This window comes from Mesobacterium pallidum (assembly GCF_019966535.1).
Lineage (GTDB): Bacteria > Pseudomonadota > Alphaproteobacteria > Rhodobacterales > Rhodobacteraceae > Mesobacterium > Mesobacterium pallidum.
This window is the reverse complement of record NZ_JAIMID010000016.1, coordinates 56,441-112,756: the sequence shown is the minus strand read 5'-3', so window position 1 is coordinate 112,756 and position 56,316 is coordinate 56,441. Positions and strand designations below refer to the sequence as shown.

General features: G+C 67.0%; 54 protein-coding genes and 1 tRNA gene (2 of these 55 only partly in view). 34 read left to right on the top strand and 21 right to left on the bottom strand.

Annotated features, from left to right (window positions below; all coding sequences use genetic code 11):
• The 4 genes from MF270_RS20420 to MF270_RS20405 all read left to right on the top strand — a co-directional run.
• Positions 1 to 84, top strand: partial view of a hypothetical protein gene (locus MF270_RS20420; protein WP_238367634.1) — the 3' portion only. It extends 147 nt beyond the left edge of the window; 84 of the gene's 231 nt are visible here — the last part of the coding sequence; the start codon falls outside the window, past its left edge; it ends in the stop codon at positions 82 to 84.
• Between the two features lie 522 nt (positions 85 to 606).
• On the top strand, positions 607 to 1,101 hold the full coding sequence (locus tag MF270_RS20415; protein ID WP_238367633.1) for a DNA packaging protein: 495 nt from the start codon (positions 607 to 609) through the stop codon (positions 1,099 to 1,101).
• Entirely contained in the window at positions 1,088 to 1,414 is a 327-nt protein-coding gene (locus tag MF270_RS20410) for a head-tail joining protein (protein ID WP_238367632.1), read from the top strand. Before MF270_RS20415 ends, MF270_RS20410 begins: the two co-directional genes overlap by 14 nt.
• Positions 1,401 to 3,179, top strand: coding sequence for a phage terminase large subunit family protein (locus MF270_RS20405; protein ID WP_238367631.1), 1,779 nt, complete (start codon positions 1,401 to 1,403; stop codon positions 3,177 to 3,179). Before MF270_RS20410 ends, MF270_RS20405 begins: the two co-directional genes overlap by 14 nt.
• Positions 3,180 to 3,291: 112 nt before the next feature.
• Here MF270_RS20405 and MF270_RS20400 read toward each other — a convergent pair whose 3' ends face one another.
• Both MF270_RS20400 and MF270_RS20395 read right to left on the bottom strand, forming a co-directional pair.
• The gene (locus tag MF270_RS20400) at positions 3,292 to 3,516 is read right to left on the bottom strand and encodes a hypothetical protein (RefSeq protein WP_238367630.1); all 225 of its coding nucleotides are present in this window, start codon (positions 3,514 to 3,516) and stop codon (positions 3,292 to 3,294) included.
• Complete coding sequence (locus MF270_RS20395; protein ID WP_272490831.1) at positions 3,513 to 3,797, bottom strand: helix-turn-helix domain-containing protein; 285 nt, start codon at positions 3,795 to 3,797, stop codon at positions 3,513 to 3,515. The genes MF270_RS20400 and MF270_RS20395 overlap by 4 nt, the downstream gene beginning before the upstream one ends.
• A gap of 15 nt (positions 3,798 to 3,812) precedes the next feature.
• Between MF270_RS20395 and MF270_RS20390 the strand changes: the two genes are divergently transcribed.
• The 11 genes from MF270_RS20390 (at position 3,813) to MF270_RS20340 (ending at position 10,082) form a co-directional block, all read left to right on the top strand.
• Entirely contained in the window at positions 3,813 to 4,049 is a 237-nt protein-coding gene (locus MF270_RS20390; protein ID WP_238367629.1) for a hypothetical protein, read from the top strand.
• Positions 4,046 to 4,258, top strand: coding sequence for a hypothetical protein (locus tag MF270_RS20385; RefSeq protein WP_238367628.1), 213 nt, complete (start codon positions 4,046 to 4,048; stop codon positions 4,256 to 4,258). The genes MF270_RS20390 and MF270_RS20385 overlap by 4 nt, the downstream gene beginning before the upstream one ends.
• Before the next feature lie 87 nt (positions 4,259 to 4,345).
• Positions 4,346 to 4,861 carry a hypothetical protein gene (locus MF270_RS20380; protein WP_238367627.1) on the top strand — a complete coding sequence of 172 codons (516 nt, stop codon included), beginning with the start codon at positions 4,346 to 4,348 and terminating at the stop codon, positions 4,859 to 4,861.
• Positions 4,858 to 5,031 carry a hypothetical protein gene (locus tag MF270_RS20375; protein WP_238367626.1) on the top strand — a complete coding sequence of 58 codons (174 nt, stop codon included), beginning with the start codon at positions 4,858 to 4,860 and terminating at the stop codon, positions 5,029 to 5,031. The genes MF270_RS20380 and MF270_RS20375 overlap by 4 nt, the downstream gene beginning before the upstream one ends.
• A complete protein-coding gene (locus MF270_RS20370; protein WP_238367625.1) occupies positions 5,028 to 6,347 on the top strand; it encodes a phage portal protein in 1,320 nt (439 codons plus the stop codon). The genes MF270_RS20375 and MF270_RS20370 overlap by 4 nt, the downstream gene beginning before the upstream one ends.
• Positions 6,344 to 8,164 (top strand): prohead protease/major capsid protein fusion protein, encoded by a 1,821-nt coding sequence (locus MF270_RS20365; protein WP_238367624.1) that lies wholly within the window; start codon positions 6,344 to 6,346, stop codon positions 8,162 to 8,164. The genes MF270_RS20370 and MF270_RS20365 overlap by 4 nt, the downstream gene beginning before the upstream one ends.
• Positions 8,164 to 8,379: a phage head-tail joining protein gene (locus MF270_RS20360; RefSeq protein WP_238367623.1), complete on the top strand. Its 216-nt coding sequence runs from the start codon at positions 8,164 to 8,166 to the stop codon at positions 8,377 to 8,379. Before MF270_RS20365 ends, MF270_RS20360 begins: the two co-directional genes overlap by 1 nt.
• Before the next feature lies 1 nt (position 8,380).
• Entirely contained in the window at positions 8,381 to 8,707 is a 327-nt protein-coding gene (locus MF270_RS20355) for a DUF2190 family protein (RefSeq protein ID WP_238367622.1), read from the top strand.
• Between the two features lie 13 nt (positions 8,708 to 8,720).
• Positions 8,721 to 8,888: a hypothetical protein gene (locus tag MF270_RS20350; protein ID WP_238367621.1), complete on the top strand. Its 168-nt coding sequence runs from the start codon at positions 8,721 to 8,723 to the stop codon at positions 8,886 to 8,888.
• A 25-nt stretch (positions 8,889 to 8,913) separates the two neighbouring features.
• Positions 8,914 to 9,081 (top strand): hypothetical protein, encoded by a 168-nt coding sequence (locus MF270_RS20345; protein ID WP_238367620.1) that lies wholly within the window; start codon positions 8,914 to 8,916, stop codon positions 9,079 to 9,081.
• Complete coding sequence (locus tag MF270_RS20340) at positions 9,078 to 10,082, top strand: tyrosine-type recombinase/integrase (protein WP_238367619.1); 1,005 nt, start codon at positions 9,078 to 9,080, stop codon at positions 10,080 to 10,082. The genes MF270_RS20345 and MF270_RS20340 overlap by 4 nt, the downstream gene beginning before the upstream one ends.
• Before the next feature lie 82 nt (positions 10,083 to 10,164).
• Here the strand turns inward: MF270_RS20340 and MF270_RS20335 are convergent.
• A tRNA-Arg gene (locus MF270_RS20335) sits at positions 10,165 to 10,241 on the bottom strand.
• A 137-nt stretch (positions 10,242 to 10,378) separates the two neighbouring features.
• On the opposite strand from MF270_RS20335, the gene MF270_RS20330 reads away from it, so the two are divergent.
• The 3 genes from MF270_RS20330 to MF270_RS20320 all read left to right on the top strand — a co-directional run bounded on the left by MF270_RS20330 (position 10,379) and on the right by MF270_RS20320 (position 14,934).
• Positions 10,379 to 12,634 carry a methyl-accepting chemotaxis protein gene (locus MF270_RS20330; RefSeq protein ID WP_238367618.1) on the top strand — a complete coding sequence of 752 codons (2,256 nt, stop codon included), beginning with the start codon at positions 10,379 to 10,381 and terminating at the stop codon, positions 12,632 to 12,634.
• Between the two features lie 71 nt (positions 12,635 to 12,705).
• Complete coding sequence (locus tag MF270_RS20325) at positions 12,706 to 13,728, top strand: LacI family DNA-binding transcriptional regulator (RefSeq protein WP_238367617.1); 1,023 nt, start codon at positions 12,706 to 12,708, stop codon at positions 13,726 to 13,728.
• 3 nt (positions 13,729 to 13,731) lie between these two features.
• Positions 13,732 to 14,934 (top strand): winged helix-turn-helix domain-containing protein, encoded by a 1,203-nt coding sequence (locus MF270_RS20320; protein ID WP_238367616.1) that lies wholly within the window; start codon positions 13,732 to 13,734, stop codon positions 14,932 to 14,934.
• A gap of 111 nt (positions 14,935 to 15,045) precedes the next feature.
• On the opposite strand, the gene MF270_RS20315 is transcribed toward MF270_RS20320, so the two are convergent.
• The 10 genes from MF270_RS20315 to MF270_RS20270 all read right to left on the bottom strand — a co-directional run bounded on the left by MF270_RS20315 (position 15,046) and on the right by MF270_RS20270 (position 23,622).
• Complete coding sequence (locus MF270_RS20315) at positions 15,046 to 15,819, bottom strand: oxepin-CoA hydrolase, alternative type (protein ID WP_238367615.1); 774 nt, start codon at positions 15,817 to 15,819, stop codon at positions 15,046 to 15,048.
• 68 nt (positions 15,820 to 15,887) lie between these two features.
• Entirely contained in the window at positions 15,888 to 16,877 is a 990-nt protein-coding gene (locus MF270_RS20310) for an ABC transporter substrate-binding protein (RefSeq protein WP_418887891.1), read from the bottom strand.
• A 40-nt stretch (positions 16,878 to 16,917) separates the two neighbouring features.
• On the bottom strand, positions 16,918 to 17,688 hold the full coding sequence (locus tag MF270_RS20305; RefSeq protein WP_238367614.1) for an ABC transporter permease: 771 nt from the start codon (positions 17,686 to 17,688) through the stop codon (positions 16,918 to 16,920).
• The gene (locus tag MF270_RS20300) at positions 17,685 to 18,554 is read right to left on the bottom strand and encodes an ABC transporter permease (RefSeq protein WP_238367613.1); all 870 of its coding nucleotides are present in this window, start codon (positions 18,552 to 18,554) and stop codon (positions 17,685 to 17,687) included. The genes MF270_RS20305 and MF270_RS20300 overlap by 4 nt, the downstream gene beginning before the upstream one ends.
• Positions 18,555 to 18,797: 243 nt before the next feature.
• Positions 18,798 to 19,580 carry an ABC transporter ATP-binding protein gene (locus MF270_RS20295; RefSeq protein ID WP_238367667.1) on the bottom strand — a complete coding sequence of 261 codons (783 nt, stop codon included), beginning with the start codon at positions 19,578 to 19,580 and terminating at the stop codon, positions 18,798 to 18,800.
• The gene (locus MF270_RS20290) at positions 19,574 to 20,122 is read right to left on the bottom strand and encodes a hypothetical protein (RefSeq protein WP_238367612.1); all 549 of its coding nucleotides are present in this window, start codon (positions 20,120 to 20,122) and stop codon (positions 19,574 to 19,576) included. Before MF270_RS20290 ends, MF270_RS20295 begins: the two co-directional genes overlap by 7 nt.
• Before the next feature lie 31 nt (positions 20,123 to 20,153).
• Positions 20,154 to 21,614, bottom strand: a complete 1,461-nt coding sequence (gene hydA, locus MF270_RS20285) for a dihydropyrimidinase (protein WP_238367611.1) — start codon at positions 21,612 to 21,614, stop codon at positions 20,154 to 20,156.
• A gap of 63 nt (positions 21,615 to 21,677) precedes the next feature.
• Positions 21,678 to 21,917, bottom strand: a complete 240-nt coding sequence (locus MF270_RS20280; protein WP_238367610.1) for a hypothetical protein — start codon at positions 21,915 to 21,917, stop codon at positions 21,678 to 21,680.
• 108 nt (positions 21,918 to 22,025) lie between these two features.
• Entirely contained in the window at positions 22,026 to 22,352 is a 327-nt protein-coding gene (locus MF270_RS20275) for a hypothetical protein (protein ID WP_238367609.1), read from the bottom strand.
• A 19-nt stretch (positions 22,353 to 22,371) separates the two neighbouring features.
• Positions 22,372 to 23,622, bottom strand: coding sequence for a Zn-dependent hydrolase (locus MF270_RS20270; RefSeq protein ID WP_238367608.1), 1,251 nt, complete (start codon positions 23,620 to 23,622; stop codon positions 22,372 to 22,374).
• 199 nt (positions 23,623 to 23,821) lie between these two features.
• Here MF270_RS20270 and MF270_RS20265 point away from each other — a divergent pair, with 199 nt between their 5' ends.
• Positions 23,822 to 24,439 carry a TetR family transcriptional regulator C-terminal domain-containing protein gene (locus MF270_RS20265; protein WP_238367607.1) on the top strand — a complete coding sequence of 206 codons (618 nt, stop codon included), beginning with the start codon at positions 23,822 to 23,824 and terminating at the stop codon, positions 24,437 to 24,439.
• Positions 24,440 to 24,518: 79 nt separating this feature from the next.
• Here the strand turns inward: MF270_RS20265 and MF270_RS20260 are convergent, their stop codons facing one another.
• Genes MF270_RS20260 through MF270_RS20250 form a run of 3 tightly spaced genes read right to left on the bottom strand, consistent with a single transcriptional unit; the run spans position 24,519 to position 27,492 of the window.
• Positions 24,519 to 24,830, bottom strand: coding sequence for a hypothetical protein (locus MF270_RS20260; RefSeq protein ID WP_238367606.1), 312 nt, complete (start codon positions 24,828 to 24,830; stop codon positions 24,519 to 24,521).
• Positions 24,827 to 26,134 (bottom strand): NAD-dependent dihydropyrimidine dehydrogenase subunit PreA, encoded by a 1,308-nt coding sequence (gene preA, locus MF270_RS20255; RefSeq protein WP_238367605.1) that lies wholly within the window; start codon positions 26,132 to 26,134, stop codon positions 24,827 to 24,829. The genes MF270_RS20260 and preA overlap by 4 nt, the downstream gene beginning before the upstream one ends.
• A 26-nt stretch (positions 26,135 to 26,160) precedes the next feature.
• Positions 26,161 to 27,492: an NAD(P)-dependent oxidoreductase gene (locus MF270_RS20250; RefSeq protein WP_238367604.1), complete on the bottom strand. Its 1,332-nt coding sequence runs from the start codon at positions 27,490 to 27,492 to the stop codon at positions 26,161 to 26,163.
• Between the two features lie 268 nt (positions 27,493 to 27,760).
• Between MF270_RS20250 and MF270_RS20245 the strand changes: the two genes are divergently transcribed.
• The 5 genes from MF270_RS20245 (at position 27,761) to xdhC (ending at position 33,233) form a co-directional block, all read left to right on the top strand.
• On the top strand, positions 27,761 to 28,024 hold the full coding sequence (locus MF270_RS20245) for a hypothetical protein (protein WP_238367603.1): 264 nt from the start codon (positions 27,761 to 27,763) through the stop codon (positions 28,022 to 28,024).
• Between the two features lie 132 nt (positions 28,025 to 28,156).
• Positions 28,157 to 28,378, top strand: coding sequence for a DUF1127 domain-containing protein (locus tag MF270_RS20240; RefSeq protein WP_238367602.1), 222 nt, complete (start codon positions 28,157 to 28,159; stop codon positions 28,376 to 28,378).
• Between the two features lie 172 nt (positions 28,379 to 28,550).
• Positions 28,551 to 29,993 (top strand): xanthine dehydrogenase small subunit, encoded by a 1,443-nt coding sequence (gene xdhA, locus MF270_RS20235; RefSeq protein WP_238367601.1) that lies wholly within the window; start codon positions 28,551 to 28,553, stop codon positions 29,991 to 29,993.
• On the top strand, positions 29,990 to 32,323 hold the full coding sequence (xdhB, locus tag MF270_RS20230) for a xanthine dehydrogenase molybdopterin binding subunit (RefSeq protein ID WP_238367600.1): 2,334 nt from the start codon (positions 29,990 to 29,992) through the stop codon (positions 32,321 to 32,323). Before xdhA ends, xdhB begins: the two co-directional genes overlap by 4 nt.
• A 130-nt stretch (positions 32,324 to 32,453) precedes the next feature.
• On the top strand, positions 32,454 to 33,233 hold the full coding sequence (xdhC, locus tag MF270_RS20225) for a xanthine dehydrogenase accessory protein XdhC (RefSeq protein WP_238367599.1): 780 nt from the start codon (positions 32,454 to 32,456) through the stop codon (positions 33,231 to 33,233).
• Here xdhC and aroQ read toward each other — a convergent pair.
• The gene (gene aroQ, locus MF270_RS20220) at positions 33,230 to 33,664 is read right to left on the bottom strand and encodes a type II 3-dehydroquinate dehydratase (protein WP_238367598.1); all 435 of its coding nucleotides are present in this window, start codon (positions 33,662 to 33,664) and stop codon (positions 33,230 to 33,232) included. The two genes, xdhC and aroQ, sit on opposite strands and share 4 nt — an antisense overlap.
• 127 nt (positions 33,665 to 33,791) lie before the next feature.
• Between aroQ and MF270_RS20215 the strand changes: the two genes are divergently transcribed.
• The 3 genes from MF270_RS20215 to MF270_RS20205 are packed head-to-tail and all read left to right on the top strand — an operon-like array spanning position 33,792 to position 38,096.
• Positions 33,792 to 34,499, top strand: a complete 708-nt coding sequence (locus MF270_RS20215; protein ID WP_238367597.1) for an ABC transporter ATP-binding protein — start codon at positions 33,792 to 33,794, stop codon at positions 34,497 to 34,499.
• Positions 34,493 to 36,859: an ABC transporter permease gene (locus tag MF270_RS20210; protein WP_238367596.1), complete on the top strand. Its 2,367-nt coding sequence runs from the start codon at positions 34,493 to 34,495 to the stop codon at positions 36,857 to 36,859. The genes MF270_RS20215 and MF270_RS20210 overlap by 7 nt, the downstream gene beginning before the upstream one ends.
• 4 nt (positions 36,860 to 36,863) lie before the next feature.
• Positions 36,864 to 38,096, top strand: coding sequence for an efflux RND transporter periplasmic adaptor subunit (locus tag MF270_RS20205; protein ID WP_238367595.1), 1,233 nt, complete (start codon positions 36,864 to 36,866; stop codon positions 38,094 to 38,096).
• Positions 38,097 to 38,162: 66 nt separating this feature from the next.
• Here the strand turns inward: MF270_RS20205 and MF270_RS20200 are convergent, their stop codons facing one another.
• Positions 38,163 to 44,807, bottom strand: a complete 6,645-nt coding sequence (locus MF270_RS20200) for a LamG-like jellyroll fold domain-containing protein (protein WP_238367594.1) — start codon at positions 44,805 to 44,807, stop codon at positions 38,163 to 38,165.
• A 166-nt stretch (positions 44,808 to 44,973) separates the two neighbouring features.
• Positions 44,974 to 46,905: a sensor histidine kinase gene (locus MF270_RS20195; RefSeq protein ID WP_238367593.1), complete on the bottom strand. Its 1,932-nt coding sequence runs from the start codon at positions 46,903 to 46,905 to the stop codon at positions 44,974 to 44,976.
• A 36-nt stretch (positions 46,906 to 46,941) separates the two neighbouring features.
• Here MF270_RS20195 and MF270_RS20190 point away from each other — a divergent pair, with 36 nt between their 5' ends.
• The 7 genes from MF270_RS20190 to MF270_RS20160 all read left to right on the top strand — a co-directional run bounded on the left by MF270_RS20190 (position 46,942) and on the right by MF270_RS20160 (position 52,433).
• Positions 46,942 to 47,556 carry a response regulator gene (locus tag MF270_RS20190; RefSeq protein WP_238367592.1) on the top strand — a complete coding sequence of 205 codons (615 nt, stop codon included), beginning with the start codon at positions 46,942 to 46,944 and terminating at the stop codon, positions 47,554 to 47,556.
• A gap of 27 nt (positions 47,557 to 47,583) precedes the next feature.
• A complete protein-coding gene (locus tag MF270_RS20185) occupies positions 47,584 to 48,213 on the top strand; it encodes a class I SAM-dependent methyltransferase (RefSeq protein ID WP_238367591.1) in 630 nt (209 codons plus the stop codon).
• Between the two features lie 36 nt (positions 48,214 to 48,249).
• A complete protein-coding gene (gene radC / locus MF270_RS20180; protein WP_418887890.1) occupies positions 48,250 to 49,017 on the top strand; it encodes a RadC family protein in 768 nt (255 codons plus the stop codon).
• 326 nt (positions 49,018 to 49,343) lie between these two features.
• The gene (locus tag MF270_RS20175; protein WP_238367590.1) at positions 49,344 to 50,273 is read left to right on the top strand and encodes an aldo/keto reductase; all 930 of its coding nucleotides are present in this window, start codon (positions 49,344 to 49,346) and stop codon (positions 50,271 to 50,273) included.
• Positions 50,270 to 51,340 carry an NAD(P)/FAD-dependent oxidoreductase gene (locus MF270_RS20170; protein WP_238367589.1) on the top strand — a complete coding sequence of 357 codons (1,071 nt, stop codon included), beginning with the start codon at positions 50,270 to 50,272 and terminating at the stop codon, positions 51,338 to 51,340. Before MF270_RS20175 ends, MF270_RS20170 begins: the two co-directional genes overlap by 4 nt.
• The gene (locus MF270_RS20165) at positions 51,337 to 51,996 is read left to right on the top strand and encodes a DUF938 domain-containing protein (RefSeq protein WP_238367588.1); all 660 of its coding nucleotides are present in this window, start codon (positions 51,337 to 51,339) and stop codon (positions 51,994 to 51,996) included. The genes MF270_RS20170 and MF270_RS20165 overlap by 4 nt, the downstream gene beginning before the upstream one ends.
• 101 nt (positions 51,997 to 52,097) lie before the next feature.
• Entirely contained in the window at positions 52,098 to 52,433 is a 336-nt protein-coding gene (locus MF270_RS20160) for a carboxymuconolactone decarboxylase family protein (RefSeq protein ID WP_238367587.1), read from the top strand.
• Between the two features lie 431 nt (positions 52,434 to 52,864).
• Here the strand turns inward: MF270_RS20160 and MF270_RS20155 are convergent, their stop codons facing one another.
• Positions 52,865 to 55,369, bottom strand: coding sequence for a GcvT family protein (locus MF270_RS20155; protein ID WP_238367586.1), 2,505 nt, complete (start codon positions 55,367 to 55,369; stop codon positions 52,865 to 52,867).
• Positions 55,353 to 56,316: the 3' portion of a hypothetical protein gene (locus tag MF270_RS20150; protein WP_238367585.1), read on the bottom strand. The gene runs 653 nt beyond the window's last position; only the last 964 of its 1,617 coding nucleotides appear in the window; its start codon lies beyond the right edge, outside the window; it ends in the stop codon at positions 55,353 to 55,355. Before MF270_RS20150 ends, MF270_RS20155 begins: the two co-directional genes overlap by 17 nt.

Below are 56,316 nucleotides of genomic sequence, written 5' to 3'. Positions count from 1 at the left end.
CCGAAACAAGCGTGGATCATGCGCCGCCTGGTGGCCGACCTGGCCGCCGGGGCAGGCGACACGCTGGAACTGATCGAGAGGTAGCGAAAGCGGCGACCCTGCGCGCCATCTCACGCAGGGCCGAAGTGGTGGTTCGGGTAAGCAACGATGGCACCACACTCGGCAAGCCTACCATGGGCGGGATCACAGGCAAAGGGCAGTCCGAAAGGCTGAGGCCCGATCCCCGGCACCGCGCTCAGGTGTCGCAAGCAGCAGCCAACCGACCAGCGTGAGCGCGCGACTGGATGGGCCCTAAGCGAAGGACCGGCTCCGTTGAGCAGGAACGACACGCAGAGGGCATAGGGACTGCCGCGCTTCCGAGCGTGGGCAGTCGTCCTATGCCCTTCGCTCAGAACCTCACCATTGAGCAGAGACAGAGACATGAAGACGAAGCGACAGACAGACACATGGCAGCCGGTCGGAGAACTCATCGCCGCACTCACCGGACACGTTCTCAGCATTCGGGCCGACGCCGGGCGCTACGGGTCCTTCCGGGCGGGACCGTATACGGGTCAGCAGAGCGCAGAGGTTCAGCCTGTGCAAAGAATTCCATAAGGGTAAGAAATCATGCGCGTTTTTTCTGAACTTCCCCTGGACGGAACCGCCGTGCACATCATCGGCGGCAAGGATCTGTGCACCCTTCTGGGCATTTCATCCGGCGCGCTCACCGACCTGAAGAAACGCGGCCTTGCCGTTCACCTGAAACACGACGCCTACGACCTCGAAGCCACCGTTCGGAACTACGTCGAACACCTGCGCGGCGTGGCGGCGCAATGGGGCACACCTGACCAGGCCGCCCAGCTCACCGCCGAACGCGCCCGGCTGGCGAAGGAACAAGCCGACGCCCAGGCGCTCAAGAATGCCAAGCTGCGCGACGAACTGGTGAACGCCTCCGAAGTCGAACACGCCTGGGCCGATCTTCTGCGCCAGGTCCGCGCCCGCATCCTCGCTGTGCCGTCCCGCCTGCGCGCGGACCTGCCAGCCGCCGATCCCGATACCTTCAACACGCTGGATCGCGCCTTGCGCGATGCCTTGACGGAGCTTGGCAATGCCTCTGACTGATCCCTTTTCCGCCGCCGCCTCGGACCTGATGCAAAGCGCCCTTGCGGTTGATGCCACCTATGTTCCCTACGGCGGCCAACCAGTTGACATTCGGATCGTGCCTCTGGCCGAGGATCGACAGACAGAATTCGGGGCCACCACCTTCGTTTCGGCAACGTTCCGATGCCTGATCGCGGTGTCCGCAATTGCCAAGCCGACTTCGGGCGACCTGATCACTTACGGCGGCAGGACCTATCAAGTCCAAGGCGTTCCAATGCGTGACCAACGGCATCTGTTCTGGCACATCGAAGCCCCGTGCAATGCCAACGATTGACCAGGTGGCCGCCCGCGCCCGTCGCGCCCTGATCCCGCCACCGCGCTTGCGCCTGTCGGACTGGATCGAAGACCACGTTCAACTGCCCGAAGGCGTCAGCGCCCAGCCCGGCCCCGTGCAGCTCTGGCCCTTCCAGCGCGAGATTGCCGACGCCATCGGAGATCCCGACCTCGAACGTGTCACCCTCGTCAAACCTGTCCGCGTGGGCTTCACCACCCTCCTGACCTCTGCCCTTGCGTCCTTCGTCGCCAACGAACCTGCGCCCATCCTCTGCCTGCTGCCCGCCGAAGCCGATTGCCGCGATTACATGGTCAGCGACGTGGAACCGATCTTCGCCGCGTCCCGCACCGTGGCCGATGCCCTGGGCGACGACCGCGAGGAAGGCGAACGCAACACGCTGCTGTCGCGCCGCTTCCCCGGCGGATCGCTGAAAGTCGTCGCCGCCAAGGCCCCGCGCAACCTGCGCCGACACAATGTCCGAATCCTGTTCATCGACGAAGCGGACGGCATGGAAGCGACCGCCGAAGGCTCACCGATCCTGCTGGCCGAACGCCGCACCCTGTCTTTCCCCGACCGCAAGATCGTCCTCGGCAGCACCCCGGTGCACGAGGAAACCAGCCACGTCCTGCGCGCCTATGCGCAATCCGACGCCCGGATCTTCGAGGTGCCCTGCCCGAGCTGCGGGGCCTTCGCGGAAATCCAGTGGGATCAAATCGTCTGGGACGACGACGCGCCGGAAACCGCCCGCTGGAAATGCCCCCATTGCCGCGACGAGATCCCCGAGGCCCGCAAGCCTGCGATGGTCGCGGCAGGCCAGTGGCGCGCCACGCGGCCCCAGATCAAGGGCCATGCGGGCTTCAGGCTCAATGCCCTGGTGTCGCTTCACGTCAATGCGTCCTGGGCGCGGCTGGCGGCCGAATTCATCGGCGCCAAGGACGACCCGACCACGCTGCAAACCTTCGTCAACACGATCCTGGGCCAAGGCTGGCGCGGCGAAGGTGACGAGCTGGACGACGAAGCCTTGTCGGAACGCGGCGAAGCCTTCGGCCTCGAGCTGGTGCCTGCCGAGGTGCTGGCGCTCACCGTGGGCTGCGACGTGCAACACGACCGGCTGGAACTGACCTTTCTGGGCTGGTCCGAAGACGGCACGGCCCATGTTCTTGGGCATCGCGTGATATGGGGCCAGTGGGACGACGAAGGCACCTGGACGGACCTCGACACGCTGCTGAAACAGACCTTCCGGCACGAGCTGGGCGGGCGCATCGGGATCGACGCGGCGGCCGTGGACGCGGGCGACGGCACGACCATGCACCGCGTCACCGCCTTCTGCCAGCCGCGCACCAGGCGCAAGGTGCTGGCGATCAAGGGCGCGCCGGGCAACCGGCCGATGATCGAACGGGCGGGATCGAAGACCAAGACCGGCGCGCGGCTCTGGATCGTGGGCGTGGACACGCTCAAGACGCTGATCTTCGCCCGCCTGTCGCGCGGCGCATCCATCCGCCTGTCGGCCGAACTGCCGCGCGTCTGGCATGAACAGGTCGCCAGCGAACGCGCCGTCATGCGCTACCGCCGGGGCCAGCCTGTCCGCAGCTTCGAGCGTATCCCAGGGCGCCGGGCCGAGGCGCTGGATTGTGTCGTCTATGCCTTCGCGGCCCGGCAGATCCTCAACCCGAATTGGGACCAGCGGCGGCAGGAGCTGGCCCAGGCTGCGCCGCTGGCGCGCCCGGCGGCCCCGGTGCTGCAATCGAGCTGGATGAAGCGATGAAGACAGGGGAGAACACACCCGCGCGGGCCGCAAGATGCGCGAAGTGTTCCCGTTATTCGGTGAGTGGGCAAAGCCAGAGAGCGCGCGGCAGAGACAGACTGCCCGGCGCGTTTCACCTACGCCACAACTGGCCCAGCTCTTCGTCAAACCACATTTCTGCAATGTAGTCGGCACCGCCTACAGATCGAAAGTCCTTGGCCTGTGGCGCACGTGCCTCGAGCCAAGACCAGAAGTCATAGAAGCTTGGTTCTTGATCGCCGTTATTCATAAACCCCGTCTCAGCAGCCCAGTCGTGCACGAGACTCCGAATGACCTTCTCAGCATCGGCTTTCTTCATTTCCTCAACCTCACACCTGCCCCGCCGCCGTTCTCTGCGATGAACTCAACCCCGGCACCTTCCAGCGCTGCGCAGATTGCCTCAATCGCCTTGGGCGCTGGGAAGGGACTGCCAGAACCCTCAGCTCTCTTCACCGTCATTGACGACACGCCAGCCGCAGCAGCTAGGGCCGACTGAGACATTCCACACAGCCCTCGCGCAGCGCGAATTTGTGCACCCAAGATTTTCTCTTGTTCCAATTTAGAACATTCCTTATGTTCTGTTTTGGAACAATACCACATCAGGAGACCCTGACAATGACCAAAGACCCCGCCTGCGGGAACGGCCCCGCTTTGCCTGACCTCAGAATGATGCACATCAATGCGTTGCACCTGCTGGAAGCATTTGAGTTGCTGGACGCGATTCAAGACGTGTGGCCAAGCCGCCAACCGATCACGCCGATCTGCATCGCGTTCAAGTCGATTGCGAAAGACCTGGCCGACAGCCTCGAAAAGATGGCTGACGCCCAGGACAAGAAGGAGGCAGGCCAATGAGCGCGCCAGCCGACCCCCTGCAAGACAAGTACGGCCCCGGATCGGTGTTCGCCCATGCCTGCCGCGTGGAATCGCTGATCCGCGCGGCCGACTGCATGGTGAACCATTGCGCCGAGGCGATGGACGAGAACCACCCCGCCGTCGGGCTTGTCGGGATCATCAGCATGGCGCGCGAGGAAATCGAGGCGTTGGTGGTGCGGCTGGACTAGCCAACGACGATTAATGCCATCATATTTCAGGTTGACACAGGATCGCGGTGCGCGCAATATTCTGTCAACTTGACACAGGAATGCTCAATGTTGACCAGAACTGAATTCTTGATCGTTGGCGGGATGAAAGAGGCGCGCTTCATGTCTCTCAAGCGGCGCGGCCACCTGCGCCTCTGGGAAGACTACAAGCAAGGGCTTCCCGAAACCGTCGAGGCTGCGACAGCCAAGAGCCGCAAGTACGCTTGGCAGGACGCTTTGTATCTTCGGTTGGTGGACGACCTGATGATGAATGGCGGTCTTTCCAGCGAGAACGCAGGCTTCGCCGCAGGCAACGTACTTCTCAGCACATTCGACCGGATTGCAGACCCCACGGTCGAAATCTGGGGGGCGCAAGCGGCCTTCGACAGCGAGATCGGCGGATATTGGCACCTCTCGGGCACGCTTCGCGAGATCGCTGATCAATTGGAGCCCGGCATGGATGACGACGCACTCGGCGAACCGGTCAAACTGGCACGGGTCGTCATGGTGAACATCTCCAACGCCGCGCGAGAAGTCGAACGCGAAGCCCAAAAGCTCGGCATGACTGTGACTTGGACGGCATGACCGTTCGCAACCGCATAAAGCGCGCATTCCCCAGCCAGGTGTCGCGCTTTTTCCGCCGCTCGGGCATCGAAGCCGCAGGCGGCGGGCGGCGCTGGGAGGGTTCGCGCTCACTCTCAGCGCCGCAAAATTACAGCTCGGTAATCCCCCTTCCTTTGGACCCTGACACATGAGCTTCCCCTTCGGCATCTTCACCCGCATCGCCGCGCCCTTCCGCAAGCGCTCCGGCATCGAGGCCGCAGGAGGGGGCCGCCGCTGGGAAGGCGCTTCGACCCTTGCCGCGCCGCAGGTGTCCACGCTGGCCGCCCGAGGTACAGCCCAGCTCCGAGCCTCTGCCGCCTACATCAACACCCCTTATGGCAATCGCATCATCGAGACCTATGTCTCTGCGCTGGCAGGCGGGGGGTGGCAGGTTCGCTCAAAGCATCCTGACCAGGCGACCGCCCGCGACCTGAACACCGCATTCGAGGCGCTGGTGTCGCCGTTGCTGCCCACGGTTATCCGCGCCTTGGTGCGCGACGGCGAAGCCTTCCTGCGCATCCAGATCACCCGCGCGGGCGAGATCCGGTTGAAACAATTGCCCGCCGAACAGGTGGACGCCACAATTCACCGCGACCTGGGCGACGGGGGCCGCATCGTGGCCGGTGTCGAATTCGACGCCGACGACGAAGTGACCGCCTATCACATCCTGCCCGAGGCCCCCGGCACCCCCTTCACCACCTACAGCGCCGCCGTCCGCATCCCGGCCCGCGACGTGCTGCACATCTTCGACCCGCTCTTTCCCGGCCAGGTGCGCGGCCTGTCGTGGCTGGCCCCGGTCCTGTTGAAACTGCGCGACCGCGACGACGCCTCCGACGCGCTGCTGATGCAGACCAAGGTCGCCAGCATGATGACCGGCTTCATCCGTGACCATGACGCCTCCCTTGGGGGCTTCGACGGCGAATTGAACGGTTCTGCCTTGAACGTATCACTGGAACCCGGCGCCATGCGCATCCTGCCGCCCGGCGCGGACGTGACCTTTTCCAACCCCGGCCAGGGGCTGGCGCAAGCGGTGGACTTCCTGCGCGCGCAGGATCGCGAGATTGCCGCCGGTGTCGGGCTGACCTTCGAGGCACTGACCGGCGACCTGACCCAGACCAATTACAGCTCCGCCCGTGTGGGCCTGCTGGACTTCCGCCGCCGCGCCGAAATGCTGCAACGCCACCTGATCGAGGGCCAACTTCTACGCCCGCTCTGGCGGCGCTGGATCGAGCTGCGCGCGCTGGCGGGCGAGATCGAGGGCGGCAACGACTTCCAAGCCGTCCGCTTCGTCCCGCCCGGCTGGCAATGGGTGGACCCGAAGAACGAAGTCGAAGCCGACGCCCGCGCGATCGAGGCGGGCCTGAAAAGCCGCGAGGAAGTCGTGGCCGGGCGCGGCCGAGACATTGACGACCTCAACGACGAACTGGCCCGCGATGCCGGGCGCGACACGAAGGACGCTGCCGAATGACCATCCACGTCCGCAACCTGACCCCCAGCCCGACCACGGTGGACCGCACGGCCCGCACGGTCGAAGCCATCGTGTCGACCGGGGCCGACACGCCCCGCGCCGGTTTCATCGAACGCCTGGACCTGGCCGGTGCCGACCTGTCCCGCCTCATCGGCGCGCCGGTCCTGGACGCGCACCGCAGCGCCTCGACCCGCGACCAGCTCGGAGTGATTGAGGCGGCCGAGATGCGGCCCGAAGGGATCTGGGTGCGCATGAAATTCCGCAGCAACACCGCCGCCGAATCCGTGCTGTCGGACATTGGCGACGGCACCCTTCGCGGCCTGTCCATCGGCTACCAGGTGGCCGAGTGGGCGGAAACGCGGGACGGCAAGCTCCGCATCCGCACCGCCAAACGGTGGATGCCCATCGAGGTGTCCGTTGTCCCTGTCCCGGCTGATCCGGGCGCACACTTCCGTAACGGAGAATCGAGCATGGAAGACAAATTGGACGCTATCAGAGAGCGCGTCGAACTTATCCAAAGGGATGGATATGTCGAGGTCAGACTTCGCGATGATGGTTCAGAGGAAAACCTCACCACCCGCGCGCAAAGCAACGCCGAAATCCGCACCATCGCCGAGACCGCCGGGCTGACCCGCGCCTGGGCCGATGAACAGATCGACGCCGAGGCGACCCCGGACGAAGCCCGCCACGCGGCCTTCGAGGCGATGCAGCACCGCAGCGCCAGCACCGCGACGCGCACCACCCGCGCCACGGTCCTGACAGATCACACCGACCCGACCGCCATCGCGACCCGCGCGGGCGAAGCGCTCTGGGCACGGTCGCACCCCGGCCACGAGCTGAGCGAAGCCGCCCGGCCCTACGCCGCCATGTCCACGGTCGACCTGGCCCGCGACTGCCTGCGCCGCTCCGGTAGCTCTATCACCGGCCTCAGCGCCGATACCGTGATCACCCGCGCGCTGCACACCACGTCCGACTTTCCGCTGATCCTGGGCGACACCGTGGGACGCGAGCTGCGCCGGGCCTACACCGCCGCACCGTCCGGGGTGCGGATGATGGCCCGCCAGACCACCGCCCGCGACTTCCGCGCCAAGCGCGCCCTGCAATTCGGCGAAGGCCCCGAGCTGCTGAAGGTGAACGAAGGCGGCGAATTCAAGTCCGGCACTATCGAGGAATCGGCCGAGACCTACAGCGTCGAGACATTCGGCCGGATCTTCAGCATTTCCCGCCAGGCGCTGGTGAACGACGACCTGGGGGCCTTCACCCAGATCCCGGCCAAGCTGGGCAACGCGGCCCGCGCCTTCGAGGCGGCACAACTGGTGGCCAAGTTGGTGGCGAACCCGACCATGAGCGACGGCACCGCCGTCTTCCACGCCGATCACGGCAACCTCGCCACCAGCGGCGGGGCGCTCAGCATCTCGACGCTGAACGCCGCCCGCCTTGCCATGCGCCGCCAGACGGGCCTTGGCGGCGAACCCATCGACGCCTCGCCCTTCGCACTTGTCGTCCCGCCCGAGCTGGAAACCGTGGCCGAACAACTGCTGACCCAGATCAACGCGACGAAGACCGAGGACGTGAACCCCTTCGGCAACTTGAAGCTGGCCGTGGAACCCCGCCTTTCGGACGGCGGTGCCTGGTACGTCGCCGCGAACCCCGCGACCATCGACGGCCTGGAATATGCCTACCTCGAAGGTTCGCCCGGCCCGCAAATCGAAACCCGTCAGGGCTTCGAGGTGGATGGCGTCCAGATGAAGGTGCGGCTCGACTTCGGCTGCGGCTGGACCGACTACCGCGGCTGGTACAAGAACGAGGGCGCCTGATGGCCGTCCCATCCGAAGAGCTACAGACGCTGCGCGATGCCTTGGTGAAGGCCAGGGCGCGCGGCATCCGAAAAACCGAAATCGAGGGCATGAGCGTCGAATACCGTTCCGACGCCGAAATGGCAGCCGCCATTGCCGACCTGGACCGGCGCCTTGCCGCAAGCCAGGCGGCACGGCCCGCCACAATCGCCTTCTCCGCTTCGAAAGGAATCTGACATGAAGAACTTCGTCCAATCCGGTGACACGCTCACCTTCACCGCCGCTGCTACGATCACCTCGGGCCAAGGTGTCTTTCAGGGGGCCTTGTTCGGTGTCGCCCTGACGAATGCCGAATCCGGTGCCGACTTCGAGGCGCGCATCGTGGGTGTCTTCGACCTGCCCAAGGCGGCCGGTGCCCTTACGAAGGGCCAGAAAGTCTACTGGAGCACGTCCAACGCCAACGTCACCGGGACCGCCTCGGGCAACACGCTGATCGGCGCGACGACCGAAGCCGCCGCCGATGGCGACGCGACGGCCCGCGTCCGGCTTAACGGCACGGCCTGAGGAAGGACCCGCCATGTTCCGACTTGTCACCGCAGACGACCTCGCACGGGATCTGGGCTACCGCAACGCGACACCGGCCTTCTGGGCCTACGTCCGCCGCATCGGACTGGAAACCGCGCCGGGGAAACCGTTCGCCTTCGACATGGACACGGTGACCAACAAGCTTGGCCGGAGCATGTGACATGGCTCGCCCAACTGCCCCTTCCATGCCCACGCCCCGCCAGATCAAGGAAGCCTTTGAGGCCGCCAAGGATCTGTGTCCGGGCGCGCGCATCAAGGGCGTTGGGCCGGAGGGCGTCACCTTCGAGTATCCGTCAGACCGTGCCGCGATTGACGAATGGTCAAACAAGCCATTCTCGGGAGATAGCGCATGAAGAAGCTGCCGTATCTACGCTCGAAGAGGCGCCGGGGCAGGTGGTTTCACACCTATCGCCGGGGCACTGTAGAGCGGTCCCTTGGCGTCCACGGCCTGCACCCGACCGATCCCAAGGTGCTGGCAGCGTGGGCAGCCGAACACGCCCGCTGGCAGGACATGCCGCCGGGTACCGAAACACCAGACGCAGGAACCTTCGCCTGGGCATTGGATCTGTATACCTCCGGCAATGCGTCGTGGAAGGAATACGCACCAGGCACGAAGAAAAGCCGGGAGGCGATCTTCGCGCGTTACCGCAAGGCCCAGGGCGCGCGACCTATCAAGACCATTACGGGAGAAGCCATTGAGCGCGCCCTCTACGCAAAGGGAGGACACAGCGCCGTCAACGAATACAAAGCGCTCAAGCCCGTGTTCGAGCATCTGCGCCGCCTTGGCTTCATCGCGAAGAACCCCATGGCAGGAATCGAGCTGGATAGACCCAAGCTGAAGGGGTTTCCGGTTGCCGATGCAGAAGACATTGCCGCGTTTCAAAAGCGCTGGCCGGTCGGCACCATTGAGCGGCTTGTGTTCGACCTTGCGCTCTACACGGGCGCGGCGCGCACGGACCTTTCCAAGCTGAGCCGAAAGAACATCAAGGGCGACGTTCTCGTCTACGAGCGGCAGAAAAGCGGCGTGACGGCACGCGTTCCGCTGACGCCCGAACTGGTCGAAGTGATAGACCGGACACCGGACATTGCCCCGGCCTTTATCCTGACGACACGCGGCAAGCCCTTCGCCCCTGAAAGCCTTGGCAATGCGTTCCGCGATGCGGCGACCGAAGCCGGGATGAATGCGCGCCTTCACGGGCTGCGCAAAGCGTTCTGCATCTACTGGGCGGAGAAGGAAGCCTCGACGCATCAGATCGCCGCGATGGCTGGTCACATGAGCCTGTCGGAAGTCGAGAGATACACCCGCGCGGCTGACCGCGAGCGCATGGTCAAACTGTTGGTGAGGGCTTCCTGAAATGGGACACACCCACCCGAAAACGGGACACACTTCCGCAAACAACTGGAAAGAAGGGGAAATTTCCGTGAATGACACGACATGGCGACCCCGGCAGGATTCGAACCTGCAACCTGCCCCTTAGGAGGGGGCTGCTCTATCCAGTTGAGCCACGGGGCCACACCCTTCCTTTAACCGCATCGGCCGGAGGTGTCAGCCCGATTTTGCCGCGCCGGCCCGGCAATGCGCGGCGCTTAAGTGCGCATTAGCATTCGTCCTGTACCGCTGGACTCATCAGGACCAGCCGAGGGCCCGGTATGACACATGGCAAGACCCCCAAGCCCCCGCGGGCCACGGATCGACTGCGCGGCCTGCGCCTGGCGCACAAGCTGCCGGCGATGATCGCGGGGCTCGCGCTGTGCGTGGGGCTGGGCATCGGAGTGGTTTCGTTCACGGTCGCACGCGGGATGCTGCTGTCGGGGGTAGAACAGAACTTCGAAACCGCGCTGGACGGGCGCACAGGCGAATTGACCGCCTGGTTCGAAGGGGTCGAACGCCACGTGGCCGAACTCGCCTATTCGCCGACGACGCGCGAGGCGATGAACAACCTGCAAAGCTCCTGGATGTTCATGGGCGCCGAATCCATCGCGGCCCTGCGCACCGGCTACGTGACCGACAACCCCTACCCGCCGGGCGAACGGGAACAGCTGGACGCCGCCGAAACCGGAACGGCCTACGATCGGATGCATGCCCGGTTCCACGACTACTTCCGGCAGGTGCTTTACGGCCAGGACTACTATGACATCTTCCTGATCGGTCTCGACGGGACGGTCATGTACACCGTCTACAAGGAAAGCGATTTCACCGAGAATCTGGTCGAGGGGGAACTGACCTATTCCGGGCTTGGCTTTGTGTTCGACAAGGCGATGGCAGTGGACCCCGGCACCGTGGTCTACGAGGATTTCTCGGAATATGCACCCTCGGCCGACCTGCCGGCCGGCTTCTTTGCCACGCCGATTGCCGGACCGAACGGCGCGCCCATCGGCATCCTTGCCGTGCAGGTGCCGCCCGATGCGCTGCAACGGATCATGGGGAACGACGTCGGACTGGGCGAAAGCGGGCAGACCGTGCTGATCGGCCCGGACGGGCGTACTCGCAACGGATCGCGCTTTGACGGCGAGTTCCGGACCCTCGACCCGATCGAACTGACCGATGACGAGATCGATGCCATGACCGGGGTCGAAGTACCGGTCACCACCCGCCGGATGGAAAACGGCCGCGACTACATCGTCAGCCTGCAACCTTTCGAACGGCATGGCATCACCTGGGTGCTGCGCGCCCAGCGCGAGCTGCATGAGGCGATGGAGCCCGTCACGGCCCTTGGCCAGCGGATGCTCCTGATCGGGGCGGTGGCGCTGGTGCTGGTCGTCGCCCTTGCCGGATGGCTCAGCCGGACCATCGTCGCGGCCCTGCACAGGCTGAACGACAGCGTGACCGGGATTGCCGGTGGCGACTTGGCCACGCCCGTGCCGCTGCAACACCGCGCCGACGAATTTGGCGACATGGCCCGCGACATGGACCGGATGCGCGGAAAGCTGCAGACGGCCGATGCCGAGGCGCAGCAGCGCCAAGCCGAACGCGAGGCGCAGGCCGGCGTCGTTTCGGCGCTGGAGGGGGCCATCGCCCGGCTGCGCGACGGCGACCTGACGGTGCGCATCCACAGGGCCTTTCCGCCCGACTACGAAGTGCTGCGCATCGGGCTGAACGAGGCGCTGGAGCGGGTGCAGGACGCCTTCCACCAGCTGATCGAATGCGCGGCGGCGATCGACGGCCGCGCCGCCTCGATCGACGAGGCGGCCGAGAACCTGTCGCAGCGCGCCACTCGCCAGGCCGCCGAGCTCGAGGAAAGCGCCGCCGCGATCACCGAGCTCAGCGCCTCGGTCGACAGCACGGCAGGCCAGGCGGAAACCGCGCGGCGCGACATGGAACGCTCGCAGGAGGATGCCCGCGAAAGCCGCAAGGTCATGAAGGATGCCCAGACCGCGATGGAGCAGATCTCGGAAAGCGCGCGCCAGGTCGGGTCGATCGTCGAGGTGATCAATTCGCTGGCCTTCCAGACCAACCTGCTGGCGCTGAACGCCGGGGTCGAGGCGGCGCGCGCCGGCGCCGTGGGCCGCGGCTTCGCCGTGGTCGCGACCGAGGTGCGGTCGCTCGCCGAACGCAGCACGGAAGCCGCGCAGCAGATTCGCAAGCAGCTGGACGGATCCGCGCAGAACGTGGCGCGCGGGGCCGAGCTTTTCGAGAAGGTCGGTGTGATCTACGGCCGCATCACAGAGGATATCGAAAAGGTCGGCCAGACCGTTTCCGGCATCGCGGTCTCGGCCCGTGACCAGGCCACGACCCTGCAGACCATCAGCACCTCGGTCGACACGCTCGACCACATGACCCAGGCCAATGCCCAGCACACCAGCGAACTGGCCGAGGCCGGGTCGGCCCTGACCGAGGACGCGGCGAACCTGCGCCGCACCGCCGGCGTCTTCAAGACAGACGCCCGCCAGGGCACCGCCGCCTGAGCGGATCGCTTGCACCCACGGATGGTTTCAAGTTACCGTCATCCCACAAGGTTTCGAGGAATTCGACAGACGTGGCAAATGACGACAAGCGCCCCCTGACGCTCCGCGACGTATCCGAGGCATCGGGCGTTTCCGAAATGACCGTCAGCCGCGTGCTGCGCAATCGCGGCGACGTCAGCGCCGCCACCCGCGAACGGGTCCTGCAGGCCGCAAAGCGCCTCGGCTATGTCCCGAACAAGATCGCCGGGGCGCTGGCCTCGTCCCGCGTGAACCTCGTGGCCGTGATCATCCCCAGCCTGCGCAACATGGTCTTTCCCGAGGTCATGTCGGGCATCAGCGCCGTGCTGGAACAGACCGACCTGCAGCCCGTGGTCGGCGTCACCGACTACCTGCCCGACAAGGAAGAGCGGGTGCTGTACGAGATGCTGTCCTGGCGCCCCTCGGGCGTGATCATCGCCGGGCTCGAACATTCCGAGGCCTCGCGCGCCATGCTGCGGGCCGCCGGCATCCCGGTGGTCGAGATCATGGATGTGGATGGCACGCCGGTCGACGCCATGGTCGGCGTCTCGCACCGCCGCGCGGGCCGCGAGATGGCGCGCGCGATCCTCAAGGCCGGCTACCGGCAGATCGGGTTCATCGGCACCAAGATGCCGCTCGACTACCGCGCCCGCAAGCGGTTCGAAGGCTTCACCGAGGCGCTCGCCAAGGGCGGGGTCGAGATCGTGGACCAGGAGTTCTATTCCGGCGGCTCCGCGCTCGCCAAGGGGCGCGAACTGACCAAGGTCATGCTGGAACGTCACCCGGAACTCGATTTCATCTATTATTCCAACGACATGATCGGCGCCGGCGGGCTTCTCTACCTGCTCGACAAGGGCTATGACGTGCCCGGCCAGATCGGCCTTGCCGGCTTCAACGGGGTAGAGCTGCTGGACGGGTTGCCGCGCAAACTTGCCTCGATGGATGCCTGCCGCGTCGAAATCGGCGAAACCGCTGCGCGCATCATCGCGTCGCGCGTGGCCGGCGACACCGAGGATGTCCAGAACATCGTCGAACTGACGCCCACCATCGCCTATGGCGACACGCTCAAGCGCTGAGCCATGGCGCGGCCACTGATCGACACTGCCGCCGCGCGACGGCTTTTCCTTGACCGTCATGCCCTGTCGGAAACGCCCAGCGGCCCCGGTCGCGGCGACGATCTTTACCAATTGATCGAACGGCTGGGCTTCGTCCAGATCGACAGCATCAACCGGGTCGCCCGGGCGCATGACATGATCCTCTTCGCCCGCCGCCCGGCCTACCGGCCCAAGCATCTGGCCCCACTGCTGGAACGCGACCGCAAGCTCTTTGAGCACTGGACGCATGATGCCAGCCTGATCCCCACCGCCTTCTTCCCGCATTGGCAGTTGCGCTTTGCCCGCGACGCGGTGGACCTGCCCGAGAAATGGACCCGCTGGCAGGGCGACACTTTCCAGGGCGCCTGCGCCGGGTTGATCGAGCGCATCCGCGAGCACGGCCCGGTGTCCTCCGCCGAGGTGGGCGAGGACGAGCCGCGCAGCAAGGGCGGCTGGTGGGACTGGCACCCGTCGAAGGCCGCGCTGGAATTCCTGTGGCGCACCGGCGCGCTGTCGGTGACCCGGCGCGAGGGGTTCCGCAAGGTCTACGACCTGACCGACCGGGTCATCCCCGCGCCGCAGCGCAGCCTGGCGCCGCCCCCCGAAGAGACCATCGACTGGGCCTGCAACGCCGCGCTCGACCGCCTGGGCTTTGCCACCAGCGGGGAACTCGCCGCCTTCTGGGACAAGGTCACGCCCGCCGAGGCGAAGACCTGGGTCGCCACCAACCTCGCCAGCGGCCAGCTCATGGAGGTGGACATCCAACAGCAGGACGGAAAGCTGCGCCGCAGCATCGCCCGCCCCGACCTGCCAGAGCTCACGCCGCCCGAGCCCACCAGCCGGATGCGCATCCTCAGCCCCTTCGATCCGGCCCTGCGCGACCGCAAACGGGCCGAACGGCTCTTCGGCTTCCACTACCGGATCGAGATCTTCGTGCCCGAGCCGCAGCGCGTCTATGGCTACTACGTCTACCCGATGCTCGAAGGCGACCGCATCATCGGCCGCATCGACGTGAATGCCGAACGCGACGCCGACCGGCTGCATGTCACCGCCCTTTGGCCCGAACGCGGCATCCGCTGGGGCAAGGGGCGCCAGAACAAACTCGAGTCGGAACTCGACCGCATGACCCGCCTCGCCGGGGTCAGCAAGGTCACCTATGAGGACGGCTGGCTGCGCACCCCCCGCTAGTGTTTCGGGGTCGGCCGGCCAAAGAGTTCCTCCTCCCCGGGGGAGGAGGACAGGAGGAGGGGCCACGTGCGACCTGCCGCGCGCCAGCGCGACCGGTGGATCAGGGTACGGTCAGGGAAACGACGGCTTGCGCTTGTCGAGGAAGGCCTGGATCCCCTCGCCCGCCTCGTCCCCGCCCTGCGCCCGGGCCATGGCGGCCCGCTCGGCCTCCAGCTGGTCGTGTTCGTCGCCGTAAGCCGACCCGATCAGCGCCTTTATCGCCGCCCGGCTGTCGCGCGGCCCCTTGGCGAAGGCATCGGCCAGCGCCTGCGCCTCGGCCAGCGCAGCGCCTTCCGCCGCCACCACGCTCACCACGCCCAGTGCGGCCATGCGATCCACCCCGACCGGACGGCCCAGCAGGCACATCTCGGTTACCAGCTGGCGCGGCAGGGCCTGGGCGGCAAAGGCGGTCATGCCGCCATCGGGCACCAACCCGATCCGCACATAGGCCGCGACGAAAGAGGCGCCCGCCTCGGCCACGATCAGGTCGCAGGCCAGCGCGAGGGACAGCCCGGCCCCGGCTGCGCCACCCTGCACCGCGGCGATCACCGGCACCGGGCAGGCGCGGATCGCGCGGGCCACATCCTGCAGCTCGCCGATCTTGACGATGCGCTCCGCCTCGGTCAGTGCGCGCCGGGTGATCAAGGTGTTCATGTCGCCGCCGGCGCAGAAATACCCGCCCTCGCTGGCCAGGATCACCGACCGCAACCGCGGCTCGGCGGCCGCCCTGGCGCACGCTTCGGTGATCACCTCGTACAGCTCGACCGACAAGGCCCCGCGCCGCGCCGCGTTCATGTTCCAGACGATCAACCGATCGCCCGCATCCTCGATCCGCGCCAGTGTCATGGCGTCCCCTCCCACGAAAAACGGGCCGCCCAAGGGGACGGCCCGCCGTTTCTGCCCGATGCGCGCGTTCAGTTCAACGCGGCGTCGGTGATCTCCATCGTGTAGGCGCCCTCGGGCTCCATCGTGATGACCGGGTCCGAGCCGCCCGACAGCAGCGACGCGACCGTGCGCTCATAATCGGCCATGTCCAGCGCGCCGTTCGAGCCGGCGGTCAGCTTGGCGATCTCGCGCATCATGCGCTTCTGGTGCTCTTCGGTCTGGGCGCCGGTCTCGTCGTATTCCAGCACGATCTCGGCGGCCTCGTCGGGGTTCTCCTCGGCATATTTCCAGCCCTTCATCGAGGCGCGGACAAAGCGGACCAGCTTGTCCACCTCGGCCGGATCGGCCAGCTTCTCTTCCAGCACGTAAAGGCCGTCTTCCAGCGTCGCGACGCCCTGGTCTTCGTACTTGAAGGTCACCAGGTCATCCTCGGAGATGCCGGCGTCGATGACCTGCCAATACTCGTTGTAGGTCATGGTCGAGATGCAGGCCGCCTGCTTCTGCAGCAGCGGATCGACGTTGAAGCCCTGCTTGAGCACTTCGACACCGTCTGCGCCCCCCTCGGTCGGGATGCCCAGCTGGCTCATCCACGACAGGAAGGGGTATTCGTTGCCGAAGAACCAGACGCCCAGGGTGTTGCCGGGGAAATCCTCGGGCGAGGTGATGCCGCTTTCCTTGAGGCAGGTCAGCATCATGCCCGAGGACTTGAACGGCTGGGCGATGTTGACCAGCGGCAGGCCCTTTTCGCGCGCGGCCAGGGCCGAGGGCATCCAGTCGACCATGACGTCGGCGCCGCCGCCCGCGATCACCTGCGTGGGCGCGATGTCCGGGCCGCCCGGCTTGATCGTGACGTCCAGGTCCTCTTCCTCGTAGAAGCCCTTTTCCAGCGCCACGTAATAGCCGCCGAACTGGGCCTGCGTGACCCACTTGAGCTGCAGCGTCAGTTCATCCGCCGCCTGCGCGCCCGAGGCGATCAGCCCCGCGGCAAAGGCCATCCCGGCCAGGTTCTTGATGGTCATGTCTCAGTCTCCATGTTGCGTGATCGTTTATGGTTGTTGTTCAGCCTCGCCGCTGCGACGGGTGCCAGAAGGTCACCCGGCGCTCGATCAGCGCGACAAGACCGTAAAGAGCCGTCCCCGTGATGGCAGAAACGGCGATCTCGGCCCAGACCATGTCGATCCCGAGCCGCCCCACCTCAGTCGAGATGCGAAATCCCATGCCCTTGGTGGGAGAGCCGAAGTATTCCGCCACGATGGCGCCGATCAGCGCAAGGGTGGTGGCGATCTTCAGCCCGTTGAAGATGAACGGCATGGCGGCCGGCAGCCGCAACTTGCCCAGGGTTTGTGCGTGGCTGGCGCTGTAGGTGCGCATCAGGTCGCGCTGCATCCGGTCCGTCGCCTCGAGCCCGGCCAGCGTGTTCACCAGCATCGGGAAAAACACCATGACCACGACCACGGCCGCCTTGGACTGCCAGTCAAAGCCGAACCACATGACCATGATCGGCGCCACGCCGACGATGGGCAGGGCGGCGACGAAATTCGCCACCGGCAGCAGGCCCCGCCGCAGGAAGTCCACCCGGTCGATGGCCAGCGCCGCCAGCACCCCGGCGATGGCGCCGAGGATCAGGCCGGTCAGCGCGCCCTTGACCACGGTCTGCACCCAGTCGATCCACAGGATATGGGTCGAGCGCTGGATCGCGTCCCAGATCTCGGTCGGGGCGGGCAGGATCGCGGGCGGGATGTCAAAGCCGCGCACGGCCGCCTCCCACAGGATCAGGACGAGGATGCCGAAGCCCAGCGGCCAGGCGATGCGTGCCATGGTCCCGGTCATGCGCGCTGCCCTCCCATCATCCGGTTGGCGAGCTTTTCAATGCCTCCGACGATCCAGATCAGCCCGGCGGCCAGGATCGCGGCGGCAAAGAGCGCCGACCACATGATCATCGGGTTGCCGAATTGCGACCCGATCAGCATCCGCGCGCCAAGGCCGGCGATGGCGCCGGTCGGAAGCTCTCCGACGATGGCGCCGACAAGGCTGGCGGCCACGGCGATCTTGAGCGAGGCGAAGAAGTACGGCAGCGAGGCGGGCATCCGCAGCTTCCAGAACACTTGGCGCGGGCTGGCGCCATAGGTGCGCAGAAGATCCAGCTGCATCCGGTCCGGGCTGCGCAGCCCCGCGACCATGCTGACCAGCACGGGAAAAAACGACAGGTAGCCTGCGATGATCGCCTTTGGCACCATCAGGCTGCCCGCCCCCATGGCATTTGTCAGCACCACGATCATCGGCGCCAGCGCCACCACGGGGATGGTCTGGCTGATGATCGCCCAGGGCATCAGCGTCCGATCCGCCACTCGGCTCAGCACGATGGCCACGGCCAGCGCCACGCCCGCGACGATCCCCAGCGCGAAGCCCGCCATGGTCGCCTGGAAGGTGATGAAACCATGGTAGACGAGGCTGCGCTTGGACGTGACCTTCTTGTCTAAGATCCCGTCATACAGCTCCGCCGCCACCTGGTGCGGCGCGGGCAGCTTGGCCCGGTCCTGGTTCATCGTATCCCGCAGCACCTCGGAAAACCCCGGCTCCGTCCCCGCCCGTGCCGCCTGGTCCATGACCCAGGCGCGGTTCATCAGGAACGACCCTGCGTACCACAGCGCGAAAATGCAGGCGACGACGACAAGGACGGGAACGATGCGCTTCATGCCGTGGCCCCCCGGATTTCATCTTTCTCCAAATATGCAAATGGCAACGCGAGCCGAGATCGGGTCATGCATATTTTAAGAAAGATGAAAGGATTAAGTGCTTCCATGGCCCGGCGGTACAGGCTGGCAAGCCGATGACCGCGAAAGGTGAAAGGGGCGCCCGCAGCCCAACACGTAATGCGGGATGGTGCCGGGGGGCGGAGGGCGCCCGATGCTCCCCGGCCCATTATCCCGCGCGCCGCGTCAATCATAGCTGTGCCCTGCCTTGAGGCCCTCGCGGACGCGGTGGGCGATCTCGAGGAATTCCGGCGTGTCGCGGATCTCGAGCGGGCGCTCGCGCGGCAGGGGGCTGTCGATCACGTCGGTGATCCGGCCCGGGCGTGGCGACATGACCACGATCTTGGTCGACAGGTACACCGCCTCGGGGATCGAATGGGTGACGAAAGCGATGGTCTTTTCCGTCTTGGCCCAGAGCGCCAGCAGTTGTTCGTTCAGGTGATCGCGCACGATCTCGTCCAGCGCGCCGAAGGGTTCGTCCATCAGCAGGATGTCCGCGTCGAAGGCCAGCGCCCGCGCGATCGAGGCGCGTTGCTGCATCCCGCCCGACAGCTGCCAGGGGTATTTCTTTTCGAACCCCGCCAAGTCCACCAGCTCGAGCACCCGCTTCACGCGGGCGCTCTGGTCGGCCTTGTCGTAGCCCATGATCTCGAGCGGCAGGCGGATGTTGCCGCCGATGGTGCGCCACGGATAAAGCCCCGCCGCCTGGAAGACATAGCCATAGGCACGTGCCTTGCGCGCCGCCTCGGGCGTCACACCGTTGACCGTGATCGTCCCGGCGGTCGGGTGTTCGAGATCGGCCATGCAGCGCAAAAAGGTGGTCTTGCCGCAGCCCGAGGGGCCGATGAAGCTGACGAAATCGCCCTTGGCGATGTCGAGGCTCACGTCCTTGAGCGCATGCACCGGGCCGTCGCCCGTCTGAAAGGTCAGGGACAGGTCGGAGGCGGAGATGACGGGTTCGGTCACGATCGGTGCCTCATTATTGCCTCATCAAGACTGCGAAAGTCTGACTGCAATCCAAGGAGTGCATCTGAGTATTCATCCCTTGTAAGTCCCGCGTTGAGGCTGGCTTTCAAAGTGGTCAGTTTTCCTTCCAGAACAGACAGATCTAAATGCGCTCGCGGAAAACCTCGAACATGGTCGGCCCTGATTTCATGCAGTTTCCCTAGCGCATCACCCAGAAGAGCTTCGTGCTTCTTTTTATCGTCCAAACATATCTCTTGCTCTTCACGCGTTTGGGATAGAGCAGAGGCTACCCCTAACGCGATACTGGCTTCGACCAGAAGCGGCGCCACCTCCAACTTTTTTTGGGAGTTGTGCGCCGTTCGATCCCTGACGTACTTGAACTCTCCTAGAGCAAACCCAAAGGTCACCAAAACCAGTGAGGTGACCATGGTCACTTGCTTCTCATTCAACCAGAGCTGAAGCCAATCCACTGACGATACGGCTGCAATCGCGAGCATCAGCAGCGCGACCAAAAATAGAAGACGATAGATCCATGCTTCCAACACGTACCAAGCCCCTCAACTAATCGAAAAGCATTCAAATCCCCGCCGGAATGTTCATCGGGTCGCGCTTGACCGAACGGGGAGAGTTCAGCTCCTTCCACTTCGACAGCGCCACGGTGGCCGAGGCGAAGGGCTTGCGCGGCACGAATTTCCCGCGTCCCGGCTGGGGTTGCGAGTTCTGGCCCCAGGCCCAGATGACATCGCCGCGCGACAGGGTGTAGCGGGCCTGCGCCGTGACCTCCATCCCCTCGAACACGTTGTAATCAAGGATCGAATGGTGGTTCGAGGCCGAGATCGTCTTGGTGATCTTGGGGTCCCAGACCACGATATCGGCATCGGCGCCAACCGAGAGCGAGCCCTTCTGCGGGTACATGTTCAGGATCTTGGCGACGTTGGTCGAGGTGACGGCCACGAATTCCTCGGGTGTCAGGCGGCCGGTTTCGACGCCACGCGTCCAGAGGACGGCCAGGCGCTCTTCCAGCCCGTTGGTGCCGTTGGGGATCTTGGTGAAATCGTTCAGGCCCATCTTTTTCTGGTCCGAGTTGAACGCGGCGTGGTCGGTGGCGACCACCTGCAGCGACCCGGCCTGCAGGCCCGCCCAGAGGCCGTCCTGATGCTCCTTGCCGCGGAACGGGGGCGACATGACGCGGCGGGCCGAATGCAGCCAGTCTTCCGACAGGTATTCGTCGTCGTCCAGGGTCAGGAATTGCGCCAGCGGCTCGCCGTAGATGCGCATGCCCTTCTGGCGGGCGCGGCGGATGGCCTCGTGGGCCTGCTCGCAGGACACGTGGACGATGTAGAGGGGCGTGCCGGCGGCGTCGGCGATGGTGATCGCGCGGTTGGCGGCCTCGCCCTCGAACTCGGGCGGACGCGAGCGGGCGTGCCATTCGGGGCCGGTCTTGCCTTCGGCCAGGAATTTCTTCTGCATCAGGTCCACGAGGTCGCCGTTCTCGGCATGGACCATGGGCAGGGCGCCGAGCTCGCGGCACCGGCTGAACGACGCGAACATCTCGTCATCCTCGACCATCAGCGCGCCTTTGTAGGCCATGAAGTGCTTGAACGAGTTCACGCCCGCGTCCACCGCATCCTTCATCTCGGTAAAGATGGTCTCGTTCCAGCCGGTGATCGCCATGTGGTAGCCGATGTCGGAACAAATCTGCGGCGCCGATTTCCGGTGCCATTCCGCAATCGCGTTCTTGATGCTGCCGTCCTCCCCCGGCAGGCAGAAATCGACCACCATGGTGGTGCCGCCCGTGGCCGCGGCCCAGGTGCCGGTCTCGAAGGTCTCGGCGGCCGTGGTGCCCATGAAAGGCATTTCCAGGTGCGTATGCGGGTCGATGCCGCCGGGGATCACGTAGGCATCGCTGGCGTCGATCACCGTGTCGCCGGTCAGGTTCTCGCCGATGGCGGCGATCTGTTCGCCTTCGATCAGCACGTCGGCCTTCCACTGGCGGTCTGCGGTCACGACCGTGCCGCCCTTGATCACCTTGCTCATGTCGTCATCCCCCTTATCAAGGTCTGCATGTTGCTGCCGCAGGCGCGGCGTGTGAATGCACGCTCAGAGGCTGAGCGTGTCGCATTTCTGCCGCCCCGAGGCATCGACGATCGCCACCTTGGCGCCGCCGATATCCTCGTAGAGGCAGCCTTTTTCGTCGCGCGAAAAAGCGCTGTCGCCCGGTGCGCTGCCACTGGCCGCGCCCAATGAGGGGCCCGCGCCGATGCCCGTCAGGGCGGCCTCGTCGCAGGCGCCGAGGCCGGTGATGGCGATCACCGCCGCTGCAAATGTCGTTCTGCGCATATCACTCCCCTGAAATCGCTTGGCTGTCCCTGCAAGGTTACGTCCGGCAAGGGCCGGATGGGAACCGCTGGCGTGAGGGAAATCGGGGCGACTGGGCGCGCGCATGGCTCAAACCGCCCCGAAGCACTTGATCGCGGGGCCATGCACGCCGATGTCGAGCGGCCCGAAATCGCTGGCGACGCAAAGCGAGAAATACCCCGCAGTCGGCAGGTAGACCACCTGGTAGGACCCGTCCGAGCGGGTCACCGACCAGCAGGTCTGGGTGATGCCGCCGGAAAAGTTCACGGTGATCGGCCGGGGCTTGCGCACGCGGCGCTGCTGGAAGTGCTCCAGGTGCGCGGCATCCGGCGCGGCCGTGGTGTCCCAGGCCGCGATCTCGTCCTCGACAAGGCGGGTGATGTGCTGCGACATGACCTCGTCATCCACGATCTTCAAGCTGCGCCTTCCTTCCGGATCACTCCACGATTTCGGCGGTTTCCAGGACCGCGTGGAACAGCACGTCGGCGCCAGCGGCGGCCCAGTCCTTGCTGATCTCTTCCGCCTCGTTGTGCGACAGCCCATCGACGCAGGGGCACATCACCATGGCCGTCGGGGCCACCTGGTTGATCCAGCAGGCATCGTGGCCCGCGCCCGAGATGATGTCGCGGTGCGAATAGCCAAGTCGCTCGGCCGCGTTGCGGATGGCCGAGACGCATGTGGCGTCGAATTCCACCGGATCGAAGCCGCCGACCTTTTCGAATTCCACGCCCAGTTCCATGTCGTCGCAGATCTTCTGCGCCTCGACCTTGAGGCGTTTTTCCATGTCCTCGATGACCGACAGGTCCGGGCTGCGGAAATCGACGGTAAAGACGACCTTGCCCGGGATCACGTTGCGCGAATTGGGGTAGACGTCGATATGGCCCGCCGCGCCCACGGCGTGGGGCTTGTGGGACCAGGCGATTTCGTCGACCTTTTCGAGGATGCGCGCCATGCCAAGGCCGGCATTCCGGCGCATCGGCATGGGGGTCGATCCGGTGTGGGCATCCTTGCCGGTGATGGTGATTTGCGTCCAGCTCAGCCCCTGGCCGTGGGTGACGACACCAATATCCTTGCCCTCGGCCTCGAGGATGGGACCCTGTTCGATATGCAGTTCGAAGAAGGCATGCATCTTGCGCGCGCCGACCTCTTCGTCGCCCTTCCAGCCGATGCGCTCCAGCTCGGCGCCGAACTTTTTCCCCTCGGCATCGACGCGGTCATAGGCCCAGTCCTGCGTGTGGATGCCGGCGAAGACGCCCGAGGCGAGCATGGCCGGGGCGTAGCGGGTGCCTTCCTCGTTCGTCCAGTTGGTAACCACGATCGGGTGCTTGGTCTTGATGTCGAGATCGTTGAGCGAGCGGATGACTTCCAGCCCGCCGAGCACGCCCAGAACACCGTCGTATTTCCCGCCCGTGGGCTGGGTGTCGAGGTGGCTGCCCACGTAGACCGGCAGCGCGTCGGGGTCCGTGCCCTCGCGCCGCGCGAACATGTTGCCCATCTGGTCGAGGCCCATGGTGCAGCCCGCGGCCTCGCACCATTTCTGGAACAGCGCGCGGCCCTCGCCATCGGCATCGGTCAGGGTCTGGCGGTTGTTGCCGCCCGCCACGCCGGGGCCGATCTTGGCCATGTCCATCAGGCTGTCCCACAGCCGGTCGCCATTGATCCGAAGGTTTTCACCAGGAGCTGCCATGCGTTCTTCCCCGCGAGTCGCTCGGCCCCGGTGCCTGCCGCCGGCAGAATGTGCATCCCGGGCCATTATTTTACCAAATGGTCAAAGGCACGATTGCAACGCCCCCTGAATCTGTCAAGGATTGACTTGGCCGGGGCCGAGGCCGCAGGCTGGCGACACATATTTTGACGCTTTTTGCATCACCGACACGGAGGGGCCGATGGGGGACCCGCGCCCGATCAAGAAACCCAGCCGGATCCAGCTGCGCAACCGCCGCCGGATCCTAGATGCGGCGCTGGACACGTTCTCTCAGTTCGGGTTCCGGGGGACGACGCTGGACCAGATCGCCAAGGCGGCCGGTCTGTCGAAACCGAACCTCATCTACTATTTCGACGGCAAGGAGGCGATCCATGCCGCGCTGCTGTCGGAACTGCTCGAGACCTGGCTGGACCCGTTGAAAGAGCTCGACGCCGGCGGTGAGCCCATGGAGGAGATCCTGGCCTACGTGCGGCGCAAGTTGCGGCTGTCTCAGGATTTCCCGCGCGAAAGCCGGTTGTTCGCGACCGAGATCATCCAGGGGGCGCCGCATATCCAGAGGGTGCTCGAGACCGACCTGAAGACGCTCGTGGACAAGCAGGCGCGGATCATCCAGGGCTGGATGAACGACGGCCGGCTGGCCCCCGCGGACCCCTATCACCTGATCTTCTCGATCTGGTCGCTGACCCAGCATTACGCCGATTTCGACACCCAGGTGCGGGCGGTGCTGGCGACCGAGGATGCCTTTCCCGCGGCCGAAGCCTATCTCGAGACGCTGTTCACGCGGCTGCTGAAAGTCTGACCGGATTCACCGCCTGTTAACTGCGATAGGCCCAGCTTCGGGCCATGACGCAGCCTGACCTGCCCCTGTTCCGTCCCCCTTATTCCAGCGCGGCCTGGGCCCGCCAGATCTTTGACTGCGCCGCCGCCCGCAACGCGGCATCGTGCGCCGGTCGGTCCGATGGGTCGAAAAGGAGATCGGGCGGGAGAGGCTGATCGCCGAATGCCGCGGCCGGGGCTTTCACCTGCTCGAATGCGGCGACCAGTTCGTGATCATCTGCAACGCCGGCCAGCTGCGGATGCTGTGCTAGGGGCCCGCCCCGGAAAAATCTTCGTCCGAAGATTTTTCGGCCGCCGCGCGCGGTCCCAAGATTATTCGGACGAATAATCTTGGGGGTCAGGCGTCGGCTCACTCGGCGGCTTCGGCAGCCATCGGGTTGTTCGGGTGGGTCGTCCAGTTGGCGTAATCGGCCTCGACCACCTTGCCGGTGCGCGGGTCGGTCGTGCCGGGCATCATGGCGACCATGTCGATGCAGCCTTCGACCGGGCAGACGTTGACGCAGAGGTTACAGGCCACGCATTCGTCGTCCTTGACGGTAAAGGTGCGGTCCTCGCTCATGGCGATGGCCTGGTGGCTGGTGTCCTCGCAGGCCGCAAAGCAGCGCCCGCAAGAGATGCAGAGATCCTGGTTGATCTTGGCCTTGGCGATGTAGTTCAGGTTCAGGTGCTGCCAGTCGCTGACGTTCGGCACCGCGCGGGCCACCAGTTCCTCGGTCGAGGTAAAGCCCTTGCAGTCCATGTAGTCCGACAGGCCCGAGATCATCTCCTGCACCACCTTGAAGCCATAGGTCATGGCCGCCGTGCAGACCTGCACGTTGCCGGCGCCCAACGCCATGAACTCGGCCGCGTCGCGCCAGGTGGTCACGCCGCCGATGCCCGAAATCGGCAGGCCCGCCGTCTCGGCGCTGCGGGCGATCTCGGCCACCATGTTCAGCGCGATGGGTTTCACCGCCGGGCCGCAATAGCCGCCGTGGCTGCCCTTGCCGTCGATCGTCGGCTCGGGCGCGAAATCGTCGAGGTCGACCGAGGTGATCGAGTTGATCGTGTTGATCAGCGACACCGCATCCGCGCCGCCGCGCTTGGCGGCTTCGGCCGGCAGGCGCACATCTGTGATGTTCGGCGTCAGCTTGACGATCACCGGCATGCGCGTGGTCTGCTTGCACCAGCGGGTGATCATCTCGATCAACTCGGGGTTCTGGCCCACCGCAGCCCCCATGCCGCGTTCGGACATGCCATGCGGGCAGCCGCAGTTCAGCTCGATCCCGTCGGCGCCGGTCTCTTCGACCAGCGGCAGGATCGCCTTCCAGGCGTCCTCCACGCAGGGCACCATGATCGAGGCGATCAGCGCCCGGTCGGGATAGTCGCGCTTGACCGCCTTCATCTCGCGCAGGTTCACCTCGAGCGGGCGGTCGGTGATCAGCTCGATGTTGTTCAGCCCCAGCAGCCGCCGGTCCGCACCCCAGATCGCGCCGTAGCGCGGGCCGTTCACGTTGACGACGGGCGGGCCGGCCTCGCCCAGGGTCTTCCAGACGACACCGCCCCAACCGGCCTCGAAGGCCCGGCGGACGTTGTATTCCTTGTCCGTGGGCGGGGCCGAGGCCAGCCAGAACGGGTTGGGCGACTTGATGCCGATGAATTCGCTTGTCAGATCTGCCATGTGCGTAATCTCCCGTCGGGTGGGCCTCAGCCCGCCGCCCCTGTCAGAGTTGCGTGGATGTCTTCTGCCGCGTCGCGGCCTTCGGCCACGGCGGTCACCGTCAGGTCGTCCCCGCCCGAGGCGCAATCGCCCCCGGCCCAGATGCCCGAAACCGAGGTGCGCCCGGTGCCGTCCACCTTGATCTTGCGCCCGTCGAGCTCGGGCAGCCCCTCGCCCACCAGCGTCTGACCGATGGCCTTGAACACCTGGTCGGCCGCCAGCCGAAAGGTCTGACCCGTCGGGGTCAGGTCATCGTCGGTGTATTCGAACTCGATCTCGCGCACCGCGCCGTTGCCATGCACGGCTTTCGGCGTCGCGTTGGTGATGATCCGCACGCCCTTGGACGCGGCCAGCTCCTGCTCGAACAGGCTGGCGTTCATCCGGGCCTGGCCACGGCGATAGACCAGCGTGACGTTCAGCGCACCCAGCAGCTTGGCCTGCACGGCCGCGTCGATGGCCGTCATGCCGCCGCCGATCACCACCACATCGCGGCCGATCTCGAGGCGCGACAGGTCCGAGGCCTGGCGCAGATCGGCGATGAAATCCACGGCCGGCAGGATGCCGTCCTTGTCCTCTCCGTCCAGCCCCAGCGCGTTGACACCGCCCAGGCCCATGCCGAGGAACACTGCGTCGTAGTCGGACTTCAGCGCCTCCAGCGTCACCGTCTTGCCCAGCTTTTCGCCCGATTTGAAGGTGATCCCGCCGATCTGCATCAGCCAGTCGACCTCGCGCGCGGCGAAATCCTCGGTCGATTTGTAGGCCGCGATTCCGTATTCGTTCAGCCCGCCGGGCTTGGGGCGCGGGTCGAGGATGTCGACCGCATGCCCCTTCATCGCCAGCCGGTGTGCACAGGACAGGCCGGCAGGCCCGGCGCCGACCACGGCGATGCGCTTGCCGGTCTCTGCCGCACGCGCAAACGGATGGTCATTGCGCGCCATCAACCCGTCGGTGGCATAGCGCTGCAGGCGGCCGATCTCGACCGGCTTGCCCTCGGCCGTCTCGCGCACGCAGACCTCTTCGCACAGCGTCTCGGTCGGGCAGACCCGCGCGCACATGCCGCCCAGGATGTTCTGTGACAGGATCGTTTTCGCCGCCGCATCCGGCGTCCCGGTCGCGATCTGGCGGATGAAGAGCGGGATGTCGATGCTGGTCGGACAGGCCGTCATGCAGGGCGCGTCATGGCAGAAGTAGCAGCGATCCGCCGCCACCAGCGCCTCGTGCGCGTCAAGCGGCGGGTGCAGATCGCCGAAATTGTCGCTGAGTTGATCCGGTGGCAGCCGCCCCTGGGTGACACCTTCGACGTAGAGCTTTCCGGTCATGGCCTGTCTCCGCTAGTCCCGTTGCTTGAGAATCAGCGTTCCACGATCTGATTTTTTTATCAACTGGTAAAAATTTATTGCCGCATTTGGCGAGGTGCCTTGCCCAAAATCGCGGCAAAGCGCCCCGATCCTGTTTCCGCTTGGCGGAATTTGCGGCGTTCAGACTTCGTTAAGACTTTTTGTGGCACCCCTGTCACGAACCGACCCTAGACTAAAGTCGGAGGAGGTGCGCCCCGGCGCACGCACAGAGGAGGACTCCATTACCATGATGACCGATCCGTTCCAGGCCACCGCCTGCTTCATGCGCCTCTCCGGCTACCTGCTGGAAACCCAGGTGCGCACCGGCACTGCGCTGATGGGGGTGGCGATGCGCGCCGGCGCGGGCAGCGCAACGGTCTCGGCCGAACGGGCCAAAAGCTGCAGCCGCCCCGTGGCCATCACCCCCAAGGTCGCCCCGCCGCGCAGCGTCCGGCCCCGCAGCCTGGCCGAACTGCCGCACCCTTCGGCCACGCTGGTCGAGATGACAGGCTGAAAGCCTTGCAAAAACCGGGATGCTGCATTGCAGAATGATATCTGGTCCGGTCAGCCTTTGTGACCTAAGTTCGGTGTCAAGGGAGGCCGAAAACGGTCCTAGAGGACACAGGATACCGAAAGGCTAGATACCATGGCATATGCAGCAACCCACACCACCCAGGCCGTAGACCACTCCGCCGTCTACAACTTCTTCGCCGCGATCGGCAACGCGCTGGTCCGCATGGCCGAAGCGAATTCGAAGCTGAAGGAAATGCAGCGCCTGCACGCGATGAGCGACGATGAGCTCGCCAAGAAGGGCATGACCCGCGAAGACATCGCGCGGCACGTTTTTTCGGACTACTACTACATCTGATCCCGCGATCAGACCCGGTCCGAACAGGGCACCCCTTGCGGGGTGCCTTTTCTTTTGTCGATTGCCTTTCCATGATGCATCCGGACGCAACGAGAGCGTTTCATCCCGGCCGCAACGCGTTACCCTGCGGCGATGGGCGGCGTGATCGCCCGACCAGGACCCGGAGACCCCCATGGCACATCGCACGCGCCTGACCTTCCTGCTGAACGACCGCGAGATCGCGCTGGACGCGGTCGGCGCCTCGGACACGCTGCTGGATTTCCTGCGGCTCGACCGCCGCCTGACCGGCACCAAGGAAGGCTGCGCCGAGGGCGATTGCGGCGCCTGCACCGTGCTGGTCGGGCGGCTGGGGCCGCAGGGCCTGGTCTACGAATCGGTGAACGCCTGCATCCGCTTCCTTGCCTCGGTCGACCGCTGCCACGTGGTCACGATCGAGCATCTGCGCGGGGCGGACGGGGGCCTGCACCCGGTGCAGCAGGCGATGGTCGATTTCCACGGCGCGCAATGCGGGTTCTGCACGCCCGGCATCGTCATGTCGCTTTACGCGCTGTGGATGGCGACGCCCAAGCCGTCCACCGCCGATGTCGAGACGGCGTTGCAGGGAAACCTCTGCCGCTGCACCGGCTACGCGCCGATCATCCGCGCGGCCCAGAACTGGGGCGGCGGGCAATCGGCCGATCCGCTCGCGGCCGAGCGCGACAGCGTGATCGCCTCGCTCACGGCCATGGGCAGCGACCGGGTCGAGTTGGCCAAGAACGGCGAGCGGGTGATCCTGCCCGCCTCGGCCGACGACCTGGCCGAAGTGCTCGTAGCCGAACCCAAGGCGACCGTGATCGCGGGGGCCACGGATGTGGGCCTTTGGGTGACCAAGCACCTGCGGCCGATCTCTCCGGCCGTGTTCATCGGCCACCTCAATGACCTCAAGGGCATCGAAGAGGTGGACGGCGCGCTGCGCATCGGCGCCGGGGTCACCTATACCGAGGCCGAAGGCGCGATCCTGGTCCGTTGGCCGCACCTGGCCGCATACTGGAACCGCATCGGCGGCTGGCAGGTGCGCAATGCGGGCACCATCGGCGGGAACGTCGCCAACGGCTCGCCCATCGGCGACACGCCGCCGGTGCTGATCGCGCTCGATGCCAGGGTCGTGCTGCGGAAGGGGACCACGCGGCGCAGCCTGCCCTTGCAGGAGTACTTCATCGCGTATGGCAAGCAGGACCGCGCGCCCGGAGAGTTCGTCGAGCGCATCGACATTCCCCTGCCCGCCGCGGGCCAGGTCCACGCGGCCTACAAGATCTCCAAGCGGCGGGACGAGGATATTTCCACCGTCGCCATGGGCATCCGGCTGACCCTCGACGACGGCAAGATCACCAAGGCGCGGATCGTGCTGGGCGGCATGGCCGGCGTGCCGAAACGCGCCAGCACTGTGGAGGCCGCGCTGATCGGCCAGCCCCTGACCGAGGACGCGCTGGTCGCTGCTGCCGCCAGGCTGGGCGAGGACGTGCAGCCCCTGTCGGACTGGCGTGGCAGCGCCGAGTACCGCATGATCGTGGCGCGCAACCTGCTGCGCCGTTTCGCGCTGGAGCAGACCGGCACGCTCGAGGAGGTAGGAGCATGAGCATCAAGGGCGGCGTCCACCAGGACCTGATCCACGACAGCGCGGCCAAGCATGTCTCGGGCCGGGCGGAATATACCGACGACATCCTCGAACCCGTCGGCACGCTGCATGCCTACCTCGGGTTCTCGACCGTGGCGCATGGGCGGATCACCTCCATCGACCTTTCGGCGGTGCGCGCAGCGCCCGGCGTGGTCGAAGTGATCACGGCCGATGACCTGCCGGGCGAGAACGACGTCTCGGCCAACGGCATGCATGACGAGCCGCTCTTTGCCACCGACGAGGTGCTGTTCTGGGGCCAGCCCCTGTTCGCCGTCGTGGCCGAGACGCGCGATGCCGCCCGCCGCGCCGCCGCGCTGGCCGAGGTGAGCTATGACACCCTGCCCCACGCCACCGACATCGCCGCCAGCCGCGCCGCCGGCGCCCCGCTGGTGACGCCGCCGCTGACGCTGAAGCGCGGCGCGGTGAAACCGGCCATGGCCGCCGCCCCCCACCGCATCAAGGGGCAGATGGAGATCGGCGGGCAGGATCACTTCTACCTCGAAGGGCAGCTGTCGCTCGCCATCCCCGGCGAGGACGAGGATGTGCGGATCTTCTGTTCGACCCAGCACCCGACCGAGGTGCAGCATGTCGTGGCCCATGCCCTTGGCGTGCCGGCCCATTCCGTGACCGTGACCGTGCGCCGGATGGGCGGGGGCTTTGGCGGCAAGGAAACGCAGATGAACGCCTTTGCCGTGATCGCGGCCGTGGCGGCCAAGCGGCTGAACCGGCCGGTCAAGCTGCGGCTCGACCGCGACGACGACATGTCCTCGACCGGCAAGCGGCACGATTTCCTGGCCGAGTACGAGGTCGGTTTCGACGACGAAGGCCGTATCCTCGCGGTCGATGGCGATTTCTTTGCCCGCTGCGGCTTCTGTTCGGACCTCTCGGGCCCCGTCACCGACCGCGCGCTGTTCCATGCCGACAACGCCTATTTCTACCCGGACGTGGAACTGCGCTCGCACCCGCTGATGACCCATACCGTGTCGAACACCGCCTTTCGCGGCTTTGGCGGCCCGCAGGGACTGATCGTGGCCGAGCGGATCGTGGAAGAGATCGCCTATCACCTGGGGCGCGATGCGCTCGAGGTGCGGCGGGCGAATTTCTACGGGCCGGGGCGGGATCTGACGCCCTATCATCAGCAGGTCACCGACAACATCATGGCCGAGGTGGTGGACGAGCTGGTCGCCACATCCAACTACGCCGCCCGGCGGCAGGCGGTGCTGGACTGGAACGCGAAGGGCGGGATCATCCGCAAGGGGATCGCGCTGACGCCGGTCAAGTTCGGCATCAGCTTCACCGCGACCTGGTTCAACCAGGCCGGCGCGCTGGTGCATGTCTATTCCGACGGGTCCATCCAGGTGAACCATGGCGGGACCGAGATGGGCCAGGGGTTGCACACCAAGGTGGCGCAGGTGGTGGCCGAGGCCTTCCAGGTCGATATCGACCGGGTGAAGATCACCGCGACCACGACCGACAAGGTGCCGAATACCTCGGCCACGGCGGCGTCCTCGGGGACTGACCTGAACGGCATGGCCGCGCTCAACGCTTGCGAGGCGATCAAGGCGCGGCTCGCGGCCTGGGCCGCCGACAAGGCCGGGCTGCCGGCCGAGGCGGTGGTCTTTGGCACCGAGGGCGTGAGCGTCGGTGACAAGGTGACCGACTGGGCCAAGTTCATCGGCGCGGCCTACATGGACCGGGTGCAGCTCTCGGCCACCGGGTTCTACAAGACGCCCGAGATCCACTGGAACCGCGACACCGGGCAGGGGCGGCCGTTCTATTACTTCGCCTATGGCGCCTCGGTCAGCGAGGTCTCGGTCGATACGCTGACGGGCGAATACCGGGTCGAGCGGACGGATATCCTGCACGACGTCGGCAAGTCGCTGAACCCGGCGATCGACCTGGGCCAAGTCGAAGGCGCCTTCGTGCAGGGCATGGGCTGGCTCACGACCGAAGAGCTGTGGTGGGACGACAAGGGGCGGCTCAGGACCCATGCGCCCTCGACCTACAAGATCCCCGTCGCCTCGGACATTCCGCGCGAATTCAACGTGAAACTCGCCAGCTGGTCCGAGAACCGCGAGCCGACGATCAAGCGGTCCAAGGCGGTGGGAGAGCCGCCCTTCATGCTGGCCGTGTCGGTGCTGGAGGCGTTGAACATGGCCGTGGCGAGCCTGGATGGCTATGCGAATTGCCCCAAGCTCGACACACCCGCGACGCCGGAACGCGTGCTGATGGCCTGCGAGGCGCTGCGGTCCGCCCCGGCGCCCGCGAAGGTGCTAGAGATCGGGGAATAGGCATGGGACTGACGGTTGCGATGTTCCGCCCGGGTCGCTTGCGGCCCGGGCAGCGCCCGTCCCGCCCCCCACGGGGCGGGCGCTTCTCGCCCACCCCGCCGGGCCGGGCGCTGCCCTTCGTGGTTGCCCCATGACCCCCCTCGCGCAATTCCTCGAAGCCCACGCCCACGTCGCCCGGCTGCGGGTCGTGGCGGTCATTGGCTCCACCCCGCGTGCGGAAGGGACAGAGATGTATGTCTCTCCCTCCGCCGCCCACGACACGATCGGCGGCGGCAAGCTGGAGCACGAGGGCATCGCCGAGGCGCGCCGTTGCCTCGCCGAGGGCATCTCCACCGCCGTCCACGAGGTCACGCTGGGCCCCGACACGGGGCAATGCTGCGGCGGGCGGGTGCGCTACGAGGTCTCGGTCATGGACGCCGACATGCGCGCCGCCGCCCTGGCGCGCGAAGAGACCATCCGCGACGGCTGGCCGCTGGTTCTGATCTTCGGCGCCGGCCACGTGGGCCGCGCGCTCGCCTCGGCGCTGGCGCTGATGCCGTTGCGGATCGCGCTGATCGACAGCCGCCAAGACCAGTTGGCCATGGCGCCCACCAGCGTGGAACACCGCCTGACCCCCCTGCCCGAGGCGGAACTCGCCTCCGCCCCGCCCGGCAGCGCGGCAGTGGTCATGACCCATGACCACGGGCTCGATTACCTCATCACCGAAGAGGCGCTGAAACGCGGCGACCTCGCCTATGTCGGCATGATCGGCAGCGCCACGAAACGCGCCCGGCTGGAAAGCCGGTGTCGCAAGGCGGGCGTGCCGCTGGACGCGCTCACATGCCCTATCGGCGCCGGCGGCAGCGCCGACAAGCGCCCGGCGATCATCGCCGCCGCCGTCGCCGCCGAACTCGCCGCGACCCTGTTCTAGCCGAGCAGCGTGCAGACCCGCTTGGTCGCCAGCGCATATCCTTCGATCCCGCAGCCCGCGATCACGCCATCGGCGCGCAGGCTGACATAGGAATGGTGCCGGAACGATTCGCGCTTGTGGACGTTCGAGATGTGGATCTCGATCACCGGCCCCTCGAAGGCATTGAGCGCATCCAGAACGGCGACCGAGGTATGGGTCAGCGCCGCCGGGTTGATGACGATCCCCGCCGCCGCCTCGCGTGCCTCGTGGATCCAGTCGACGATCTGGCCTTCCCAGTTCGACTGGAACAGCTTGATCTCGTGCCCCGCCGGCCCGGCCACCTCGCGGCAGAGACGCTCGACATCCTCCAGCGTGTCATGGCCGTAGATGTCGGGCTGGCGCTTGCCCAGCAGGTTCAGGTTGGGTCCGTTCAGGACGTAGATCATGGCCATGGCGGGCCTCCTTCAGTGCGTGGGCCAAGAAGTGCCAGTATTCGCGCGCCAAGCCAAGGGTTTGATCCAAATCACGCAAAGCGCGCATGAATGCGTTAAAAGGGTGTCGATGCACACAGGACGCCCGATGCCCGAGACCGCCTTTCGCACGCAGGGCCTCACCAAGGTCTATGGTGAAGGACGCAGCGCCATCCACGCGCTGCGCGGCATCGACGTGGAGATCGCGCGCGGCGAATTCATCGTGCTGCTTGGCCCCTCGGGCAGCGGCAAGTCCACGCTGCTGAACATCCTTGGCGGGCTGGATACCGGCACCGCAGGCACGGTCAGTTTCGGCGGCGACATCCTGAGCACCATGTCCGACCGGCAGCTGACCGAGTACCGGCGCCGCCACATCGGCTTTGTCTTCCAGTTCTACAACCTGATGCCCAGCCTCACCGCCCGCGAGAATGTCGAGCTGGTCACGGAAATCGCCGACGACCCGATGGACGCGGGCGAGGCGCTGACGCTGGTGGGACTCGGCGATCGCGCCGACCATTTCCCCGCGCAACTCTCGGGCGGCGAGCAGCAGCGCGTTGCCATCGCCCGCGCCGTGGCCAAGCGCCCGGCCGTGCTGTTCTGCGACGAGCCCACGGGCGCGCTCGACAGCACCACGGGCCGCACCGTGCTGCGCGTGCTGCGCGACGTGAACGAACAGACCGGCGCGACCGTGCTGATCGTCACCCATGCCGCCGCCACGGCCGAGATGGCCCACCGGGTGATCCATTTCGCCGACGGCGCGATTCGGCAGATCGTGGTCAACGAGACCCGCAAGGACCCCGAGGAGATCGAATGGTGAGCCCGCTCGACCGCAAGCTGGTCCGCGATCTCTGGCGGATGAAGGGGCAGGCCGGGGCCATCGCGCTGGTCATGGCCGTGGGCGTGATGATCCAGGTGATGATGCCGGGGCTGGTCGCGTCGCTGACCGAAACGCGCGCGGCCTATTACGACCGCAGCCGCTTTGCCGAGGTCTTCGCCCCCGTGACCCGCGCGCCCGAGGCGGTGCTGGACCGGCTTGCGGCCATCCCCGGCGTGGCGAGCGTGGAGGGGCGGATCACAGGCCATGCCCAGTTGACCCTGCCGGGTCAGGCGCTGGCCCTGCGCGCCCGCGCCCTGTCGATCCCGGCGGATGGCGCGCCGCGCCTGAACGCGATCCTGCTGAGCGAGGGCACGATGTTCGACCCGTCGCACCCGGACGAGGTCGTCCTGCTGGACAGTTTCGCCGCCGCCCATGGCCTGCGCCCCGGCGACACGCTGGACGCGACGATCAACGGCACCCGCCGCACGTTGCGGATCACCGGGCTGGGACAAAGCCCCGAGTTCCTCTACGTGACCGCCCCCGGCGAATTCGTGCCCGACGATGCGCGCTACGGCGTGCTGTGGATGTCGCGCCGCGCCATGGCCGCCGGTTTCGACCAGCGCGGCACGTTCAACGAGGCGCTGCTGGGCCTCACCCGCGACGCGCGCCTTCCGGCGGTGCTGGACGCGGTGGACCGGCTGCTCGACCCCTACGGCGGGGCCGGCGCCTACGGGCGCGAGGACCAGCTGAGCCACGCCATGGTCACGCAGGAAATCGACGGGCTCAAGGTCTCGTCCCGGGCGATCCCGCCGATCTTCCTCGGAGTGGCGGCCTTTCTTCTCTATATCGTCGTCAGCCGCATGGTGCAGGCCGAACGCGAGGAGATCGGCCTGCTCAAGGCCTTCGGCTACACCGATGCCGAGGTCGGCTGGCACTACGTCAAGCTGGCGCTGGTGATCTCGCTCGCGGGGGCGGTGCTGGGCTGCGCCCTTGGCATCCTCGCCGGGCGCGGGATGGTGCAGATGTACCTGCAGTTCTTCAAGTTTCCCTTCCTCGTCTTCCGCGTGGATCCGGCCAGTTTCGTCCTTGGCGTCGGCGCTTCGGTGCTGGCGGCGGGGGCGGGCGGGCTCTTCGTGCTGCGGCAGGTCTTTGCCCTGACCCCGGCCGAGGCGATGCGCCCCCCGGCCCCGGCGGACTACTCCGGCGCGGGGCGGATGCGGGGGCTGGCGGCACGATTGCTCGACCAGCCCAGCCGCATGGTGCTGCGGCGGATCACCCGCCAGCCCTGGCGCATGGCCGGAACCGTGACCGGCATCGCCTGCGGCATGGGGCTGACGGCGGCGATGATGACGATCTACGACAGTTTCGACGCCACGCTCGAGACCAGCTTTGCCGTGATGGACCGCTCGGACATGGCGGTCAGCTTCACCCATCCGCTGGGGACCCGCGTGCTTTACGATCTCGCCCGGATCGACGGGGTCGGCGCGGTCGAGCCCACGCGCAGCGTGCCCGTCGTCCTGCGGCACGGGCTGCGCACGCACAAGGGCGCGATCACGGGCCTTGTGGACGGCGCGCGGCTGGGCCGGGCGGTGGATGCGCGGGGGCTCGACATCCCGCTGCCCGATCATGGGCTGGTGCTGTCGACCGCGTTGGCGGACAAGCTGCAATTGCGCCCCGGCGAAAACCTGACGGTCGAGGTGCGCGAAGGCCGCCGCCCCGTCCTGACCCTGCCGGTGACGGCAGTGGCCGACAGCCTGATGGGCGCCCCCGCCTACATGGAGATCGGCGCGCTGAACCGCGCCCTGCGCGAACCCGGCCGGGCCAGCGGCGCCTACCTTGTCGCCGACGCCGCGGACACGGCCGCCATCGGCGCGGCCCTGCGCGACATGCCGGATGTCGCGGGCACCTCGGTCAAGGCCGACAGCCGCGCCGCCTTCGAACGGCTGATGAACGAAGGCGCGGGCACCATGCGATATGTCATGGGCGCCGTCGCCTTCGTCATCACCTTCGGCATCGTCTACAACGCCGCCCGGGTGGCGCAGGCCGAACGCGCCCGCGACCTCGGCTCGCTGCGCATCCTCGGCTTTCACACCGGCGAGACGGCCTTTGTTCTGCTGGGCGAACTGGCGGTCATCACCCTGCTGGCCATCCCCGCCGGGTCGCTGCTGGCGCTCGGCCTGACCAAGGCCATCGCGGCGGGCTTCTCGACCGAGCTCTACCAGATCCCCTCGACCATCTCGCCCGCCGCCCATGGGCAGGCGGCGCTGGCGGTGCTGGCGGCGGCCCTGCTGTCGGGCTGGGTCGTGCGGCGCGACCTCGGCCGGATGGACCTGATCTCAACCCTCAAGATACGCGAGTGATCCCATGGCGAGACGCAAGCATTCCCGCAGCTGGCTCACCCTCATCGCGCTGGCGCTGGTCGGCGGCGGGCTGGTGCTGGCCTTCTGGCCCCGGCCCCAACTGGTCGACCTGGGCACCGTGACGCGCGGGCCGCTCACGGTCACGATCGAGGACGAGGGCCGCACGCTGGTGCGCGACACCTACGTGGTCTCGACGCCCGTCACGGCGCGGGTGCTACGCCCCGAGGTGCATGCAGGCGACGCGGTTGTGCGCGGCGAAACGGTGGTGGTGCGCCTGCAGGCGACGGACCCGGCGGCGCTGGACATCCGCACCCGCGAACAGGCCAATGCTCTGGTCAAGTCGGCCGAGGCGGCGCTGCGGGTCGCCCAGGCGGACGTCAACGCCGCCGTCGCCGCCCGCGACCTGGCGCAGGCGGATCTCGATCGCACGCAGACCCTCGCGGACCGCGGCACCATCAGCCAGGCCGCACTTGACCGGGCCAGGGCGCAGGCCCGCTCCGCCGAGGCGCAGCTCGACACCACCCGGGCGGCCGTGTCGATGCGGATCGCGGAGCTCGAAAACGCGCAGGCGCAGCTGATCGGTTTCGACGACCGTGGCCTGGCCGAGGCGCTGGACGCCCAGCGCGCCCGCGCCGTGCCGATCTATGCCCCCGCCAGCGGGCAGGTGCTGCGGGTGATGCAGGAATCCGAGGCGACGCTGCCCGCCGGCACCGCCATCCTCGAGATCGGCGATATCGACGCCGACCTCGAGGTCGAGGCAGACCTTGTCAGCACCGATGCCGTGCAGGTCTCGGTCGGCGACGCGGTGCGGATCTCGGGCTGGGGCGGCAACGCGGACCTCGCCGGTGAAGTCCTGCGCGTCGCGCCCTTCGGCACGACCGAGGTCTCGGCCCTTGGCGTCAAGGAACAGCGCGTCTCGGTCGAGATCGGCCTTGGCTCGGACCGCGATGCCCGCAATGGGCTGGGCCATGGCTACCGGGTCGAGGTCGCGATCACGGTCGAGGATTCGCCCGATGCCTTGCGCCTGCCTGCCCCCGCGCTCTTCCGCGACGCGGGCGGCTGGGCGGTCTTCCGGGTCGAGAATGGCACCGCCCTCCTGACCCCGGTCGAGATCGGATTGACGAACGCGACCCTGGCCGAGGTGACGGCGGGCCTCACCGAAGGCGCCAAGGTGGTGCTCTTCCCCTCCTCCACGCTGGCGGATGGCAGCCTCGTGGCCCCGCGGATGGTGGAATAGCCCCCCCTTTCATTATTCCACAAATACTCCCGCCGGAGGCATCCGACACCACCACCCGGGCTGCCCTCAGTAGATCACGATATCCTCGGCCAGGTTCCCGGTATGGGCCATGCCCAGCAGGGTGATCGTATGCCCGCCGCCAAAATCGAAGACCACGTCGCTGCCGGTATCGGTGGCGAACTGGTTGACCACCTGCTGCCCGGTCAGGTTCGCCCCGCCCCAGAGCGCATCGTCCAGCACCAGCGCGTCCTCGCCCTTGGTGAAATCGGTCACAACGTCGGCGTCGATGATCGTGCCAAAGACAAAGCGGTCTGCGCCGCTGCCCCCGGTCGCCAGGTCGTTGCCGCCGCCCATGCGGATCGTGTCGTCCCCCGCACCCGCCCAGATGCTGTCGCCGGCAAAGGCGCCGCGCTGGGTGTTGTCCTGCCACAGGTCATCCCCGGTGCCCAGCAGCGCCATGTCGGCGCCGTCGTCGCCGATCACCGTGTCGTTGCCATCCTGCCCGCTCAGCGTGTCGCCCTGGCCGCCGCCGGTCAGCAGGTCGAACCCCGTGCCGCCGGTGATGTCATCGCTGCCCGCCCCGCCGTCGAAGGTGTCAGCCCCGGAGCCGCCGTTGATCGTGTCGTTCCCGTCGCCGCCGTAAACGAGGTCGGCGCCAAGGCTCCCGCCCTGCGCATTGTCGAAATACACGTCGTCGCCCGCGCCCATCCATGCGCTGTCGCGCCCGTTGCCGCCGTTCACCACGTCATCGCCCAGCCCCGCGTTCAGGCTGTCGTCGCCCTTGTTGCCGAAAAGCGAATCCGCCCCGACCCCGCCCGAGATCTCGTCGGCGCCCTGTCCGCCCTCGAACCGGTCGTTGCCGCCGTCGCCGAGGATCGTGTCGGCGCCATCGCCGCCCAGCACGGTGTCGCCGGCAAAGTCCCCGGTCTGCGCATCGTCCCGGAACAGGTCGTTGCCGGTCCCGAGGTCGACCCAGTCGGCGCCGGTCCCGCCCTCGACCGTGTCATTGCCCTTTTGCGCGCGGATCACGTCGGCCTGGTCGCCGCCCATGACAAGGTCATGGCCGGGCCCCGCGTTGACGGTGTCGAACCCCGCGCCGGCATAGATCTCGTCCCCGTCGGTCGCGGTGAGAAAGCTCGAGAAGGGCCCGGCCGCCGACACGTCGAAGCCGCGCCCGCCGATCACGCTGTTCACCGTGCCGGCGGCGGCATCGGGCCGCCAGTAGCTGGCGAGGCCCAGGTGGCCCGGATCGGCCAGCGCGCCGACGCTGCGCGCTGCGATCTCGCTTTCGCCCAGCGCCTCGCGATAAAGCGCGATGTCGCCCACGCTGCCGCGATAGGCGCGGGTCGGCTCGTTCGCCGGGTCCAGCACGCCCTGACTCTGGCCGATCACCAGCGACCCGCCATTGGCAAAGGCCACGCCCGCGCTCTCTTCGACCACCGCTTCGCCCTTCAACTCGCCATCGAGGTAGAAGGCCCAGGCCCCGGTGTCGCCATCGCGCGTCACCGTCAGGCGGCGCAGGCTGCCATCGGTCAAGAGGTCCTTGGGAATGCCGGTAAAGATCCGCCGCACCCCGTCGCCGTCATGTTCGACGAGGTAGAGATAGGGCGTGTCGTCATCCTCGATCTGCAGATCGAAGCCAAGTCCGTTCGCGCCGACCGGCTCATAGGACAAGAGCCGCTGCGCGACCGGCACGTCCTCTTGCGCCAGGATCAGCATGTCCAAAGTCAGGTCGAGCCCCATGCCGTAATAGGTGTCGATCGTCAGCGCGCGGTCGCGGATCGCGGGCGTGTTGAGCAGCACCATCCCGAGGTCGGTGAGCACCTCGCCCGGCGCGAACCCCTCGATCCGGTCGTTGCCGGATCCGCCGTTGATCGTGTCATCGCCGGTGCCGCCGACCAGCAGGTCGTCGCCCTCGTCCCCGGCAAGGATGTCGTCACCTGCGTCGCCGATCAGCGTGTCGTTGCGGTTGTCCGACAGGCGCGGCGCCTCGGCGAAATCGTAATTGCCGTAGATCCCGGCGGTCGGCCCGACGCGGGCCACGACGGCCTCGGCGCCCGGGTCCATCGTCCAGTAGCCGACAAGGCCCGAGATGCCTGCGCCGCCCTCGGGCAGCGGGCCCTCGGCGCGGCCGGGCATCAGCTCGGCCGGCAGCGCGCGGTCGTAGACGCGGATGTCGCCGATGCCGCCCTGCAAGGACTGGTTCGGGTCATAGCTGCCGCCCAGCGAATCCTGGTCCTGCCCGAAGACCAGCGTGCCGCCGGTGCCAAGCTTGCTGCCAAAGATCGTCTCGCTGCCGGTCCAGGCCCGTTCGCCGTCGACAAAGATCGTCATCTGGGACGACGCGGTCTCGACCACCACGGAGATACGGTGCGGCGCCCCGTCGAAGATCGCGCTGATCGGTACGCCGGTATCAAAGGCCTGGCCCTTGTATAGCACCTGCAGCACGTTGCGGGTCTGCGCTTGGATCAGCAGAAACTCGTTGCTCTGGCTGGCTGTCGCGTAGGACACCAAGGCCTGGTTGCGCAGCGTGTTCTCGGCCTGGATCACCGCCTCGAGCGCAAAATTCGCGCCCGAGAGGCCGGTGAAGCCGGTCACCTCGATCCGGTCGAAACCGGCGTTCGGCGTGTTCAGCAGGGCCAGCGGGACACCTGCGGCGATGTCGGGGGCGATGCCGTTCGACAGCTCGCCGTGCAGCTTGTCGTTGCCGGCGCCGCCGACCAGGCTGTCGGCCCCGCGGTCCCCGGCGAGCGTGTCGTCGCCCTCGCCGCCGATCAGCGTGTCGTTCGAGGCGGCACCGCGGAGACTGTCGTCATGGATGCCGCCGGTCACCTGCTCGACCCCGTGGATGCGGCCACCATGGGTGTCGACCCATTCGACCATGCGGATCTCGAACCCCGGCAGGGCCGGATCGGCGGCGTAATCGCCTTCATCCGGCAGGCGCCGTGCCAGGTCGCCGTCATCGTTGGCATAGGCCAGGTCCGCCTGCAGCACGTCGAGCGGGGTCATCGACTGGCCGTCGAAGACGCGGGGGGCGGTGGTGCCGTCGTCCTGCCAGACCGGGTATTGCCCGGCGAGGCGGGTCAGCATGGTGCCGGTCGCCAGGTCGATCTCGGCCGCGCCGGCGCTGGCAGTCAGGTCCAGCAGGTCGATGCCGCCGCCGCCCAGGATCGTGTCGTTGCCCGGGGCGGCAATGATGGTGTCATCGCCCAGCCCGCCAAAGACCACGTCCATCCCGTCGCCGGACAGCAGCACGTCGTCGCCGCCCGCGCCGGCCAGCGTGTCGCCGCCAGCGCCGCCCGACAGGACGTTCTGGCCCGCGTCGCCTTCCAGCAGGTCGTGGCCGGTCGAGCCGGTGAGGTTCTCGATCCCGCTCAGCGTGTCGCTGCCGAAGGTGCCGGTCGACCGGTTGACGGTCAGCGAGACCTGCACGCCGCCGAAGGTGCCCGGGGTGACATAGGCATCCCCCCGCTCGCCGCCGTACTGGATCGTGGCATAGACCGCCGTGTCGATACCCGCGCCGCCGACAAGGCTGTCGTTGCCGAGCCCGCCGATCAGCCGGTCGTCGCCGCCCTGCCCCAGCAGCGTGTCGTTGCCCGCGTTGCCGTAGAGCTCGTCCGCGGCATCGCCGCCGGTCAGGCTGTCTGCCAGGTTCTGGCCCACCAGACGCCCGCCGGTCGGGTTCGGCATCTGCAGGACGTTGCGCCCGTCGACCATGCCGACGATTTCCTCGAAGCCCGAAAGCCGGCCGCCAAGGCGCTGGAACTGGCCGGCGCCCGGGGTCGAGGCAAAGACCCCGTCCGCGCCCAGCGTCAGCGACGTCTGGGTGTCATAGGTGTTCAGCAGCACCACGCGGTCATAGCCCGACCCGCCGCGGACAAAATTGTCCAGCGTGCCGAAGTAATTCATCCGCTGGATGCGCACGATGTCGTCGCCCGCGCCGCCGTCGACGATCAGGCCATTGCCGGAGGACCGCAGGAACAGGTCGTCATCGCCATCGTCGCCGTAGATGGCCGTCGCCTCTTCGAACATCGCCAGGGTGTCGTTGCCCGCGCCGCCGTGGAAGATCGTGGAATGGCTGCCGTCATTGGCATGGTTGCGGACCATGCGGTCGTCGCCCGCGCCGCCGAAGACCTCCATGTCGCCAGTGCCGGCATGGATCAGGTCGTCGTTGCCGCCGCCAAGGTAGAAGATCTCGACCCCGGAGACGCGGCCGCTGAACACCTGTTCGGCCACCGGGGTGGTCGCGGTGGCCTCGCCTTCCGCGTCCACGTCGTACTGCCGCTCGACCTCGTTCGGGGCAAAGGCCGACAGGCGGGTCTGACTGCTGAAGGTGTTCTCGATGGTCCAGTTGGCATCTCCGTATTCGCGCAGGTCAAGCACGTCGGTGCCCCCGCCGCCGTCCACCGCCGCGCCGCCCATCGTGGCATAGAGCGTGTCGTCCCCGGCCCCGCCCTCTATCCAGGTGGCGCCATCGGAATAGATCACGTCGTTACCGTCCGCGCCGTTCAGCACGATGTCGTAATCGTCCGTGCCCCGCAGCGTGTCGTCGAAATCCGACCCGTAGACCTTTTCGAACCCGGTGAAGGTGTCGATGGCCAGCACCTGGGTCGCGTCCGCGTTCAGGCGGCGCACCTCGCCCAGTTCGGCGTTGATCCGCACCCGGCCCGACGAGACCGGATCGCCGGCATAGGACGAGAACGGGTCGTTATGCGGGTAGATGTCATAGTTCGACCGGTTGCCGGTATAGAAGAGCTGGTCGGTATCGTTGCCGTGGGTGTCGCTGCCACCGTCGAAATGGCTGTTCTGGCCCGCCGTGACCGGCCCGCCGACCACCACCTTGTCGTTGTCGGTGCCGGCATAGACCTCGCCCCAGCCGTTTGCGTCGATGTAGTCGTTGCCCTCGTTGGCGTGGATCGTGTCGCGCCCGCCCATGCCGCGGATGGTGTCGTTGCCTGCGTTCGTGACGATCAGGTTGCCGATGTCCGACCCGTGCACCACCGAGGCGCTGGGCGACAGGATCAGCACGTCCTCGAACCCGTCGAGGTAATCGCTGTCGAAGCTGGTATAGGCGTATTGATCGAAGGAGGTGCCTTCCGCATCGGTGCGCGGGTTGGTCATCTTGAGGAAGACCTGCACCTGCGCGCGCGGTTGCAGGCTTTCGTCGTCCGAGACCACGAAGGTGTCGCGCCCGGAGCCGGCAAAGACCGTGTCGGACCCGTCGAGCGGCGCGATCATGTCGTCGCCCGAACCCAGTTCGATATAGTCGGGACCCGTGGTCGGGCCGTCGGACACGAGGCCGCTGTCCAGCAACTGCTGCGCCGTCATGATGTTGGTGCCGAAGGCGAAATTCTCGACCCCGCGCACGACTTCCCAGCCGTATTCGCCCAGCCGGTGGTAGAAGATGAACGGCCCCGCCTCGGAAAACTTGCTGATCGACCAGTCCGACAGCAGGCCCGGCAGCACCATCCAGTCACTGTCGCTGGAGCCGCCCTCGATCGTGTCCTTGCCGGCGCTCGCCATGAAGACGTCGAGCGCATCGTTCGCGCCGCTGACCGGCGCGCCGCGCACCAGGTCGTCGCCGTCGCGGCCGACCAGCACCTCCATCGTGCCGGCGGCGCCGTCGAGCGTGTCGTCGCCCTCGGTCCCGAAGCGCATGGCGACGGAGGCATCCAAGGTGAAATCGCCGAAGAGCTGATCCTCGATATCCGAAATGTAGTCGTCGAACTTGCCGTCCCAGCCGATGTCGACGTCGATCATCGCCTCGATCTCGTCGAAGATGCCGTCGAGGTGAGAGATCAGCTGGTCCAACACGTTGGTCTTGGGCAGGACCGACGCGATCGCGTCCCCGATCCGGTCGAAGATCGCCGTGATCCCCAGCTTGTCGAGCACGTAGTCCACCACCGGCCCCACGGTGATGTTGTACAGGAACCCGACCGCGTCCAGCACCCATTCCACCGGCTTGAGCGCGTTGTAGACCGCCTGCAGCGGCTTTGACAGAAAGCTAAGCGACGAGTTGATCGACCCGAAGGCCCCGGCCACGCCCGAGAGCGCGCCGAAGAGCGCATCGAACCCGATGCCCACCGGGTTCAGCGCGTCGATCACGCCCTGGATATCGTCGTTGACGTCATTGTAGGCGGTGTTGATCGTGACCAGCAGGTCGTTGGGCGATTGCAGCCGGTCGTGGATCTCGGCCTCGATCCCGTCCAGCGGCGCGCCCACCGCGTTCAGCACCACGTTGAGGTTGAACGAGATATCCGCCAGTTCGGTGATCTTGCCGGCCGCCACCTCGAGCCCGTCCTTGACCTCGCCCAGCGTCTCTTCGGCCTTCTCGGCCTTTTCGATGTACTCGCCCGCCTCGATCTTCTGCTCGAGCGTCTTGGCCCGTTCGTAGATCGTCTTGGCGACGCTTTCGACCTTGTCCAGCACCTGCCCGATGAACTTTGCGGGCAGCTTCAGCGGGCCGACCTTTTCGGCGATCTTCAGGCTGAACTGCATCGACTTGACGGTCTGCTGGAACTCGCGCGCCTGGGCCTTGATCTCGCTGACCTGCTCCATCGCCCATTTCGCATCGCCCACCCGGTCCTCGGTCCAGCCGACCTTTTCCGACAGGTCGATGACGTTGTCCGAGGTCTCGTCGAGGTTCAGCTCGAAATCGCGCAGCTCGTTGCCGGTGGTGGGCTGGCCGGCGATGGGCGTAATGAGGGTCATGGCAAAGTCCTTTTCAAATGAACAACGGTCCCGGTCTGCCCGAGGGGCGGACAGGCTTTGGGGAAAGGTCCGGGACCATTGTTCGCGGGCAAAGCCTAGCGCAGGGCCGCGCGGCGGCGCCATCGGGTGATCACCTGAAATTGCCCCTGCGTCAGGACGGCGTTTGTCAGGGCAGGTCGATGTAGAAGACGCAGCCGTAGGGCCGCGCGCGGTAGCCAAAGCCGCAGCCATGTGCCTCGGCCAGTTGCCGCACGATGTCGAGGCCAAGGCCCGATCCCTCGATGTCGCTGTGCCTTGCATGGCGCGGCAGCGCGGCGGCCAGCCCGCCCGCCCCGAGGCCGGGGCCGGTGTCGTGCACCTCGATCCGCGTGGTGCCGCCATGGCGGCGGACCCCCAGCAGCACGCCGCCGGTTTCGGTGTATTTCACCGCGTTCGACACGAGGTTGGTGACCATCCGCATCATTGCCAAAGGCGGCACCCGCGTGGTGGCGCCCGTCGCGACGTGGCGCAGGGTCAGCCCCTTGGCCTCGGCATCGGGGGCGAACATCTCGGCCACCGATCCCAGCACCTCGCCCACATCGGTCGGCGCATCCTCGGCCGGCCGCGAGGCGCCCGAGGCATCGGCCCGCTCGACCGTCTCGAGGCCCGTGGCGACGAGCCCCTCGAGATAGGCGAATGTCTCCTCGACCTCGGTCGCATCCACCGCGCCGCGCCCCTCGCGGTTCATCATCCGCCGCACGTTCAGCCGCAGCGCGTGCAGCGGCTGGCGCAGGTCGTGGGCGGTGTCGGCGAGGCTTTGTTCGCGGGTGCGGGTGAGATCCTGGAGCAGCTCGAAATCGGTCTCGAGCTCGGCCATCCGCGCCGACAGGGCCACGTTGCGCTGCGCCTCGCTCAGCGACAGCTCCAGCGCCTCCTGCCGGGCGGCGCGCAGCTGGTTGAACCGGTCGAGGATGGCGAGCCCCATCAGCACCGCGTCCATGATCAGCACGATCCGCATGGAGTTGAACTGCACCTCTTCAGGGATCTCGATCCCCAGCCAGTGCCGCAGGTTCATGATCCCGCTCGACACCACCGCGCCCGCCCAAGCCAGCACGTAGAACCGCACCTCGCGGAACCGCGTCCGCGCGGCCACCAGCCCCGAGACGACAAAGGTGATGATGCCGATGAGCGAGGCGAGGATCAGCAGCCGCTTGACGATCTGCATGTCGACGAACAGCCCCGAGGCCAGGATCGCCAGCGTCATCGCCATGACCGCGATCAGCACCTTGTCCATCACCGGGTGGCGCTGCCGCGTCTGCAGGAAGACCCGCGCGAAATTGGCGCCAAAGACCACCAGCCCCGCCCCGATGAAGGCCGAGGCGTTGTCGTTGAGCAGCGGCCGTTCGGGCCAGAGGTACTTGAACGTGTTGCCATCGCCATGCATCACGAAGAGCGTGCCGAAAAGCGCATAGATCGAATAGGCCAGGAAGACGCCACGCCAGGTCACAAGGTAGCAGACCACCGCCGCCGCCACGAGGAACAGGCCGATCCCGTAGTAGACGAAGTTGCGCGCCGTCTTGCCCGCCGACCAGTCGTTGAACGCCTGCACCGTCATCAGCGAGAACGACAGTTCCGACGACCCACCCGACCAGAAGCGGATGTAAAGGTCGGTCGCCGCGCCCTGCGGCAGCTCGAATTCCGTCGTCAGTTCGGGATAGGCGACCGAGCGGCCGGCAAACGGCGTCAGCGGGCCCTGGTTGTCCAGCACGGTGACGGTGCCGTCCGGGTCCACCCGGTAGACCTCGTAGATCTGGAAGAAATTCTCGCGCACGCTCAGCCGCCAGGTGTCACGGCGCTGCGCGTTCTCGATCCGCAGGCGCAGCCAGATCACCGACTTGGTATAGCCGAAATCGACCGTTTCGCCGTCCACCGGCCGGTATTCGGCGCCGATCGCGTCGCCCAGGTCGGCGTCGCGTGTCACGTCCTCGTAAGTGCCCACGAAGGCGCGCACTTCCGGCCAGTCGAGGCGCTCGGCCCCCAGCGACAGGCGATTGTCCGGCTGGGCCGAAAGGGCTAAGCTTTGCAGCACCAGCGCGATGAGGATGAGTAGAGGACGCATTCCGGCCCTTTGCAAGCGCACCCCGGGGGACATTTGTTGGCCAATTCGGTACTGATCGTCGATGACCATGCCTTTACCGTGGCGGGAATGCAACGCGCGCTCGAGGACACCGGCGATTTCACCGTGATCGGCACGACGGGGTCGGGCGTGCAGGCGATCCGCATGGCGCGGCAGTTGAAACCGCAGATCGTGCTGCTCGACTTCGGCCTGCCGGATGCGACTGGGATCGAGGTGGCGATCGAGCTGGCGCGCTGGGTGCCCGAGGCGCGGGTGATCGTGGTGACGGGTCGCGCGGGCCATGACGTGGCGCGGCTGCTGCGCGCCGTCGGCGTGCGCGGGGTTCTCAGCAAGGCCGCCCCGATCGAGGAGATCTGCGCCGGGATGCAGGCCGTCATGGCGGGCCAGGAGGTCATCGGCCCGCAATTCCGCCTGGACGAGGCGCAAACGGGCGCCGCGCAGCTTTCCCCGCGGGAAATAGAGGTGCTGATGGCCATCTCGCGCGGGTTGACCAATGTGCAGGCGGCTGAAAAGCTGGGGATCAGTCCCAAGACGGTGGATACGCACCGCACGTCCCTCATGCGCAAGCTTGGCGCCAATTCCGTCGCCACGCTGCTGGTGCGGGCCGCGAAACTGGGGCTGATCGATTTCTGACGCGGTATTCGGACGGGTGGGCCGGGCATGAGCAACGCAAGTTTCTGGGACAACATCGCCGCGAAATACGCGGCCCGGCCGATCGCGAAGGAAGAGGTCTACCAGCGCAAGTTGCGCGAGACACAGGCCCTGCTGACGCCCGAGATGGAGCTGCTCGAGATCGGCTGCGGCACCGGCGGCACGGCGCTGGCCCATGCGCCCTACGTGCGCGAGGTGCTGGCCACCGACATCAGCGACGCCATGCTCGAGTTTGGCCGCAAGGCGGCGGCCGAGCGGGGTCTGACCAACCTGCGCTTTGAACGGGCGGCGGTCGATGAGCTGGACCCCGAGCCCGCCTCGCGCGACATGGTTCTGATGCTCAGCCTGCTGCACCTGCTGGACGACCCCGAGGACGCGCTGGCCATGGCCGCGCGGACCCTGCGGCCGGGCGGGTATCTCGTGATCAGCTCGGCCTGCCTTGGCGACGGCATGACCTGGCTGAAACCGGCCATCGCGGTGGCGCAATGGCTGGGCAAGGCCCCGGCGACCATCCGCTTTTTCCGGCAGGACGAGCTGCTGGACATGATCCGCGCCGCCAGCTTCGGGATCGAGACCTGCTGGAGGCCCGACAAACGTTCGGCCAGCTTCGTGATCGCGCGCAAACCGGGGGCGCATTAACCGTTTGTTCACCAGCCATACGCCATGGTCGGGGGCATGAAACGGTCAGACGATCTACCCCTGTTCCAGATGGACGAGGCAATGGGCCCGCCCCTCACGCCCCAAACGCCCCTGCAAAAGGGCCAGCGGCTGCCGTCCTATATCGGCGACCACCGCAAGCGGCTGCGTGACAGGTTCCTGCACGGCGGCGCCGAGGCGCTGCCCGATTACGAGATGCTTGAGCTGGTGCTGTTCCGCGCCAACGCCCGGCAGGACATGAAGCCGCTGGCGCGGCTGTTGTTGGAAAAGTTCGGCAGTTTCAACGGGGTGATCAGCGCCCCGCCCGAGCGGTTGGCGCAGGTCAAGGGCGTCGGTGACGCGGTCATCTGCGAACTCAAGCTGATCGAGGCGGCGGCCCAGCGCCTGTCGCGGTCGCGGGTGATGCAGCGTCCGGTGCTCAGCTCGTGGGACGCGCTGCTGGACTATTGCCACACCACCATGTCGCACCGCGAAACCGAACAGTTCCGCGTGCTCTACCTGGACCGCAAGAACATCCTTGTGGCTGACGAGGTACAGGGCCAGGGCACGGTCGACCACGTCCCCGTCTACCCGCGCGAGGTGGTCAAGAAAGCGCTCGAGCTGAACGCCTCGGCGCTGATCCTGGTGCACAACCATCCCTCGGGCGATCCGACCCCGTCCGAGGCGGACATCCTCATGACCCGCCAGATCGAAGCCGCGGCCAAGGCGCTGGGGATCACCCTGCACGACCACCTCGTGATCGGCAAATCGTCCGAGGTGAGCTTTCGCGCCGACGGCTACCTCTAGGCCGGGCGGGCGGTTCGGCCCGCGCCGCGCCCGACCCCGGCGGACGCCATGCCGGGCTCAGTTATTGCGCACGACCAGATCGATGGGCCGCAAGGGCCACCCACCGCCTGCGCGACGATGCGCGCGGCGCCCCGCGAGGCAACACCCCGTTTCAGCAGCCAGGCCACCTCGTGCGCCTCCAGCGCGCAAAGGTCGGGGCCGGTACGGCCCGCGACTTGTTTCAGCCTCGTCCCCGTCCCCCGATATCGTCAACGGACGGTGACTCCGTGCGGGCATCGCGGCAATCCCCCTTTCCTTCGGCCCGCGCGGGTGGCAGGCTCGGGTCCATGACACGATTGACCACACCCGACGGCTCGGCGCTGTCCCCCTTCGCCTACGGCACCATGCAATGGGGCGGCAAGGCGAGCGACGACGACGCCCGCGCCATGTACGACGCCTGCCGCGCGGCGGGCCTGAACCATTTCGACACTGCCTGGATCTACACCGAGGGCCGGTCCGAAGAGATCCTGGGCCGCCTTGCAGGGCCTGACCGCGACGCGCTGTTCCTGGCCACCAAGGTCGCCATGGCAGGCGGCGCGGGGGCAGCCAATATCCGGACGCAGCTGGGCGAAAGCCTGGACCGGATGCAGATGGACGGGGTCGACCTGCTGTACCTGCACCGCTGGAACGACGATCCGCTGGACGAGACGCTGGGCGCCTTGGCCGCGCTGAAGGCCGAGGGGAAGTTCCGGTACCTTGGCGTGTCCAACTTCGCCGCCTGGCAGGTGATGAAGTTTCAATGCGCCGCCGAGAAACATGGGCTGCGCGTGGACGTGCTGCAACCGATGTACAACGTGGTCAAGCGGCAGGCCGAGGTCGAGCTGCTGCCGATGTGCGCGTCCGAGGGCATCCTGCCCGCGACCTACAGCCCGCTGGGCGGCGGCCTGCTGACCGGCAAGTACCAGCGCGGAGAGGCCGGGCGCCTGTCCGAGGATGATCGCTATGCCGCGCGCTACAATCCCGACTGGATGCACGAGGCGGCGCGCGGCCTTGGCGCCATCGCCGAGGAGCTGGGCACCCATCCCGCGACACTGGCCGTCGCCTGGGTTGCGCGCCACGCGGCGCAGCCGGCGCCGATCATCTCGGGCCGGTCGCTGGACCAGCTTCAGCCGTCGCTCGACGCGCTCGACTTCAACATGACGCAGGGGCTTTACGACCTGCTGGCCGATCTCGCGCCCGATCCACCCCCCGCCACGGACCGGCTGGAGGAAGCATGACCGACATCGTCGTCATCGGCGGCGGGATCGCCGGTGTCTCGGCCGCCGCGCGGCTGGCGCCCGAGGCGCGCGTGACGCTGCTCGAGGCCGAAACGTCCTTGGGCTTTCACGCCACGGGGCGGTCGGCCGCGGCCTTCCTTGCCAATTACGGCAACCCGGTCGTGCGCGCGCTGAACCATGCCAGCGCGGATGAACTGCACGCCCGCGGTGTGCTGTCGCCGCGCGGCATGTACCTGGTCGGCAAGGCCGGCGAAGAGGAACGGTTCGCCGTCAATGCCGCCGGGTTCGGGCTGGACGAGGTCTCGCTGAGCGACGCCGTGGCGCGGGTGCCGATCCTGAACACCGACACCGTCACGCGGGTGGCGGGGCGCGAGGATGTCTTTGACCTCGACACCGACCTGTTCCTGCAGGGCTTTGTGCGCGAGGTGCGGGATGCCGGGGCCGAGATCGTGACCGGCGCGCGGATCGACAGCATCACCCGCGACGGCGGGCGTTGGACGCTGCGGGCGGGCGACCGCGATTGGCAGGCCGACGTGATCGTCAACGCCGCCGGCGCCTGGGCCGACGAGGTGGCCGCGCTGGCCGGCGCCCGGCGCATCGGCCTCCAGCCCTACCGCCGGTCCATGGCGCGCATCCCCGCGCCGGGCGGGCATGACGTGAGCCGCTGGCCCTTCATGGACGGGGTCGACGACGCCTGGTACGCCAAGCCCGACGCGGGTGCGCTGCTGGTCTCGCCCAGCGAGGAAGACCCGGTGCCGCCGCAGGACGCCTGGGCCGACGACATGGTCCTGGCCGAGGGGCTGGCCCGGTACGAGGAAGCGGTGACCGAGCCGGTCACGCGGATGCTGGCCAACTGGGCGGGCTTGCGCACCTTTGCCCCCGACCGCACGCTGGTGATCGGGCCGGACGCCCATGTGCCGGGTTTCATCTGGTGCGCGGGGCAAGGCGGCTACGGCTTCCAGACCGCCGTCGCGGCCAGCCGCCTCGTTGCCGCGCATGTCCTGGGCCACGCGCCGGACCTGGACCATGCCACCGTCACCGCCCTCAGCCCCCGGAGGTTCGCATGACCCGCAAGCTGACCCTGCCCGACGGAGGGCCGATGCACATGCCGTCCGACGGCGACAAGCTGATCGCCCCCTCTGCCACACGGAATTGCGACGCGGTTTGCAACCTGGTGGCCAGTTTTGCCGCCGAAACGGGTGACGCGCTCGAGATCGCCTCGGGCACCGGGCAGCACGTGGTGGCACTGGCCCGGCGCCTGCCGGGGCTCAGCTGGCAGCCGACCGACGTGGACCCGATGCGGCTGCGGTCGATCGACGCCTACGCGCGCGAGTCGGGGTTGACGAATATCCTGCCGGCCATGGCGCTGGACGCCAGCGCGCCGGGTTGGGCGCGCGCGCACGGCGGCAAGGCCCTGGTTTCGCTGTGCAACCTCTTGCACCTCATCAGCGACGCCGAGGCCACTCAGCTCTTGCAGGAGGCCGCGCAGGCGGTCGGGGTCAACGGCCACCTGATCCTTTATGGCCCCTTCATGCGGGCCGGAGAGCTGACGAGCGAGGGCGATGAACGTTTCCACGCCTCGCTGCAACAGCAGGACCCCGACATCGGCTACAAGGACGATTTCGACGTGATCGACATCGTGCAGGCCGCGGGCCTCGACCTTGTCGCGGCGGTCGAGATGCCGGCGAACAACCTTGGCCTTGTCTTCACACGGCCGTTCTGACCCGAAGTCACCTGCAAAAACCTGCATGTCTTGATCCTGCGCAAGGTCCGGGTCCTGCCGCGCGCGCTATGGCTGCGGCAACGTCATGCCAGGAGAGACGGATGAGCTGGAAAGACACGATCGACCGCACCTATGCGCAGCTGCGCGCGCTGAACAAGGCCGCGCCGGCCATGGCAAAGTTCAACGAGCTGAACATGGCCGTGAAGAAAGAGGGCCCGCTGGACGCCAAGACCAAGGAATTCGTCGCCCTTGGAATCGCGGTCTATGCGCAATGCGACAGCTGCATCGCGCTGCACGTCAAGGCGCTGATCCGCGCGGGCGCAACCCGGGACGAGGTCGCCGACGTGCTGGCCATGTCGGTGCAGATGGGCGGTGGCCCGGCCTCGATGTATGCGGGCAAGGCGTTGGAATGCTTTGACGAATTGTCGGACGACTGACTGCCGGGCTCTAACGTGCCGCAGACCGGTGACCTGCCCGTCGCCCCCGCAGATCCCCGAAGGCCTTAACGCTGCGACCCGACCTCCGGTCCGCGCCGGTGTGACACGCCCGTCCGGTCCGCAGAGGTGACGGCCGGGCGACCACGCGCGGTTTCGGCCCCGGTTGGGGCCGCGCCGGCAGGCCATGGAAAAAAGACCCCGGCCGGGACAACCGGCCGGGGTCTTTTTAGTCAGTGACGTGCCGCGGGTGGGTGGCCCCGACCGGGATGCAATCGGGGCCACGGGAACACACCAAGTCGAACGCGAAAGACCCGGTGCTCCCATCTCGTCGCCGCGGCGACGTCACGGGTGAAGTGCCCGAGTCAGGGGCCCGGCGTCATGACATAGGTCAAGTGCCGGGCCCGTTTTCCAACAAAACTCTTTCCCGTCCCTTAAATGTCCTTACGGATCACTTCGTTTTTCGGATCATAGGGGCTGTCGACGGTGACTTCGGCATCGTAGAGCGCGCCCTGGATGCGGACCTGCAGCCTGGTGCCCGGCTCGGACAGCGCGACGGGGACGTAGCCCATGCCGATCTGCTTGCCGAAAGCCACCGACCAGCCGCCCGAGGTCAGGCGCCCGATCATCTTGCCGTCGTGCAGCAGCGCCTCGCGGCCCCAGGGGTCGCAATCGTCCGGCCCGTCGATCAGCACGGTGACGCACATGGCGCGGATGCCCTTGTCCTGCATCGCCGCCTTGCCGGTGAAGTCCTTCGACAGGTCGACAAAGCGGTCCAGCCCGGCCTCGAGCGGGGTCGCGTCGCGGCCCAGTTCGTTGCCGAAGGCGCGGTAGGATTTCTCCTGCCGCAGCCAGTTCTGCGCGCGGGCCCCGACCAGCTTCATGCCGTGCTTTTCGCCCGCGGCCAGCAGCTGCTCCCACAGGTAGCGCTGCATCTCGATCGGGTGGTGAAGCTCCCAGCCCAACTCACCCGTGTAGGCCACGCGGATGGCGCGGACCGGGCACATGCCGAGTTCAATGTCGCGGTACGAGAGCCAAGGGAACCGCTTGTTGCCAAGGCGGGTTTCCGGTTCCGCGTCGCGCACCAGCTCGTTCAGGATGTCGCGCGACCTGGGCCCCGCGATGGCGAAGACGCCCCATTGCGTGGTCACGTCATGGATGTCGACATAGCCGCCACCCTGGCCCATGAAATCCTCGGCCGCCTTCATCAGGTAATCGGCGTCATAGGCTGTCCAGGCACCGGCCGAAACGAGGTAATATTCGTTCTCGGCCAGGCGGACGATGGTGTATTCCGTGCGGGTCGTGCCCGCCTCGGTCAGGGCGTAGGTCAGGTTGATCCGGCCCACTTTCGGCAGCTTGTTGCAGGTGAAGCGATCGAGGAACGCGGTCGCCCCCGGCCCCCGCAGCAGGTGCTTGGTGAATGCCGTGGCGTCGATCAGGCCGGCGGTTTCGCGGACGGCCTTCGCCTCGGCCTCGGCGTATTGCCACCAGTCGCCACGGCGGAAGCTGCGGCTGTCGTGGTCGAACGACTCGGGCGCATCCAGCGGGCCGTAGTAGTTCGGCCGTTCCCAGCCGTTCACGCAGCCGAACTGCGCGCCCAGCGCCTTCTGGCGGTCATAGACCGGCGCGGTGCGGAGCGGGCGGGCCGCCGGGCGTTCCTCGTCCGGGTGGTGCAGGATGAAGACGTGGTCGTAGCATTCCTCGTTCTTGCGGCAGGCATATTCGGTCGTGATCCACGAGCCGTAGCGCTTGGGGTCGAGCGAGGCCATGTCGATCTCGGCTTCGCCCTGGGTCATCAGCTGGGCAAGGTAGTAGCCGGTACCGCCCGCGGCGGTGATCCCGAAGGAAAAGCCTTCGGCCAACCACATGTTGCGCAGGCCCGGGGCCGGGCCGACCAGCGGGTTACCATCGGGGGTGTAGCAGATCGGGCCGTTGAAATCGTCCTTGAGACCGACGGTTTCCGAGGACGGAATCCGGTGGATCATGGACATGTATTCCTCTTCGATCCGCTCGAGGTCGAGCGGGAAGAGGTCGGCGCGGAAGCTGTCGGGCACGCCGTAGGCAAAGCGCGCCGGGGCGCCTTCCTCGTAGGGGCCAAGGATCCAGCCGCCGCGCTCTTCGCGCACGTACCACTTGGCGTCGGCGTCCCGCAGCACCGGGTGCTCGGGCGCGCCGGACTGGCGATAGGCCTGCAGCGCCGGGTCAGGTTCGGTCACGATGAACTGGTGCTCGACCGGGATCGCGGGGATCTTGATGCCCAGCAGCTTGGCGGTGCGCTGCGCGTGGTTGCCGGTGGCGGTCACGACGTGTTCGGCGGTGATGGTGGTCTGCTCGTCCGAGGGCACCAGGTTGCCGCCCTTCTCGACCATCTTGGTGACGGTGACCTTCCACTCGGACCCGGTCCACTCGTAGCCGTCGACCTGCCACTTCCGCTCGATCATCACACCGCGCTGGCGGGCGCCCTTGGCCATGGCCATGGTCACGTCGGCAGGGTTGATATAGCCGTCCTGCGGATGGAACAGCGCGCCCTTGAGATCCTCGGTATTGAGCAGCGGCCAGCGCTCCTTGATCTCGGCCGGGCTCAGGAACTCGTGGTAGACGCCGGCGGTTTCGGCGGTCGAGCTGTAAAGCCGGTACTCGTCCATCCGCGCATCGGTCTGCGCCATGCGCAGGTTGCCCACGATGGCAAAGCCGGCGTTGAGGCCAGTTTCCGCTTCGAGCGTCTTGTAGAAATCGACCGAGTACTTGTGGATATGGGTCGTCGCGTAGTTCATGTTGAACAGCGGCAGCAGGCCGGCCGCGTGCCAGGTCGAGCCGCTCGTCAGCTCGTCCCGTTCCAGCAGCATGACGTCCTGCCAGCCCGCGCGGGCCAGATGGTAGGCGATCGAGGTACCGACGGCGCCACCGCCGACGACAAGGGCTTTAACGTGGGTCTTCATGTGACGTGCGCTCCGGGGTTTGCGTGGCCTGACCCGCTTTTACCGGATTCGCACAGCGGCGCGCAGCCCACCCGACATTTGCCGCGCTGAAAACGACTTCGCGGAAAATCGCTTTCCGACAAGGCAACTTCAGGGGGCAGACACGGGCGGGGGCGGCCGTGACCTCGGAGTAGCTTTGGGTCGACAGGGCTTCGGCCGCGGCCAGGCGAATCGCCTCGGCATTGGCCTCGCAATAGATCGTGCCGCTGACCAGTTGCACGCAGCTGCCGGGGGCGAGGCCGGCCTGCACCTCGTGCTGGCGCAGGTCATACCGCGGGTGGTGGGTCTTGAGACCGCCGCTGCTGGCCGCCTTCCATTCGGCCTGCGGCTTGCCCGACAGCCCGTCCTGGGCGACACGCAGGTCGGTCGTGGCCAGGCCAAGCTGCGACACGCGGGCCCTGGCCTGCGCCAGCGCGACCTCGGCGGCACGGGCCTCGGCCTCTGCGGCGGCCAGGGCCTCGGCCTCCTTGTCGGGACCGGCAAAGAGCTTGAGCAGCGAGAACCCGCCCGCCTCCGCGTCCGGCTCGGCGGCGGCTTGCACCGTCTCGGCCTTCTCGACCTTGACGCTGGCCTCCTGCGTCTCGAGCCCGATCTGCTGGCCGGCCGCGCGTTGCTTGTCCAACCGGTACTCGGCCCCGGCCGGCGTGATCATCTGTTCGAGGAAGGTGGGCGAGTAGTCGCCGCTTTCGTACTTGGCCAGCGCGGCGGCCCGCTGTTGCAACCGCTGCTGGTGACGCTGGTCCGACCAGCGCTGTGCGACAAAGACCTGCTGGTCCACCGGCATGACCGGCACATCGGCCGAGACGCCGACCATGGGCAACTCGTTCAGCCTGTTCAGCGCGACATAGTCGATGGCATGCATGATCTCGCGGATCGACGCGTCCTCGGCCCGGGCGGTGATCTGCAGG

Coding starts and splice junctions, on each gene's coding strand:
- MF270_RS20415 (WP_238367633.1), top strand. CDS start 607: ATGCGCGTTTTTTCTGAACTTCCCCTGGACGGAACCGCCGTGCACATC.
- MF270_RS20410 (WP_238367632.1), top strand. CDS start 1,088: ATGCCTCTGACTGATCCCTTTTCCGCCGCCGCCTCGGACCTGATGCAA.
- MF270_RS20405 (WP_238367631.1), top strand. CDS start 1,401: ATGCCAACGATTGACCAGGTGGCCGCCCGCGCCCGTCGCGCCCTGATC.
- MF270_RS20400 (WP_238367630.1), bottom strand. CDS start 3,516: ATGAAGAAAGCCGATGCTGAGAAGGTCATTCGGAGTCTCGTGCACGAC.
- MF270_RS20395 (WP_272490831.1), bottom strand. CDS start 3,797: ATGTGGTATTGTTCCAAAACAGAACATAAGGAATGTTCTAAATTGGAA.
- MF270_RS20390 (WP_238367629.1), top strand. CDS start 3,813: ATGACCAAAGACCCCGCCTGCGGGAACGGCCCCGCTTTGCCTGACCTC.
- MF270_RS20385 (WP_238367628.1), top strand. CDS start 4,046: ATGAGCGCGCCAGCCGACCCCCTGCAAGACAAGTACGGCCCCGGATCG.
- MF270_RS20380 (WP_238367627.1), top strand. CDS start 4,346: ATGTTGACCAGAACTGAATTCTTGATCGTTGGCGGGATGAAAGAGGCG.
- MF270_RS20375 (WP_238367626.1), top strand. CDS start 4,858: ATGACCGTTCGCAACCGCATAAAGCGCGCATTCCCCAGCCAGGTGTCG.
- MF270_RS20370 (WP_238367625.1), top strand. CDS start 5,028: ATGAGCTTCCCCTTCGGCATCTTCACCCGCATCGCCGCGCCCTTCCGC.
- MF270_RS20365 (WP_238367624.1), top strand. CDS start 6,344: ATGACCATCCACGTCCGCAACCTGACCCCCAGCCCGACCACGGTGGAC.
- MF270_RS20360 (WP_238367623.1), top strand. CDS start 8,164: ATGGCCGTCCCATCCGAAGAGCTACAGACGCTGCGCGATGCCTTGGTG.
- MF270_RS20355 (WP_238367622.1), top strand. CDS start 8,381: ATGAAGAACTTCGTCCAATCCGGTGACACGCTCACCTTCACCGCCGCT.
- MF270_RS20350 (WP_238367621.1), top strand. CDS start 8,721: ATGTTCCGACTTGTCACCGCAGACGACCTCGCACGGGATCTGGGCTAC.
- MF270_RS20345 (WP_238367620.1), top strand. CDS start 8,914: ATGCCCACGCCCCGCCAGATCAAGGAAGCCTTTGAGGCCGCCAAGGAT.
- MF270_RS20340 (WP_238367619.1), top strand. CDS start 9,078: ATGAAGAAGCTGCCGTATCTACGCTCGAAGAGGCGCCGGGGCAGGTGG.
- MF270_RS20330 (WP_238367618.1), top strand. CDS start 10,379: ATGACACATGGCAAGACCCCCAAGCCCCCGCGGGCCACGGATCGACTG.
- MF270_RS20320 (WP_238367616.1), top strand. CDS start 13,732: ATGGCGCGGCCACTGATCGACACTGCCGCCGCGCGACGGCTTTTCCTT.
- MF270_RS20315 (WP_238367615.1), bottom strand. CDS start 15,819: ATGACACTGGCGCGGATCGAGGATGCGGGCGATCGGTTGATCGTCTGG.
- MF270_RS20310 (WP_418887891.1), bottom strand. CDS start 16,877: ATGACCATCAAGAACCTGGCCGGGATGGCCTTTGCCGCGGGGCTGATC.
- MF270_RS20305 (WP_238367614.1), bottom strand. CDS start 17,688: ATGACCGGGACCATGGCACGCATCGCCTGGCCGCTGGGCTTCGGCATC.
- MF270_RS20300 (WP_238367613.1), bottom strand. CDS start 18,554: ATGAAGCGCATCGTTCCCGTCCTTGTCGTCGTCGCCTGCATTTTCGCG.
- hydA (WP_238367611.1), bottom strand. CDS start 21,614: ATGAGCAAGGTGATCAAGGGCGGCACGGTCGTGACCGCAGACCGCCAG.
- MF270_RS20280 (WP_238367610.1), bottom strand. CDS start 21,917: ATGCGCAGAACGACATTTGCAGCGGCGGTGATCGCCATCACCGGCCTC.
- MF270_RS20270 (WP_238367608.1), bottom strand. CDS start 23,622: ATGGCAGCTCCTGGTGAAAACCTTCGGATCAATGGCGACCGGCTGTGG.
- MF270_RS20265 (WP_238367607.1), top strand. CDS start 23,822: ATGGGGGACCCGCGCCCGATCAAGAAACCCAGCCGGATCCAGCTGCGC.
- preA (WP_238367605.1), bottom strand. CDS start 26,134: ATGGCAGATCTGACAAGCGAATTCATCGGCATCAAGTCGCCCAACCCG.
- MF270_RS20250 (WP_238367604.1), bottom strand. CDS start 27,492: ATGACCGGAAAGCTCTACGTCGAAGGTGTCACCCAGGGGCGGCTGCCA.
- MF270_RS20245 (WP_238367603.1), top strand. CDS start 27,761: ATGACCGATCCGTTCCAGGCCACCGCCTGCTTCATGCGCCTCTCCGGC.
- MF270_RS20240 (WP_238367602.1), top strand. CDS start 28,157: ATGGCATATGCAGCAACCCACACCACCCAGGCCGTAGACCACTCCGCC.
- xdhA (WP_238367601.1), top strand. CDS start 28,551: ATGGCACATCGCACGCGCCTGACCTTCCTGCTGAACGACCGCGAGATC.
- xdhB (WP_238367600.1), top strand. CDS start 29,990: ATGAGCATCAAGGGCGGCGTCCACCAGGACCTGATCCACGACAGCGCG.
- xdhC (WP_238367599.1), top strand. CDS start 32,454: ATGACCCCCCTCGCGCAATTCCTCGAAGCCCACGCCCACGTCGCCCGG.
- aroQ (WP_238367598.1), bottom strand. CDS start 33,664: ATGGCCATGATCTACGTCCTGAACGGACCCAACCTGAACCTGCTGGGC.
- MF270_RS20215 (WP_238367597.1), top strand. CDS start 33,792: ATGCCCGAGACCGCCTTTCGCACGCAGGGCCTCACCAAGGTCTATGGT.
- MF270_RS20210 (WP_238367596.1), top strand. CDS start 34,493: ATGGTGAGCCCGCTCGACCGCAAGCTGGTCCGCGATCTCTGGCGGATG.
- MF270_RS20205 (WP_238367595.1), top strand. CDS start 36,864: ATGGCGAGACGCAAGCATTCCCGCAGCTGGCTCACCCTCATCGCGCTG.
- MF270_RS20200 (WP_238367594.1), bottom strand. CDS start 44,807: ATGACCCTCATTACGCCCATCGCCGGCCAGCCCACCACCGGCAACGAG.
- MF270_RS20195 (WP_238367593.1), bottom strand. CDS start 46,905: ATGCGTCCTCTACTCATCCTCATCGCGCTGGTGCTGCAAAGCTTAGCC.
- MF270_RS20185 (WP_238367591.1), top strand. CDS start 47,584: ATGAGCAACGCAAGTTTCTGGGACAACATCGCCGCGAAATACGCGGCC.
- radC (WP_418887890.1), top strand. CDS start 48,250: ATGAAACGGTCAGACGATCTACCCCTGTTCCAGATGGACGAGGCAATG.
- MF270_RS20175 (WP_238367590.1), top strand. CDS start 49,344: ATGACACGATTGACCACACCCGACGGCTCGGCGCTGTCCCCCTTCGCC.
- MF270_RS20170 (WP_238367589.1), top strand. CDS start 50,270: ATGACCGACATCGTCGTCATCGGCGGCGGGATCGCCGGTGTCTCGGCC.
- MF270_RS20165 (WP_238367588.1), top strand. CDS start 51,337: ATGACCCGCAAGCTGACCCTGCCCGACGGAGGGCCGATGCACATGCCG.
- MF270_RS20160 (WP_238367587.1), top strand. CDS start 52,098: ATGAGCTGGAAAGACACGATCGACCGCACCTATGCGCAGCTGCGCGCG.
- MF270_RS20155 (WP_238367586.1), bottom strand. CDS start 55,369: ATGAAGACCCACGTTAAAGCCCTTGTCGTCGGCGGTGGCGCCGTCGGT.